This is a genomic window from Pseudoxanthomonas sp. (genome assembly GCF_002863005.1).
Lineage (GTDB): Bacteria > Pseudomonadota > Gammaproteobacteria > Xanthomonadales > Xanthomonadaceae > Pseudoxanthomonas_A.
On the sequence record NZ_PKDG01000049.1, the window covers coordinates 1 to 57,671 of the forward strand.

Consider the following 57,671-nt stretch of genomic DNA (forward strand, 5'->3'; position numbering starts at 1 on the left):
CGTCGATGGCATCGCACGACCTGGCCGACGACGAGGCCGGCGTGGGCCCCGAAGATCTGGCCTACGTGCTGTATACCTCCGGTTCCACCGGCAAGCCCAAGGGCGTGGCGATGCCGCACGGGCCGCTGGTCAACCTGATCCAGTGGCAGATGCGCGAGCCCGGCAATGACGCGCCGCTGCGTACCCTGCAGTTCGCAGCGCTGGGTTTCGATGTCGCGTTCCAGGAAGTCTTCGCCACGCTGTCGACCGGCGGGACGCTCCATACGATCGACCAGGAAACGCGCATGAGCGCGGGCAAGCTGTTCGAGACCATCGTCGAACAGCGCATCGAGCGCATGTTCCTGCCGTACTTCGCCCTGCAGATGCTGGCCGAGGGCCTGGAGGGCCACCTTGCCTCGCTGCCCGAGGGCCAGCGCATCGCGTGTGCGCTGCGCGAAGTGATCACCGCCGGTGAGCAACTGCGCATCGAGCCGAAGATCGTGCGCTTCTTCGAGCAGCTGCCGGGCTGCCGCCTGCACAACCACTACGGTCCCACCGAAACCCATGTGGTCACCGCGCTGACGTTGCCGGAAGATCCGCATGCCTGGCCGCGCCTGCCCACCATCGGCAGGCCCATCGCCAATGCGCGCATCTACGTGCTCGACGCGCAGGGCCGTCCGTTGCCCCTCGGTGTGGTCGGCGAGCTCTACCTGGCCGGTCCGGTGGTCGCGCGCGGCTACCTGCATCGCGATGACCTGACGGCCGAACGTTTCCTGCCCGATCCGTTCGTCGACTGCGCCGGCGCGCGCATGTATCGCACCGGCGACATCGGTCGCTGGCTGCCGGACGGTACGGTCGAATACCTGGGGCGGCAGGACTTCCAGGTGAAGATCCGCGGTTTCCGCGTGGAGCTCGGCGAGATCGAGGCGCAGGTGATGGCGTTCCCCGGCGTGCGCGAAGCGGGCGTGCTGGCGCGCGAGGACGTTCCCGGCCTCAAGCGCCTGGTGGCCTACCTGGCGCCCCGGGACCGGGATGCGCCCGTCGACCTGGAGCGCCTGCGGCAGCATCTGGTGGAGGCAATACCTGACTACATGGTGCCGGTGGCGTATGTGCAGATGGACGCGCTGCCGCTGTCGCCGAACGGCAAGCTGGACCGGCACAAGCTGCCGCGCCCCGGTCGTGGACGTCCCGAATGGGCCGGGGCGTACAGCGCGCCACGCGATGCGACCGAAGCGGCGCTGTGCCGCATCTTCGCCGATGTGCTCGACCTGGAAGACCTGGGGCGCGACGACAACTTCTTCGACCTCGGTGGTACGTCGCTGCTGGCGATCCGTGTACTCGAAGCGGCGCGCCGCGAGCGCGTGGGTGATGTGCCCGCCATGGCGCTGTTCCGCGCGCCGACGCCGGCGCAACTCGCCGCCGCGATGGCGGATGGCCAGCGCCAGCCGCTGGACGCCGCGCGCATGTCCGCCCGGCGCGACCTGCGCGCCCACGAGCCGATCGCCATCGTGGCGATGGCCGGTCGCTTCCCGGGCGCCTCGACCGTCGAAGCGTTCTGGGACAACCTGTGCGCCGGTCGCGACAGCGTCAGCCGCTTCGCCGCCGATGAGCTGGATGCCGGGATTCCCGATGCGCAGCGTGCCGACCCGGCGTACGTACCGGCGCGGGGCGTGTTCGACGACGTCGACAAGTTCGACGCCGCCTTCTTCGGCATCTCGCCGAAGGAAGCGGAACTGATGGATCCGCAGCAGCGGATCTTTCTGGAGCTGTGCTGGGAATGCATCGAGCGCGCCGGCCACGTGCCGGATGCGACGACGGAGCCGATCGGCGTGTTCGCCGGCATGTACAACGCCAGCTATTACCAGCGCAACGTGCTGGCGCATCCCGACCTGGTCGACAAGCTCGGCGCGTTCCAGGTGATGCTCGGCAACGAGAAGGACTACATCGCCACGCGCGTCGCGCACAAGCTGAACCTCACCGGCCCGGCCGTCAGCGTGCACACCGCGTGCTCCACCTCGCTGGTCGCCATCAGCCAGGCGATCGACAGCCTGCGTGCGGGGCGTTGCAGCATGGCGTTGGCAGGCGGCATCGCGGTGACCTGCCCGGTGCGCAGCGGACACGTGTACCAGGAAGGCGGCATGCTCTCCGCCGACGGTCATACGCGCAGCTTCGATGCCGATGCCAGCGGCACGGTGTTCAGCGACGGGGCGGCCGTCGTCCTGCTCAAGCGCCTCTCCGATGCCATCGCCGATGGCAACCCGATCCATGCCGTGGTGCGTGGCGCGGCGGTCAACAACGACGGCGGCCAGAAAGCCAGCTTCACCGCGCCGAGCAGCGAAGGGCAGGCCGCGGTGATCGCCATGGCGCACGCCGATGCAGGCGTGGAGGCGCGCAGCATCGGGTACGTGGAGGCCCACGGTACCGCCACTCCGATGGGCGACCCCATCGAAATCGAAGGGCTGACGCGCGCGTTCCGCCAGAGTACCGACGACACGGACTTCTGTGTGGTCGGCTCGGTGAAGAGCAACGTCGGCCACCTGCTGATGGCGGCCGGTGCCGCCGGCGTCATCAAGACGGCCTATGCGCTGCGCGAGCGTTGCCTGCCGCCGACCGCGCACTTCCGCCATGCCAACCCGGTGATCGACTTCACGCGCACGCCATTCCGCGTGAGCGGCGAGCTGGCGCCCTGGAATGCGCTCGAGGGCCAACCGCGGCGCGCGGGGGTCAGCTCCTTCGGCGTGGGCGGCACCAATGCGCACGTGGTGATGGAGGAAGCACCCGCGGTTGCGCCATCCGACCCCGGCGACGGCCCGCAGGTGCTCACGCTGTCGGCGCGCACGCCCGCCGCCCTGGGCGAGGCGGTCGCCCGGCTCGCGGATCACCTGGAACGCGAACCCGCTCTCAATGTCGCCGACGTGGCATGGACACTCGCCGTGGGCCGCAAGGCGTTCCCGCATCGCATCGCCGTGGCGGTGGCGAGTGCGGCAGACGCGGTCGCGCTGCTGCGCAGCACCGATGTGTCGGCCAATGCATCGAAGTCGCGGTCTGTCCAGGCGGCGGATGTCGTCTTCATGTTCCCCGGGCAGGGCTGCCAGTACGCCGGCATGGGACGGGCGCTGTACGCCGCCGAGCCGGCCTTCCGCGCCGCGTTCGACGACTGCGCGCAGGTGCTCGATGTCGAACTGGGCCAGGACCTGCGCGCGCTGGTGTTCGGAGACGACGCCGACGCTTTGCTGCCCACCGCCATCATGCAGCCCGCGATCTTCAGCATCGAATACGCACTGGCGCGCTGGTGGATGTCGCATGGCGTGGTGCCCACGGCCATGGTCGGCCACAGCGTCGGCGAATTCGTCGCCGCGACACTGGCGGGCGTGTTCTCGCTGCCGGATGCGTTGCGGCTGGTCGCGCGCCGCGGCCGCCTGATGCAGGCGCAGCCCGCGGGCGCGATGCTGTCCGTGCGCCTGCCGCTCGATGCGCTGCAGGCGCGCCTGCCAGATGCGCTGTCGCTGGCGGCGGAGAATGCACCGGGCGCCTGCGTGGTGGCGGGGCCGCACGAGGCGATCGCCGCCTTCCAGCATCAGCTGGAGGGGGAGGGCGTGGCCTGCCGCGCGCTGAAGACATCCCACGCGTTCCACTCCGCGATGATGGACGCCGTGGTGCCGGCATTCCGCGCGGAAGTGGAGGCGCTGGTGCGCCACGCGCCGTCGCTGCCCATCCTGTCGACCGCAAGCGGCCAATGGCTCGCGGACGCGCAGGCGGTGTCGCCGGAGTACTGGGCCCGCCATCTGCGCGAGCCCGTGCGCTTCTCCTCTGCCGTCGCGCACGTCCTGGAGCGTCCTGGCCGCGTGCTGCTGGAGATCGGCCCGCGCAATACCCTCGCCACGCTATCGCGCCAGCAACCCCTGTTGCAGAAGCACCGCATTGCCGCCGTCGCCTCGCTGGCGGACAACGTGGAGGGCGAACATGCGGCCTTGCTGAACGCCTTCGGGCAGCTGTGGTCGCAGGGCGTCGACGTGCATGCCGAGGCCCTGGATCGACGGGGCCGTCGCCTGCGTCTCTGCCTGCCGACCTATCCGTTCGAAAAAAAGCGTTATTGGGTAGAGGCCGCCCATGCGGTGCCCCGCAACGTCATTCCCCACCCCAGCCTGGCCGCGCGTGCGGCCCCGGAGTTCCTGATGTCCGTCGTGCCCGAAATCGCACCGCCCGCTGCCGATCGTCGCCCCCGCATTGCCGCGCAGTTGCGCGAGGTGTTCGAGGACGTGGCCGGTTTCGAGCTGTCCGACGCGGACGGCGATGCGAACTTCATCGAGCTGGGCCTGGACAGCCTGATGCTGACCCAGGTCGCGCTGCAGTTGCAGAAGACCTTCCCGGTGCGCATCACCTTCCGCCAGTTGATGGGCGAATACGCCAGTCTCGATCGCCTGACCCAGGGCTTGGATGCGCAATTGCCGCCCGAAACCGCGCCGGCCCCGGCGGCCCCCGTCGTCCAGAGCGCAGCGCCCGCGGTGCTCGCGGCACCGTCGGCCCCCGCGATGCCGGCGACATTGGCGCCCACACCAGCGCCTGTGACGCTCGCGCCGATGCAGGCACTGGCAGGCGGGGATGCGCTGAGCCAGCTGATCGCCCAGCAGATGCAATTGATGTCCCAGCAGTTGGCCCTGCTTGCGGGCACCGCACCCGTCGCGCCTGCCGCCGTGGCGCCCACGCCCGCGCCCGCGCCGCCCGTGGAGGCCGCGCCGGTCTCCGCGCCGCCCGTGGAGGCCGCGCCGGTCTCCGCGCCGCGGTCCGCACCGGTTGCCGCGTCCGCACCCGCGGGCACGGCCGCCGCCGCCGACGAGGAAGCGGCGCTCGCCCATACGCGCTACGACGTCAAGAAGGCCTTCGGCGCGATCGCCCGCATCGACGCGCACAACGGTACCGAACTCAACCCGCACCAGCGCGAACGCCTCGATGGTTTCATCCGTCGGTACACGGCACGCACGCCCAACTCCAAGGCCTATACGCAGCAGCATCGCGGCCACATGGCCGACCCGCGCGTGGTGACCGGCTTCCGGCCGCTCACCAAGGAGATCGTGTACCAGATCGTCGTGCAGCGCTCGAAGGGATCCCACGTGTGGGATATCGACGGGCATGAATACGTCGACGCCCTGAATGGTTTCGGCACCAGCCTCTTCGGCTGGCAGCCGGACTTCGTGGTGGATGCGGTGAAGCAGCAGATCGAACACGGCTACGAGATCGGCCCGATGCATCCGTTGGCCGGCGAAGTGTCGCAGCTGGTGTGCGAACTGACCGGCCATGATCGCGCCGCGCTGTGCAACACCGGCTCCGAGGCGGTGCTCGGCGCGATGCGCATCGCGCGGACCGCGACCGGCCGCGAGACCATCGTGGTGTTCTCCGGCTCCTACCACGGCATCAACGACGAAGTGATCGTGCGCGGCACCAAGAAGCTGCGCGCCGTGCCGGCCGCCCCCGGCATCCTGCGCAACACCGCGGAGAAGGTGCTGGTGCTCGATTACGGCACGCCGGAGACCCTGCAGATCATCCGCGAGCGCGCGCACGAGCTCGCGGCCGTGCTGGTGGAGCCGGTGCAGAGCCGCCGTCCCGACTTCCAGCCGGTCGAGTTCCTCAAGGACGTCCGCAAGATCACGGCAGAGGCCGGCGCGGTATTGATCTTCGACGAAGTGATCACCGGTTTCCGCTCGCATCCCGGCGGTGCGCAGGCGCTGTTCGGCATCAAGGCCGACCTGTGCACGTACGGCAAGGTGGTCGGTGGCGGTTATCCGATCGGTGTCATGGCCGGCAAGCGCGAGTACATGGATGCGCTGGATGGTGGCTACTGGCAGTACGGCGACGACTCCACGCCGCCGGCCGGCGTGACCTACTTCGCCGGCACCTTCGTGCGCCATCCGCTCACGCTCGCGGCGGCGAAGGCGTCGCTGCTGCACATGAAGGAACACGGCGCGGGCCTGCAGCAGCGCCTCAACGAGCGCACCGCGGCGATGGCGGCGGAACTGAATGCGTTCTCGGAGGGCGTCGGCGCGCCGGTGCGCATCAAGCACTTCGCATCGCTGTGGCGCACGCACTTCGACGAAGAGCATCCGTTGCAGGACCTGCTGTTCGCGATGATGCGCAGCCGTGGCATCCACATCCTCGACAATTTCCCGTGCTTCTTCACCACCGCCCACAGCGAGGCCGACTTCCAGGCCATCACGCAGGCGTGGAAGGAAGCAGTGCTTGAGCTGCAGGAAGCCGAACTGCTGCCGCGCCACGCGGCCACCTCGCGCACGGTCATGGACGCGGCTGATCCGGTTGCGCCCGGCGCCCGGCTGGGACGCGACCCCGACGGCCGCCCGGCGTGGTACGTGCCCAATCCCGATGCTCCCGGCCAGTATCTCCGGGTGACTGCGTGAGGGAGGCGAGGGTGCAACGCCAGGACGCGACCATCGCTGTCGACTACGACCCCTTCGCCGGTGGCGCGCTGGCGCGCGTGGTGCCGACCACGGAGCCGCAGCGCGAGCTGTGGCTGGCGTCGCAGCTCGGTGAAGACGCGTCCCTCGCCTACAACGAATCGGTATCGCTGCGGTTGCGCGGTTCCCTGGACGCTGCGCGCCTGCAGCGTGCGCTGCAGGCCGTCGTTGCGCGTCACGACGCGCTGCGTGCCAGCTTCGGTCCGGACGGCGAGACCTTCTGCGTGCTGGAGCCCGCGCCGCTGCTGCTGCCGTTGACGGATCTTTCTCCGCTGCCTGCGGCCGAGCGCGAACAGCAGCTCGCAGAGCGTCGCCGCACGGGCGTCGAAACCACGTTCGCCCTGGCGCAGGGCCGCCTGTTCCGCGCCGAACTGGTGCGGCTGTCCGCGCAGGACCACGTGCTGCTGATGCATGCGCACCACCTGGTCTGCGATGGTTGGTCGTGGTGGGTGATCGTGCGCGAACTGGGAGCCGCTTACGGGCAGGGCGAAGGCGCGCTGCCGGAGGCCGAGCACTATGCCGACTATGCGCTGGCGGAAGCGCGGCATCCGATGGGGCCGCAATACCGCGACGACGAGGCCTACTGGCTGTCGCAGTTCGCAGGCCTGTCGCCCGTGCTGGACCTGCCCACCGACCGGCCGCGCCCCGCGCGCCGCAGCTTCGCGTCGCTGCGCGAGGACCACGTGCTCGACGCCGACCTGGTGGCCGCCGTGCGCCGGCTCGGTGCACGACGCGGTGCCAGCCTGTTCGCGACCCTGCTGGGCGGTTTCGCCGCGCTGCTGTCGCGCATCGCGGGGCAGGAGCAGGTGGTGGTGGGTATTCCGGCGGCGGGACAGTCGGTGGATGGCCATGACCATCTCGTCGGGCACTGCGTCAACCTGCTGCCCTTGAAGTTCGACCTGCAGTCCAGCGACAGCTTCACCCAGGTCGTCGATGCCGCGCAGACCACGCTGCTGGATGCCATCGAGCACCAGCGCTACACCTTCGGCACGCTGCTGAAGAAGCTGCGCATCGCGCGCGACCCCGCACGCCTGCCGCTGGTCAGCGTGATGTTCAACATCGACCAGGCGCTGGACCAGGAGAAGAGCGGCTTCCCGGGCCTGGCGCTGGACTTCACCACCAATCCCCGCCACTACGAGAACTTCGAACTGTCGATCAACGCCGTGCAGGTCGACGGCACCTTGCGGCTGGAAACGCAGTACAACACCGACCTGTTCCAGGCGGCCACGGTGCGCCGATGGTTGTCGGCCTTCGAGACGCTGCTGCGAGCGGCGTGCGAGGCACCGGGCGAACGGATCGCACGCTTGCCCCTGGTCGACGCGGCCATGCTGGCGGAACTGGTGGCCTTGCAGCCGACGCCCGTGGCGTTCGATCGCCAGTGCCGCATGCACGAATTCTTCGAACGGCAGTGCGACCGCGCGCCGGATCGCAACGCGGTGCGCGCGGACGATGGCGCGCTGACGTACCGCCAGGTGGAAGTGCGCGCCAACCGCATTGCGCACCTGCTCCGCCGGCATGGCGTGCAGAAGGGCGCGCTGGTCGGCCTGGCGCTGGACCGTGGCGCCGACATGCTGGCGGCCCTGCTGGGCATCCTCAAGGCCGGCGCCGGCTACGTGCCGCTGGACCCGCAGTTTCCCGCCGACCGGCTCGCGTACATGGCCGGCGATGCAGGCCTGGCGGCGCTGGTCACCCAGTCGCACCACGCGGCCCGCTTCGATCTTCGCGGGCGTCCTGTGCTGGCGCTCGACTCGCTGGCGACCGAACTCGCCACATTGCCGGCCGCGCGGCTGGGACGCGATGGCGGCGCGGCGGATCCGGAAGGGCCGGCCTACGTCATCTACACCTCGGGCTCTACCGGCCGCCCGAAGGGCGTGCAGGTACCGCACCGCGCGGTGTCCAATTTCATCACCGCCATGCAGGTCCAGCCCGGCCTGTCGGCCGAGGATCGCCTGGTCGCGGTGACCACGCTGTCCTTCGACATCGCCGTCCTCGAGCTGATGCTGCCGCTGAGCGTGGGCGCCGAGATCATCCTGGCCGGCAAGGACACGGTGATCGACGGCCTTGCGCTGTCCGCGCTGCTGGCCGCGACCGACGCCACCGCCATGCAGGCCACGCCGGCCAGCTGGCGCCTGCTGCTCGAAGCGGGGTGGGAAGGGCGTGCGGGCTTCAAGGCGATGTGCGGCGGCGAACCGTTGCCGCCGGACCTGGCGCAGGCACTGCTGCCGCGCTGCGGCGAGCTGTGGAATCTCTACGGCCCAACCGAGACGACGGTGTGGTCGACGGCCACGCGCGTGATGGCGCCGGCGCAGCCGGGCATGCCCGACATCCATATCGGCCGTCCCATCGCCAACACGCAGGTCTGGATCCTCGACGACAACGGCCAGCCCTGTCCGCGGGGCGTGCCGGGCGAGATCTGCATCGGTGGCGAAGGCGTGACGCTGGGCTATCTCGGCCGGCCCGAGCTGACGGCGGACCGTTTCCTGCCGGATGCGTTCGCCACCACGGCCGCCGGCTTCGGCACCGGCATCGCATCGCCGACGTTGTATCGCACCGGCGACCGCGGCCGCTGGCGTCCGGACGGTGAGCTCGAACACCTGGGACGTCTCGACTTCCAGGTGAAGGTGCGGGGGTACCGCATCGAGCTGGGCGAAATTGAAAGCCAGTTGCTGACGCATCCGGCACTCGCGCGCGCGGTCGTGATGGCGCGCGAGGACCGGCCCGGTGATGTGCGGCTGGTGGCGTATGTCGTTCCCGCATCGTCGCAGGGCGTCGATGACGCCGCGCTGGTGCACCACCTGAAGCAGCACCTGCCCGATTACATGGTGCCGCAGCACATCCTGCGACTGCCGGCGATCCCACTGTTGCCCAACGGGAAGGTGGATCGCAAGGCGCTGCCTGCGCCGGAGGCGTCGACCGTGGATGCGGCCGCCGCGACGCGCTCGTCGCCGGCGACCGCCCCGGCCGATGCGCTGCAGGCGCAGGTGGTGAAAGCGATGGAGGACGTCCTCGGGCGTCCGGCCCTGGGCATGGACGACGGCTTCTTCGAGGCGGGAGGCCATTCCTTGCTGGCCGCGCAACTGTGCACGCGCCTGGGTCGCGCGCTGGGGCTGCCCGTGCCGCTGCGACAGCTGTTCGACACGCCGACGGCGCGCGGTCTGTCCGAGGCACTCCGTGCACGCCTGGGCGGGCTGCCGCAGGACGCCGCGTCCGCCGCGCTGATCGTGCCGAAGCTCGCCGACCCGCGCACCGCGCCGATGACGCTGATGCAACAGCGCCTGTGGGTGCTGGAGCAGATCGAGCCGGGAACGGTCACCTACAACACGCCGTCGGCGCACCGGTTGCATGGCCCGATGGACCTGCAGGCGCTGGACAGCGCATTCCGCGAAATGGTGCGGCGCCAGGCCTCGCTGCGGACGCGCCTGGTGTCGCAGGGCGAGACGGCCGTGCAGGTCATCGACGATGCGCTCGATGTCCCGCTGTTGCCCGCCATCGACCTGACCCACCTGCCGGAACCGGAGCGCATGGCCACGCTGATGGCCGACCTGGAGGCCCGCACCGCGCAACCCTTCGTGCTCGACCAGGGCCCGTTGTTCCGCGTGGCGCTGTACACGCTGGCCGAAGACGACCACGTGCTCTACTTCATGACCCACCACGTGATCTGGGACGGGTGGTCGTTCGACATTTTCTACGCGGAGATGTCGGCGCTGTACGCGGCCTTCGCCCAGGGCCAGGCCTCGCCGCTGCCGGAGCTGGAGACGAGTTACGGTGACTTCGCCGCCTGGCATCGCCAGCAACTGGAAGGCGACGCGCTGCAGCGGCAGGTGACCTACTGGACCACGCACCTGGCGGGCAGCGGCGAACCGCTGCACCTGCCGGAAGACAAGCCGCGGCCGGCGCGCGCCAGCGGCATCGGCGGTACCGACTGGGTGCACGTGGACAGTGCCACCACGGATGCCCTGCGGCAGGTAGGCGGGCGCGTCGGCGCGACCTTGTTCATGACCCTGCTGGCCGCGTACTACGTGCTGCTGCACCGCCTGAGCGGACAGGACGACCTGGTCGTCGGCATGCCGTTCCGCAACCGTCCCAGCGATGCGCTGGAAAAGGTGATGGGCTTCTTCGTCAACGTGCTGCCGTTGCGCAGGCGGCTGGATCCGGCGATGCCGTTCCTGGCGTTGGTGGAAGAGGTCAAGGCCGGCTTGGTGGAAGCGCTCGACCATCCCGACGTCCCGTTCGAACACCTGATGCAGGCACTGAAGGTCGCGCGCGATCCCAGCCGCTCGCCGATCTACCAGGCGCTGTTCTCGTTCCAGGATGTGCGTGCGCGCAACCTGCAGTGGGGCGAACTGCGCCACGAACACCTGCTGATGTTCCAGAAGGGCATGGCGCACGACCTGGGCATCTGGTTCCTTGAGCATCCAACCGGCCTGTCGGGGGCACTGGGCTACAACGCGGACATCCTGACGCCGGAAGGCGCGCGCGCGATCGGCTACCGCTTCGGCACCCTGCTGGACGCGATCGCCCGCCAGCCCGAGTCGACCATCGGGTCGCTGCCGATCGTCGGCGCCGACGATGCCACCCGGCTGGGGCAGTGGAACTCGACGGCCGTGGCCGTGCCTGCCGAACGCACGGCACATGCGCTGCTGCACGCGCAGGCCGTGCTGGCGCCCGACGCGGTCGCCGTGTCCTGCGACGGCAACGAGGTGGCCTATCGCGCCCTGCATGAACGCAGTGCCCGCATCGGCGACGAGCTCGTGCGTCGCGGCGTACAGGCCGGCGACCGGGTCGGCATCTGCCTCGACCGCCACGCGGAGCTGGTGGCGGCGATGCTGGCGGTATGGCGGACCGGCGCTGCCTATGTGCCGCTCGATCCGGCCTACCCGCCGGACCGACTGCGCTTCATGGTCGACGACGCCGGCCTTCGCCTGGTGGTGAGCGAAGGCGATCTCGCGGCGCCGCTGGACCTGCCCATGGAGCGTCTGCTGCGGCTGGACGCCGATGCGCACGCGATCGCCGCCGCTCCGCGCGTGCCGGCCGTCCACGACGCCACCCTCGGCGGACAGGACGCGACGGCGTACGTCATCTACACCTCGGGTTCCACCGGCAAGCCGAAGGGCGTCTGCGTGCCGCACGGTGCGGTGGTGAACTTCCTCGCCAGCATGGCGCGCGAACCCGGCCTGTCCGCGAACGACAGGCTGGTCGCGGTGACGACGACCTCGTTCGACATCGCCGTGCTCGAGCTGTTCCTGCCCTTGGCGGTGGGTGCCCATGTGGTCGTCGCCAGCCGCGAGCAGGCCATCGATGGCGATGCGTTGGCCCGACTGCTGCGCACCGCGAAGGCGACGGTGATGCAGGCCACGCCCTCGACCTGGCGCATGTTGCGCGATGTGGGCTGGAAGGCGGACGGGCCGTTCAAGGCATTGTGCGGCGGCGAGCCGCTGCCGCCGGACCTGGCAGTGGACCTGCTGGGCTGCGGCGTGGACTTGTGGAACATGTATGGCCCGACCGAGACCACCGTCTGGTCGACCTGCGCACGCATCCTGCCGGGTGAAGACGGGCGCAGCCCCGACATCCACATCGGGCGTCCCATCGCCAACACCACGGTGTGGGTCCTCGATGCGCGCGGTGCGCTGTGTCCGCCGGGCGTGTCGGGCGAGATCCACATCGGTGGCGCCGGCGTCACCCAAGGTTACCTGGACCGCCCCGAACTCACCGCCGACCGCTTCATCCCCGATCATCTGGTCTCGGGCGGCACCGCCTCGGGCGCGCGCCTCTACCGCACCGGTGACCGCGGGCGCTGGCGCACCGACGGCGTGCTCGAGCACCAGGGCCGGCTGGACTTCCAGGTGAAGGTGCGTGGCCATCGCATCGAACTGGGCGAGATCGAACACGTGCTGGCACGGCAGGCGGGCGTGCAGCGCGCCGTGGCGATCGTGCGCGAGGACACGCCGGGCGATGTGCGCCTGGTGGCGTATGTGGTGATGGACACCGACGGCGAGGCCGACGAGCAGCGTCTGCTGGCCGCATTGCGCGATGCGCTGCCGCGCTACATGGTGCCGCAGCACATCGTCAGGCTGCCGGCGGTGCCGCTGCTGCCGAACGGAAAGCTGGATCGAAGCCGCTTGCCAGTACCTTCGGCATCGGCCCCGAACCACGGTACCGCAGGGCCCGCGTGCTTCGACGACCCGCGCCAGGCGTACCTGGCGCAGGTCTGGAGCGACATGCTGGGCGTGCCGGTCGAGGCGGGCGACAATTTCTTCGAGGTAGGCGGGCATTCGATGCTCGCCGTGCAGATGGCCAACCGGGTTGCGCGCGACACCGGCGTGCGCCTGCGGATCCTGGAGCTGGCCACGCAGACCCTTGCGCAGGCGGCGGAACAGCTGCCATCGTCGGCAGGCGATCGTATCGACGGCGCGGCCGAGGCGCCGCCTGTCGGTATGTTCCGCCGGATGGCGAACTGGTGGCGGCGTGGGAGTCGGTCCCGTGTCCGCTAGCGTGGCGGCGGGGACGCGGCGTGGCAATGGCCGCCCGGCCGGCGCCGATACTGGGGGGGAACGTGGTGTTGAACGGATCAGCGCGGACGGAAGTGTCCGCAGGCTGCATGCGCCGGACGGGGCGCTGCGCATGCCGGCGATGAGCGACACCACGATGACGCCGGGATTCTTCGGCGTGGACGACCGGCGACTGTTCTGCATCCGCCACCTTCCGCGGCAGGCGCGCGCGGACGCCGTCGTGCTGATGTGCCCGCCGCTGCTGCATGAACACATGCGCAGCTACCGTTTCTTCTCGCAACTGGCCGGAATGATCGCGGACCGCGGCATGGCGTGCCTGCGCTTCGACTATTTCGGTACCGGCGATTCGGAAGGCGAGGAGTCCGCGTTCGATCCCGAAGGCGCGTCGCGCGACCTGGCACTGGCCGCCGCCGCCGCGCGCAGCATCGCGCCCGGCGTGCCGCTGTACCTCATGGCCGTGCGCGCGTCGGCCCTGTTCGCATGGCGGGAAGCGGCGTCGCTCGGCGCGTCGGCGCTCTGGCTCTGGCAACCCGTCGTCGACGGCGCGCGCCATGTCGAGACCTTGCGCAGGCGCGATGCGAGCGAACGCAACTCGCGGTCGCGCTACCCGCGTGCACGCTCGGCCGCACCCGCGACGACCGACGATCTGATGGGCTATCGCCTGCCTTCAGGTTTTCCCGCGCAGATGCAGGCGCTGCGTCTCGACGGCGATCCGGGCGTACCGGTGGCGCTGTTCGACACGCCGGCGGGCGAAGGCCCGGTCCGCGCGGATGCGCGCTTCGTGCTGCCCGACGCCTTGCAGCGATGGATCAGCGAAATCGATCTCGATGGCCTCATTCCCCTGGGCGGGCTGCAGGAGGTCCTCGACCAGGCCACGCAGTGGCAACCGGAGCGGCACGCGCATGGATGATGTGATTCCGCTGGATGGCGGCAAGGCGTTCGGCCTGCTGACCCGTGCGCAGGGGACGCGCCGTGGACGCACGTTCGTCCTGTTCAACGCCGGCCTGATCCACCGGATGGGTCCGTTCCGTCTGCACGTCCGGCTGGCGCGCACGCTGGCGGCCGAAGGGTACGACGTGCTGCGCTTCGACCTGCCGATGGTGGGCGATGCCCCCGCGGGCTCGCATCCCGGCAAGACGGAGGTCGTGCGGGAGGCGATGGATGCCGCGCAGGCCGCCACCGGCAATGATCGCTTCATCGTCGGTGGCATCTGCAGTGCGGCCGACCTCGGCTGGCGCACGGCGGTGAAGGATCCGCGCGTGGACGGCCTGTGGCTGCTCGATGGCCTGGCCGTGCAGAACGCGTGGTTCCGGGTGGGCCAGATGGGACTGGTGCTGTCGCGCGCGCCGACGCGCTGGTTCGGCATGCTGGCGCGCTTCTTCCGGTCCCGTCCGGAGGATGCGCCGGGCCTGCTCGATTACCGCGACTGGCCTGCGCACCCGCAATTCCTGGACGAACTGGATCAACTGCTCGAGCGCGGCGTCCGCATCTTCGCGCTCTATACGGGCGGTGTTTCGTATTACCTGCTCCATCCCCGGCAACTCGATGCCACGTTCGGCCGTCATCGCCACCACCCGCACCTGCGCGTTGCGTTCAGGCCGGAGATCGACCACCTGATCCTGTCGCCGTCGCACCGCGACGACGTGCTCGCGCAGGTGCGCGACTGGGCGGTGGCGGCATGACGGCGCGCTTGCGTACTTCGCTGTACGCCCGCCGCCGCGCGCGGCCCCTGCGCGTCGTGTTCGTCGGGCCCGCACGCGTGCCGCGCTGGCTGGCCTGCTCGTTCGAACTGTCGCGCGACCGTGACGACGTCGAGTTGCTCGCCGTGTACGCGGAAGCGCAAGCGGAGCCGTCGCCGCGTCGGCTGCCGCTCGGCCTGTTCCCGTTCCTGTGGCTGGAGCGCACGCTGCTCCGTCTGTTCCTGCGCCTGCGCGGACGTCCGATGGAAGGCCCGCTGACTACGGGGACGCTGCCCGCGGACCTGCATGGCCCTGCGACGGAAGACGCCCCCGTACTGCGCGACCCCGATGCGATCCGCGACCGGCTGTCCACGCTGGCCCCGGACCTGGTCATCTGCATGGGGCCGGCCGCATGGGGCCGTGCCTTCGCCGGCGTGGCCACGCACGGCTGCTGGCTGCTCGACGGCGACCTGCGTGATCCGGTGCGTGCGGGTGCGGCCCTGCTGTCGCCGATCCTGGAAGGGCACGATGCCACGCCGATCACGCTGGAGCTGTCCCGGCACGGAGCCGCCGCGCCCGAGGTGCTGGCCGGCAGCTGGGGCGCGACGCGTGCCGTGTCCTTCAGCCAGCATCGCGACATGGCGTTCCTGAAGCTGCCCGCGCTGCTGCTGCGCGCGATCCGCGACCTGCCCGACACGGGCGGCACGGCGTCGATGGCGCGTCTGCAGGTGGGGCCGGCGCCGATCCGCTGGAACATGGGCATGTGCGTGCATGCCGCGTGGATCGCGCTGCGCCTGCTCCTGCAGTCCGGCGCACGGCGCCGCGCCACGCACCAACCCTGGTACGTGCTGATGCCGGATGCCGCAGACCCGGTACTGCCGGAGGCACCGCGCATCGGCGCCTCGCGTGCGCTGGTGGCGCCGGGCAAGGACTACTGGGCGGATCCTTTCCTGGTCGACGACGACGGACGTTGCCTGCTGTTCGTCGAGGAGTTCGTCGATGCGCGCAACCAGGGCGTGATCGCGTGCCTGCAGATCCTGGACGACGGTACGGCGATCAATCTAGGCACTGTGCTGGACGAGCCCTTCCACCTTTCCTATCCGCAGGTGTTCCGCTGGGAAGGGGCGTGGTACATGACGGTGGAATCCTACGAGGCCGATCGCGTCAGCCTGTACCGCACGACCGACTTTCCGCGCGGCTGGACCCGCGTGTGCGATCTGCTCGAAGGCTGCGCCTGCGTGGACCCGACGCTGCACCACCATGACGGGCACTGGTACCTGTTCGGCAACGTATCCGAGAGTGGCGGCAATCCGTCCGACGAACTGTTCCTGTTCGTCGCCGACGCGCTCGAGGGACCCTACCGCCCGCATCCGGCCAACCCGCTCGTCGCGGACGTGCGCAGCGCGCGTCCGGCAGGCCGGTTGTTCCACCACGGCGGGCGCCTGTGGCGTCCCGCACAGTGCTGTGCACCGGTGTATGGCGCGGCGGTGGTGTTCAACGAAGTCATCGAACTCGATCCCGAACGCTACCGCGAGCGCAGGAGTTCGCAACTGGACCCGACCTGGGCACCGGACCACGATGGGTGCCATACCTTCAATGCCGCCGGGCGATGGCAGGTGCTGGACGCCCACGGCGTGCCACCCGATGCAGCGCGACGGATGCCGGTGACCGACGATCCCGCGGCACGCTCGCCACGCATTGCGTCCCGGGTTTCGCACGTGATGCAGCAGTCGCGGCTGGGACTGCTGTGGGGCGCGTCGCTCTGGCCGTGGTACCTGTGACGTCGCGCAGAAAGCAGAAAGGCCGGGGAACCCAGGGTTCCGCCGGCCTCGTGATCGTGTGCCGCGGGGCGCGGCGACGGCTTACTTCTGCTCGTCCAGCTCCCACTGCTGGTCCGCCCAGTAGACCAGCGGCAGCGACAGCAGTGCACTGGTCAGCCGTGGGCTGCTGCGCCGCAGTGCCGACATCGCGCGGCGCGCATTGGCCTTGGCGCTCCGCGCGGCGCGGGAGGCGACACTGGTCGTGGCACCGGTGCCGACATCACCCGACGCCGGAGCGGTCGAGGTGCTGCCACCGGTCACCGCCGGGGCGGTACCTGCAGACACCGGCTGGCTGCCCGCCGTCGTCGCCGTATTGGTCAGCGGGGGCAGGGTGCCGCCGGTGACGCGTCCGCTGGTCGGCGGCGGCGCCGTGGTGCCGCCGGGCAGCGCGGACTGCGGGATGTGGATGATGTACGTATCGATGTTGTTGGCGTCGTTGACCGCCCAGTTGCTGTTGAACGCGATCCGGGTGAAGTCGCGGCTCACCGAGGCGTGCGGCTCGGACCAGTAGCCGCCCGCGGACTCGGCGCGGCGCGTATAGCCCAGCGCATACACGCGCGGGTTCGCCTTCAGTTCCACGGCGTAGATCTTGTTGGTGAACCACGGCCAGGAACCATCGCGCGCGCCGGTGGTGGCGTAGGTGCTCCAGACCATCCAGCCCGGCTTGCTGAAGCCCTTGCCGGAGAAGTGCATCGCGGTCGCGGCACCGTTGGCGTAGCTGGGGAAGAGCACGGTGCGCGGGCAGACCGGCGCCGTCGTGGCGCTGGCGGCAACCGCCGGGCAGGCGTCGACGTCGGTGAAGAACACATCGCCGGCCGAGCTCTGGTAGTCCACCGACACGTAGTAGTCCTGGCCGTTCGGGCCCAGCGCCATGTCGGAGTGCTCGCTCTTGGCGTGCAGCTTCTTCTTCTGGGTGAAGTCGGGCGACCACGCCCACGTGCCGGTGTCGTCGGACGAGGTGATGTACCAGCGACCCGAGGCGGACATGCTGGAGTGATCGGGGCGGTTGCTGTCCTGGCGGCTGCCGACCAGACGGTTCTGCTGGAGATCCCACACGATGTAGCCCAGCAGGCCGAAGTTGCTGTTCTCCACCTGGAAGCCCCAGTACCGGCCATCAGCCGACGGCGAGCCTTCCGATTTGGTCCAGATGTGGGCGGCGGTCGACGCCCACGACGGCAGCTTGCCGTTGAAGTCCGCCGCCACCGTGTGCGTGTTGGTGCGCACATCGAGCGACAGCAGCGTGGTGCCGCCGTTGGTGGGCAGGTAGTACAGGATATTGGGATTGGTGGGGTGCCACTGCGGCTCGGCATCGCCGGCCATGTGGTACGCCGAGGACACGTTGGCGTTGGCCACCTTGGGCGACAGCGCGCGGATGTGCGCCAGGGTGTTGGCGTTGTAGAGGTGCCACCAGCCATCGTTCGAGTAGACGATGAAATAGGTGTTGTCGGCGTTGAATGCCTGCCGGCGCGAGTAGTCGTTGCGGGCGAAGGTGCTCGGCGGCTCGACCGCATGGTCCGTGGCACGGACCAGGCAGGTGTTGAAGTTCGGCTCCTTCAGCACGGCGCCCTTGGCGGGCTTGCCCAGCGCCGGCATGGCCGGATTGACCTTGCCCTCGGCGAGGGAGAAGCCGGAGGTGTAGAACGAGTTGCAGACACCCAGCGACTGGGCGTGGGCGGCCGAAGCGACCAGGCCCAGCGGGACCAGCACGAGGCCCAGCAGGCTACGGGGGGACAAAATGCGGGATGCAGTCATCTAGAACGGCTCCTGTCGGCCGTTGTGTATCGAAAAACGGGGACCCCCTGTCCGATGGCCAGTCTATACGACGTTATGCGTGGCGCTGCCGATTGGTTCACGGATCGGCGAATCGCTTCTGGCCGGATTCAAACCTGATTCACGTTTTTGCGCTTTATGGGCGCTGGTATACAGCCCGCCCACAGCATCGTGAAGGACACCTTCACGAACGACATGGCCGCAGCCAGCGTGTCGTCTGGGGAGCGAGTAGACGCCATGGCGCGGCGTCCCCGTCAACACTGCAAGACGCCAAACCGGGTCGCACGTCTCACATTTGCCTATACTCGAAGGCAAAGAGAGGAATGTGCATCAGGAGGCCATTCTTGCGGAAAGATGCACCAGGGGCAGGGCATGCGGGGGACCTCCGGTTTCCGTTGACGGATGCGCAGGCGGAGAAGTGGCTGGGGAGCCGCTACAGCGACGAGGCCACCCTGGCGTTCGGGGAAGCCTTCGAGTTGGTGATGGATGGGCCGCTGGATCGCACGCGCTTCGAGAATGCGCTGCGCGAGGTGGTGTCGCGGCACCAGGCGCTGGCGGTCGCGTTTTCGCGCGACGGTACCGAGCAGATCCACCAGCCGCAGTGCGCGGTGGCGCTGCAGGTCGAAGACCTGTCCGCCGTGGCCGACGCGGAAGCCGCCTACGCCGCCGCGTGCCGCCGGTGGCGCGCGACACCGTTCGATCCTGCGGTCGCACCCCTGGTGAGGGGCATCCTGTACGCGTTCGCGCCCGACCACCATCGGTTGTTCATGGCCGCGCATCACCTGGTGATGGATGGGTGGTCCATGCGGGTGGTGCTGAAGGACCTGATGGACCACTACAACGCGACGACGCCCGAGGCGCGTGCACGCATTCCGGCTGCGGATCGCTGGAGCGACTTCGTGGGGCAAGAACGTGCGCGTCGCGACGGGCCCGAAGGCGCGCGCAGCCTGGCGTACTGGCGCGCGCGGTTCGCCACGCTGCCGGAACCCTTGCGGCTGCCCACCGATCGGCCCAGGCCTGCGCGGATCCGTTTCGACGCCGCCAGCTTCACCGTGGAGCTGCCCGTGGCGCGGTGGCAGCAGATCCGGGAACGCGCACGCGATACCGGCACCACGCGGTTCGCGCTGCTGCTGTCGGCGTACTTCGCACTGCTGCATCGGTTGAGCGGACAGACCGACCTGGTCTGCGGCATTCCCTTCGCCGGTGCGGCACGCGGCGGTGGCGCGCGCGTCGTGGGCGATACCGACAACACCCTGCCACTGCGGGTTGAGGTGGACCCGGCCGCCCCGCTCGAAGCGCTGGCGCGACAGGTGCAGGCCCGCCTGGCGGAGGCGGCGGATCACCAGGACACTTCGCTCGGACGCATCGTGGATGCGCTGCAACTGCCGCGGCACGCGGGGCGCATGCTGCTGCTGGAATCCATCTTCACCCTGGCCCCGTCGCTCGACAAGCTGCGCATGGACGACGTGCGCTGCGCGTTGAACGTGCTTCCGCGTTCGGCCGCCGCCTGGGAGCTGGGTTTTTACTGGCGCCAGACGCCCGGGGCCCTGGTGCTGGAGGTGCAATACCAGACCGTGTTGTACGACGCGGCGACGCTGCGCGACTGGGTGGGCCTGTACCTGCGCCTGCTGGAGGAACTTGCGTCAGGGAACGAGGCGGCTATCCAGTCCATCGACCTGACGTCCTCGCAGCCGCTGGCGAACTTCGCGCTCGTCAACGACATCGCACCGCCGGGCGGGGATGCCCCGTCCCTGGTGGCGATGCTGGAACAGGCCTTCGCCGCGCATCCGGCGCGTAAGGCCGCCGCATGCGGGCCCCATTCGATCGACTACGCGACGCTCGACCGGCGCACGCGCGCCGCAGCGGGCGGACTTGCCGCGCGTGGCATCGGGCGTGGCGATCTGGTCGGCATCGCGTTGCCGCGGTCGCTGGACATGCTGGTGGCGGTCGTGGCGGTGCTGCGCGCCGGGGCGGCCTACGTGCCACTGGACCTGGCCTTTCCTCCCCAGCGCCTGCGGCACATGGCCGACCATGCCGGCCTGCGCACGCTTCTGGTCAGCGAGGACGCGGCGCTGCCCGACGGACTGGCGGAAGGTCGGGCGTTGCTCACGTTGGCGGACGTGCAGTCGACCGGTGAGGACGGAGCGCTGCCCCGGGTCGCGGAAGACGATGCGGCCTACGTGCTGTACACGTCCGGCTCGACCGGTGAACCGAAAGGGGTGCGGATCCTGCATCGCAACCTGGTCAACTTCCTGGCCACGATGCGCGAACAGCCGGGCTGTACCCGTGACGACGTGGCGTGCTCGGCGACCACGCTCTCGTTCGACATCGCCGCGCTCGAGCTGTACCTGCCGCTGGTCTGCGGCGCGCAGGTGGTGATCGCCGACGATGCGGAACATCGCGACCCCGAAGCCCTGTGCCGCTTGATCGAGCGGCACGGATGCACGCTGTTCCAGACCACGCCGTCGCTGATGGCGCTGCTGCAGGAGGTGGGACGCACCGAGGTGCTCGCGCCCCTGCGCCTGCTGGTCGGCGGCGAAGCGTTGCCGCTTCCGCTGGCGCGCACGCTGCACGGGCAATGCCGCGAACTCTGGAACATGTATGGGCCGACGGAAACGACCGTATGGTCGAGCCTTCATCGCATCGACGGAAGCGAGGACACCGTGCCGTTGGGACAACCGGTCGCCCGCACGCGCTTCTATCTGCTGGATGGACAGCGGCGACCGGCCCTGCCGCACGCGCTGGGAGAGATATGGATCGGCGGCGCAGGGGTTGCCGATGGATATCTGCATCGGTCCGACCTGAGCAGCGAGCGGTTCGTCCGCGATCCGTTCGCCGATGACGGCTCGCGCATGTACCGCACCGGCGACCTGGGCCGCCTGCATGCGGGGCGGCTCCACTTCCACGGGCGCGCGGACGAGCAGATCAAGCTGCGCGGGTACCGCATCGAACCGGGCGACATCGAAGCGGCGGCGGCGGGCGACGACGGCGTCACCGAGTGCGTGGCGGTCGTGCGTACCCTAGACGGCGGCGACCAGGTGCTTGTGCTGTATGCGTCGACGGCGGCCGAGCCGGCCGGGGTGGAGCAACGCCTCCGCCAGCGCTTGACGGCGGCCTTGCCGGCCTACATGCGTCCGCACTACATCGAAGTGCTGGAACGCCTGCCGAAGACGCCCAACGGCAAGATCGACCGGCGCGCGCTGCCGCCGCCCACGCTGGATGCCTCCACGCCGCTGCGTCGCCGCGTCGCGCCCCGCACGCCGCTCGAGCGCGAACTCTGCGAACAGTGGTCGCGATTGCTGCAGCGGACCGAGGTCGGGGTGGATGACGATTTCTTCGAGTTCGGCGGCTACTCGCTGCTGGCCGTGCGCATGTTCAACGAACTCCACCAGCGGCATGGCGTGGACCTGCCGCTGGCCACGCTGATCGCGCATCCCACCGTGGCCACGCTTGCGCAGGCCATCGAGGCGACGGTGGCGGTGGTCGGCGAGGGCGAAGGTGTCGCGGTCGCGGACGGACGGTGCCTGGTGACCCTGCGTGCCGGCGGGCACGGCATACCGCTGTTCCTCGTGCATGCCGTCGGCGGCAACGTGCTCAATTACATGCCGCTGCTCGATGCGTTGCCATCGTGGCAGCCGGTTTTCGGCGTGCAGGCGGCGGGTCTCGACGGGATGTCGGCCGCTTCGACACGTGTGGAGACCATGGCCGACGCCTATGCCACCGCGATCCAGGCCGCGCGCCCGCAGGGCCCGCTGATGCTGGCGGGCGGGTCGATGGGGGGTGTACTCGCGCTGGAAACGGCGCGCCTGCTGCGTGCGTCTGGGCGCGAGGTGGTGCTGCTGGCGATGTTCGACACGTTCGGGCCAGGCCTGATGCATCGCCGGTGGTGGCGGCGCGTGCCGCTTTGGCGCGAAGCGCTGGCGCACACGCCATGGACCGAACTCCTCCGTCGCCTGCGCGTGCGGCTGTGGGACTCGCCGCGTGCGGGCTGGCGCCACCGGCGTTCGCCGGGACTTCCCTTGCCGCAGCAGGTACGCCTGCAACAGGTCGAGCGCGCCCATCACCAAGCGCTCGCCTCGTATCGGCCGCACCCCTATCCGGGCGACGTCGCCCTGTTCCGGACCCCCCTGCGCGGGCACGAGGACGATGACGCGCTGGGCTGGCGCGGGTGGGTGGAAGGCCGGATCGAGGTGTACACGCTACCCGGCCGTCACCACGACTTCATCGACCAGCCGGAGCTCGCGCAGCGCTTCGCCGCCTGCGTCGCGGGGGTACAGGCAGCCCGGCCATGACCGACCGGCGCGCCTTTGTGCGTTGTACCCGTGATGCCTGACGCCGTTTCTTCCCAGCCCCTGCCCGCCGTCTTTCGCGGCAAGCCCGCGCCATGAGCCGCGAAGACGGCACGACGGCGCCGCGAAAGCGAAGCGTGGGCGCGCACTACCTGCGCTACTCCTCGGCCAGCTTGCTGGTCATGGTCGCCGGCCTGGTGTCGTTCCCGCTGCTGACGCGGCTGTTGGACAACACGCAGTACGGCATCCTCGGCTACTACGAGACGTGGCTGATGATCGGCGTCGCCGTGGCGAAGCTGGGCGCGCAGCACGCCATCCTGCGCTTCTATCCCTACCAGGACGAAGCCCGCGCGCTGCCGGGGTTCGCCACCAACATGTTCCTGCTGCCGTTGCTGGTGTCGTGCGGCATCTGGGCGGTGGGCATCACGGTGTTCGCGTGCGTGGACTGGTTCGGCGGCGTCTCGTTCTCGCCGGTGCTGTGGATGGCGGTGATGATGGTGCCGCTGCAGGTGTTCGTCAGCCTGGTACAGATGGTGCTGCGCGCAGGCGAACACTCCGGCGTGCTGATGGTCACCCGGGTGGCGTGGCGATGGCTGGAACTGGTGCTGATGGTGGGTGCGGTCGCCTGGCTGGAACGCTCCGCCATGGCGGCCTACGGCGGCAAGATGCTGGCCGCCGGCATCGTGGTGGTGTTCTACGTGTACTGGGTGCGCAAGCACCTCTCGTTCTCGCGCCAGCTGGACTGGTCGCAGATGCGCAGGACGCTGGGTTACGGCATGCCGCTGGTGGTGAACGAGATCGCCACCGTCCTGCTGATTTCCATCGGCCGGCTGATGCTGAAGGGGATCACCGGGGATTTCGCCGCGGTGGGCATCTTCACCATCGGCTACTCGCTGGCGCTGCAGGTCAGCCTGCTGATGAGCGCGGCGCTGTCGGAGTCGTTCATTCCGGTGGCCAATCGCAGCTGGGAGACCGGGGGTGCGGAGGCGGTGCGCGCGCTCAAGGCCAAAGTGCTGTTCCCCATGACGTACGCCTCCGTCGGCATCGCCGTGGCCATCGGCTGCATCGGCAGCGAAGCCGTGCAGGCCATCAGCGGCGCCGACAAGGCACCCTCCGGCGCCGTGTTCGCCTGGCTGGGAGCGCTGTATGCGCTGTACCCGCTGCTGGAAATCGGCGGCTATGGCCTGTTGCTGCACAAGCGTTCGAGGACGGTGCTTTACATGACGCTGGCGGCCACCGCTTTGAACGCGCTGCTGAACCTGTGGCTGATCCCCGCGCATGGCTATCTGGGCGCGACGTGGGCCACGGTGGCCAGTTTCTCCGTGCTGGGGTTCGGGCTTTACCTGCTGTGCCCGCGCGACCTGCGCTACCGCCCCGACCTGCGCGCGTGGAGCGTGGCGGGCGGTGCGGGACTGGCGTTCGTGCTGGCGGTGGAAGGAAGCGGCCTGTTCGGGTTGGCGTCGCCGTGGGCAAGGCTGTTCGCGGCAGGTGGCCTGTGGGTGTTGCTCTACGTATTGCCGGTACTGATGCTGGACGCGCGCCTGCGCGACCTGGCACGCCACTGGCGGACGCGGAGCGCCGCATGACCGCGCACCCGCGGGAGTCACGCGCCTGATGTGGTGGCTGTCGCCGCTCTCATGGCTGCTGCTGGCGCTCGTCGGCCTGGCGGTCTCGCTCGCGTGGCGACCCCGCATGCGCCTGTGGCGCGCGGTCTGCATGGGCGTGATCGTGGTGTCCTTCATCGCCATGACACCCTGGGTGGCCAACCTGCTGGTGCATTCGCTGGAAAGTCGGGTGAAGCCTTCCGCCGACTGCCGTGCGCGATCACCGGGTGTGGCGGTCGTGCTTGCCGGCGGCGTGGACCGCAAGGCGCACGCGCAGGACAACTACAGCGTGCTGACCCAGGCGAGCCGTCGGCGCGCCGAAGCGGCGGCGCGCTGGTGGCGCGAGGCGCCGGGACGGCAGCTGGTGCTCGCCGGCGGCAGCGGCTGGCAGGGCAGCCCGCCCGAGGCGCGATTGATGGCGGCCTACCTGCGCGCGCTGGGCGTGCCGGCCGACGCCATGCGGCTCGAAACGCATTCGCGCACGACGTGGGAGAACGCCCGCCACCTTGCGGCGTTGGCGCCGGCGTTGCCGCGCGACATCGTACTGGTCACGTCCGCGCTGCACATGCCGCGGGCTTCCTTTTCGCTGCAGCAGGCGGGCTTCCGTACATGCCCTCTCGCGACCGATGAACGCTACGTCGCGTTCCAGCACGCGGGCTTCCTGGTGCCGGACAGTGGTGGCCTGGCCATGACCGAAGCCGCCTTGCACGAATGGGTGGGTTTGCTGGCCTATCGCCTGTACGACCGCGAGGCGGCCCTGCCGCGCGCGGATGGCAGCTTCCCTGACCAGGCGCGCTGAGTCAGTCGTCCCTCCTGCCGTAGCGGCGGGGCGCCATGCGCGCCGCCAGGGGGAAGCGGTCGCCGATGCCGCGCATCGCCGGCGCCGGTTCGTCGGCCGGCGCGGGGCCGGCCGACGCCACGCTGCCTGTCGCGGGCGCACGGCGCTTCAGGGCGAAGTAGTGCTCCATCAGGCCGCACAGCGCCCAGAAGTTGGCCATCACCGCGCCTTCGAAGAACGGGCTGCCGTAGACATTACCCAAGGCGGTGCAGACCGCGAGCAGAATGAAACCCAGCGACAGTGCCTTGCCTTCGGCATCGCTGGCAGGCACCGAGCGCGTGAAGCGCACGCCCATCCACAGCACGCGCGCCAGCAGGAACAGCAGGGCGAACAGGCCCAGCGGCCCGCATTCCGCCAGCATCAGGAAGTAGATGCTGTGCGCGTCGTAGCCGGCATAGCGCGGCACGTACGTGCCGATATGCTGCTTGAAACGGTTCAGGCCGACGCCCACCGGGTGTTCGGTCCACATCTGCGTGGCGCCGCCCCAGATCTCGAAGCGGCTGGCGGTACTGACGTCGAGCTGTTCTTCGCCCACCGAGTCCTGTTGCTCGGTCTCGGCCACGCGCTGGGTGACGCTCTCGGGCAGGAAGCCGATCGCGGGCACCATCAGCAGGCTGATGGCCACCGCCAGCACCACGTTGCGACGCACCAGCAGCAGGGCGAACGCCACCAGCGCGATCAGGTAGGACTGGCGCGAATAGGTCGCCATGATCGCGACCACCATGATCGCGCAGCCGGCGATCGCCGCCATGCGCCAGAACTTCTGCTTGCGGAAGAACAGCGCCATGGCGATGAACATCGGCAGGAACATCGCGTAGAAGACGCCCGCGCGGTTGGCGGTCGAGTAGTCGGTGCCGAACGGGCCCGATGCACGCCGCGATTCGTTGTAGTTGCCGAACCCGTAGTCCAGTCCTTCGCGGATCGCCTCCACGCCCGCCACCGCCGCGACGATCATGACGAAGATGATCAGCTGCCGCGTTCCTTTCGCATCCTGACCGCAACGCCGGTAGACGAAGTACAGCAGCGGATAGAAGATCAGGTTCTTGAGATAGGTGAAATCCTCCATGAAGTTGCGCGGCATGGTGGCCTGCGCGATCAGGAAGGCGATGGTGAGGGCGGCGAAGAGCAGCAGCAGCGCCGGCGTCAGGTAGCCGCGCGGGTCCAGCGGCTGGTAGCGACGGCCCCCCATCAGCAGCGCACCGAGCACCACGATGAAGATGATGTTGGCGAGGTTCAGCCCCGGGATGCCGGTGTCCACCGACAGGTGCAGCATGTTCGGCATGAACAGCAGGGGCACCGCGAGCAGCAGCCGCATCCACATGGCTCAGCCTCCTGACGCGACGTCGCCGTCGAGGAAGCGCTGCGCCCACAGTTCCAGGCAGAGCGCCTGCCAAAGCGCCTCACTGCGATCGATGTCGCGCTCCACGTGGTCGTGCAGGAGCGCCTGCGCGGCGGACGCATGGAGCAGGCCGCGTTCGCGGAAGGCACGGCTACCGAAGGTGTCGGCGGCCAGCGTGCGCAGCGGCCCACGGAACCAGTCCGCCAGCGGAATCGCAAAGCCTTGCTTGGGCTTGCTGATGGCGCGCGGCGGCAACCATTTGTTGGCCACCTCGCGCAGCAGGTGCTTGCCGCGGCCGTCGCGGACGCGGTAGCCCACCGGCAGCGACAGCGCGAACTGCACCAGGTCCGGCTGCAGGAACGGCGAGCGCCCTTCCAGTGACGCGGCCATCGCCATGCGGTCGAGTTTCACCAGGATGTCATCGGGCAGATAGCTCTGCAGGTCGATGGCGACCGCGCGGTCCAGCGGTTCCTCGCCCGCGCCGAGATCGCTGCCGGGCTGTGCGAGTGCCGGCAGGTGGAAGTGGTTGCTACCGCCCGCCTGCGGGCGCAGGCGCTGCGCGATGTCCGAGCGCATGACGGCGACGCCGCTCAGGTAACGCTCGTCGAACGGCAGCCGCAGGCGCTCGCCGACGCGGGCCAGCCGTTCGCCGTACGGATTGGGCGCCACGGCACCGGCCAGCGACAATCCTGCCGCGACCGGGCCCCGCATCGCGCCCAGGCGCTCGAGCTTCATCAGCTTGAGATATCGGTCGTAGCCGCCGAACATCTCGTCGCCGCCGTCACCGGTCAGCACCATCTTCACGTGCTGCCGCGCGAGTTGCGAGACGAGGAAGGTCGGTACGGCGGAGGAGTCGGCGAACGGTTCGTCGAAGTGCCAGACCAGCGTCTTCAGCAGGTCGACCGCATCGGGCTCCACCACCAGTTCATGGTGTTCGGTGCCCAGATGCGTCGCGACGCGACGCGCGTCGTCGAGTTCGTTGTAGGCCGCTTCCTTGAAGCCGATGGTGAACGTCTTCACCGGCTGTCCCAGGTGGCGCGCCATCAGCGCGACGACCGTGCTGGAATCGAGCCCGCCACTGAGGAAGGCACCGAAGGGCACATCCGATACCAGTCGACTCGCGACCGCACGGTCCAGCAACGCCTCCAACTGCTCCGCCGCTTCCGGCTCGCTCAGCGAGGTCTTGGGCGAGAGCGAGGGCTGCCAATAGCGATGCAGACTGATCTGGCCGTCGCGGTAGCGCAGGAAGTGCGCAGGCGGCAGCTTGTGGACGCCCGCGAACACGCTGTAAGGCGACGGCACGTAGCCGTAGGTGAGGTAGGCGCGGAGCGCATCGTCGTTGAGGTCGCGCGGGCAGTCGGGAGATTGCAGCAGCGACTTCAACTCGGAACCGAACAGCACGCGGCGCTCGTCGTGCGCGTAGTAGAGCGGTTTCTCACCCAGGCGGTCGCGGGCCAGCACCAGTTCCTGCGTGCGGCGGTCCCAGATGGCGACCCCGAACATGCCGTCCAGCTGCGCGAAGATGCCGACGCCGTCGCGCAGGTATCCCTGCAGGATCACCTCGGTGTCGCTCTGGCTGGCGAAGGCGTGGCCATCGCGCTCCAGGCCCGCGCGCAGTTCGCGGTAGTTGTAGATCTCGCCGTTGAAGACGATCGTGACCTGGTGGTCAGCCCCGTACATCGGCTGGTGACCACCGCCGACGTCGATGATCGACAGCCGCCGCATGCCCAGCAGTGCGCGCTCGTCGTGGTGCAGGCCCTCGTCGTCGGGACCGCGATGGTGGATGACGGCGTTCATGCGCCGGCCCAGCGCGGGGTCGGGCGCCGGCTGGCCGGGAGCGACCACGAGTCCTGCAATGCCGCACATGGTCAGGCGTTCCCGTTGTGCGCGGGCGTGCCGTGGGCAAGCAGGCGTTCGCCGCGATACAGCTGTACCAGCCGGTTGAGCACCTGATCGAGGCCGGCGTGCGTCCGTACCGTCACGCGGGCGGCTTCACCCATGGCGGTGCGCCTGGCGCCATCCATGGCCGCCGCCTCCGCGAGGCACGTCGCCAGGGCGGCGCGGTCGCCGGGTTCGAACAGCCAGCCGTTCTCGCCGGGGCGCACGAAATCCTCGTTGCCGCTGATGCGGCTGGCGACCATCGGCAGGCCGGATGCCATCGATTCCAGCAAGGTGTTGGACAGGCCCTCGATGCGCGAGGTCAGCACGCCGATGTTGCCTTCGGCCAAGGGGGCTTCGATGTCGTCGCGGTGGCCGGCGAAGGCGATGCGCGATTCCAGGCCGAGCGCACGCACACGCGCCTTGAGTTCGGCTTCCAGACGGCCGGTCCCGACCAGCAGCAGGCCGGCCGTGGGGTGGTCCTGCGCGATGTCGGAGAAGGCGTCGACCAGTAAGTTCAGGCCCTTTTCCGCCTCCAGCCGGCCGATGAACACGAAACGCGGCGGCAGGGCGCCGTCACGACGGATGCCGGCGAAGCGCGACGTGTCGACCGCGTTGGGCAGGGCGACGATGCGCTCCGGCGGAATGCCGCGCGATTCCAGCGTGCGCGCGATGCGGCGGCTGATCGCCTGCCAGTGTTCGGTGCGTCGAAGCGCGCGCTGGGCGAGCGTGTCGACCAGGCCCGTGCGCGGCGCCAGCGTGCCCTTCTCGAGTTCCCACCAGCCGGACACCTTGGTCAGCACGCGAACGTCCAGCCATTGGCCCATCACCGCGCAGATCGCGGCCATGCGGTGCGCGATGTGGACATGCCACGCGTCGTAGCGATGGCGGCGCGCATACAGGAAGGCGATCGTGCGCAGCCACAGCAACGGACTGGCGAGCAGCGGCAGGCGCGGGAAGGCCAGCCGGCAGACGACCGCGCCATCCACGCGCTCGACGCGCGCGGGCGACGCATAGGGAAGGCGGGGTACGAGGATGGTGACGCGGTGTCCCCGCGCGCGAAGGCCGCGCGCCAGCGTACGGACCTGCGCCTCCGCGCCACCGCCCTTGTGCGCCGGATAGGCGGCTTCCATCACCATCAGCACGCGCAACGCGTCAGCGGACATCCATGTACCTCCGCATCCACAGCTCCAGCACCAGCAGTTGCCAGAGCGCGTTGGAGTGGTCCCAGCCACCGGCCATGTGCAGGTCGACCAGGCGTTCGATGAAGGCCGGGTTCACCCAGCCGCGCTGGCGGGTGCACTCATCCAGCAGCACCTCGCGCACGCGCGCCTGCAGGGCAGGGTCTTCCTTCATCCATATGGCGATGGGCAAACCGAAGCCCTGCTTGCGCTTGCTCAGGATCTCCGCAGGCAGGATGTCGGCGACCGCCTGCTTGAACAGATAACGCTTCTTCAGGCCGCGCACCTTGTAGTGCGCCGCCAGGCGCCCGCAGTAGTCGACCAGCGCGGGATCCAGGTACGGGAAGCGCACCGACACGCCGTGCTGGCGGCAGGCGCGATGGACCTTCACCAGGTCGTTCTGCGCGATGGCCATCAGCAGGTCCAGCCGCATGATCTGGTGCAGCGGTTCCGTGCGCGGACCGATGGCGTACACGCCACGCATGAAGTCCAGCGAGGCATCCTGCGGCACCTGCGCGCGGAAGGCGGGCGTCAGCAGTTCGCCGTAGAAATCCGAGGCGAAGGAGTCGTCGGTATAGAAGCGGTCCGGGTTCGGCAGCGAGCCACGGCGGGTGAAGTTCTGCACGCGGTTGAGCACGTGTACATGGCCGCCGCCGACGGTCTCGCCAATGGCGCGCGCGGCCGCCTTCAGCGGGGAAGGCAGCCGGTAGAACGCCTCCATCACCTTGTCCTTGGCGTAGCGCTGGTTGCCGCCGAAGATCTCGTCGCCGCCGTCGCCGCCCAGCATGGTCGCGAAACCCTGGCTGTGGCCGAGTTCGGCGCACGCCAGCGTGGGTACGGCCGAGGCATTGCCGAAAGGCTGGTCGTAGGCATCGATCACCGAGTCCAGCAGGCCGAGCGCACGGTGGCGGTCGACCTTCGCCAGGTGCGGCTGTGCGCCACAGGCTTCGCTGGCCAGTCGCGCGAAATCCAGTTCGTCGTAACCGGCTTCGGGAAAGCCGATGGAGCAGCTGTGCACCTGCGATCCGCCCTGGCGCGCCAGGATGCTGACGATGCTGCTGCTGTCGGTGCCGCCGCTGAGGAAGCAGCCCCAGTCCCCATCCGATGAAGGACGGAAGTCCTGCACGGTCGCGATCATGCGGTCGCGCAGATCGTGCGCGAGCTGCGTGTCGGTGCCCTGCAGGTCGGCCGGATACTCCGGCAGGTAGTAGCGCGTGCTGCCGTCAGCGCCGGCATCGAGCGTGAGCACGCAGCCCGGCTCGACGCGACGGATGTCGCGATGGATGGTCAGCGGCGCCGGGATGCAGGTGAAGTTGAGGTAGTGGTAGACCGCCGTCAGGTCGACCTCATTGCCGACGCCCGGGGCGTCGAGCAACAGGCGCAGATCGGTGGCGACGGCGAAATGGCCGTCGCGGCGGTACCAGAACAGCGGCAGCGATCCGAAGTGGTCGGTGAACGCGGTGAGTCCGGCGGGGCCGGCCTGCCAGCTGGCGCAGGCGAAGCGACCACGCCAGTGGCGCTGCGGCGCCGTCGCCGTACCGGCGGCAGCCTCCTCGAGATCGCCCGAGATCAGGTCGGCGATCGCCAGCCAGTGACGGCCGTCGGCGTGCCGGCCATGCCGCACCCCGGCGGTCGTGGCCACCTGCAGCGTTCCGCCACCCACGTCCCGCACCTGCAGGCCGGGCTTGGTCGCCAGCCAGGCAGCGGCCTGCGGCCCGCTGGCCAGGATGAAGTCTTCGCAGAGCGAACCGGCGGAGCTCATGCGTCGTCCCGTGCTGAGCCGATGGGCGACAGCGGAACGGCGCCGGCGTCGGTGGCCGGTGCCTGCAGGCAGCGGTCGTAGACGCGGGTCGTCGATCGCACCAGCTGCTCCACCGAATAGCGCTGGCGCGCCACCTGGGCCGCCTGTTGCGACAGCCGCTGGCGCAATGCCGCGTCCGTGCCGAGCGACTGCAGGCAACGCGCGAGCGCTTCGGCGTCGTCGCTGGGGAACAGCAGGCCGGTCGCGTCGTCCTCCACCAGCTCGGGATTGCCGCCTACGTCCGAGGCGATCACCGGGCAGCCGGCCGCCATGGCTTCCATGAGAACGTTCGACATGCCTTCGTACGAAGAGGGGAGGATCAGGAAATCGGCGGATTGCATCAGGGCGGCAGTGTCCTTGCGTTCGCCTAGGAAACGTACATCGGCGTCCAGACCGGCCGCCTCGCGCATCGCGTCGATGTCGCCGCGCAACGGTCCGTTGCCGGCCAGCGCCACCCAGGGGCGTTCATCCGCGGGAAGGCGGGCGAGGGCGCGCATCAGGCAGGCCAGGTTCTTTTCTTTCACCAGCCGGCCGACGAACAACGCGAAAGGACGGTCCGCCGGCGCGCCGATGGCCTGGCGCAGGGCCTCGCGCTGGCCGATGGGCAGGGGCTCGGGGGGCAGCATGCCGTTCGGCACCACGTCGATCCGCGCCAGCGGCACGCCCGCCCGCTGGGCCGCGGCGACTGCGCCGGCTCGCGCATTCGCGATCACCGCCGCCGAGCGCGACAGGATGAAGCGCTTGATGCGCCAGAAGCGTTCGGATTCGTCCAGGTACAGGCCGCGGATCGACGCCACCATGGGCGGCCGCGGACGCGCGAGCCAGCCGGACACGATCGTCCACAGTTCCGCCGTCAGCGAGAACGCGTGGACCAGGTCGTAGCGCTGGCGGCGCAACAGCGCCGCGTAGGCCAGCACGAAGCGCAGGTCCAGCCGGCCACGCTTGGGAATGTGGTGCACCACGATGCCCTGCGCGCGCAGGTCGCGGACCAGGAACGACTCCTTGCGGAAGAACACGAGTTCCGCCTGCCACTGGCGACGGTCCAGGCCGCCGAGCAGGTAGGTGATCTGGCGCTGGCTGCCGCCCACTTCCATCTCGTCGCTTACCACCAGCAGCTTCCTAGGACGCATGTGCGACACCCTCCATCAGGTCCTGCAAGCGGCGTGCCTCCTTGCGCGCGTCGAACTCGCGCTCGACCTTGGCACGGGCTCCAGCGACGACCTGCCGTCGCAGGTCGGCATCTTCCAGCAGGCGCTGCATGGCATCGGCCAGGGCGGCCGGCTGCTTTTCGTCCACCAGCAGGCCGGTGGCTTCGTGCTCGACCAGCTCGGGAATACCGGACACGCGCGTGCTGACGACCGGGCAGCCGGTGGCCATGGCTTCCATCAGCGCCACCGGGATGCCGTCGCGGTTGCCGTCGGGCGCCACTTCGGAAGGCAGCACGAACAATGCCGCCTCGCCCATCCAGCGGCGCACGACGTCCTGTGGCTGCGCACCGCAGAACTCGATCCTGTCGGCCACGCCGCGGGCCTGCGCGAGCGCGCGCAGCGACGCATCCAGCGGGCCGGACCCCAGCAGGCGGCACTGGAAGTCGACGCCGCGCGCCTGCAACAGGGCGAGCGCTTCCACCAGCGTGGCGAAGCCCTTGATCGGGTCGAGCCGGCCGACGGTGAGGATCTGGTGCGGCAGGCGGCCGTCCGGCTGCCAGGGATTGGCGCGCAGGTCGACGCCGCAATGGATCACATGCAGCTTGTCACGCGCCTGCGCGGTCTCGCGTTCGCTCAGCCATTCCACGTTGAAGCGCGAAATCGTGACGGCGACGGCGGCATCCTGGATCTTGCGCGCGATCAGTTGCCGTTCGATGAAGATGTCGTGCGCGTGGCAGGTGAAACCGAACGGCACGTCCAGGACGCGCGACAGCGTCCAGGCGGCGGTAGACGGGTAGGTCGCCCAGTGCGCGTGCAGGACCTGCGGCTTGAAACCGTGCAGCCAGTCCACGTGCTCCAGCCCGCGCAGCCAGGCGGCGAGCGATTTGGCCAGCACCGAGGGCGAACGCCAACTGTCGGCAACGACGCTGCCGAGGGTAGCGATGACGGCGCCGGGATTGCGCAGGAGGGCCTTTGTCGCCTCCCACAGTGCATGCAGCGGCGAACGCGGATGCCGCACGCGGTCCATCAGGGCCTGCGCATCGGCCTGCACCAGCGTCTCCGACGGCTTCTTCAGCGAGATGATCCGTACGTCGACGCCGTTCTCGATCAGTGCGCTGATCTCGCGGACGATGAACGTCTCCGACCAGCAGGGAAACAACGACACCACGTACACGGCGCGTTGCAGGGGAGGGTGGGCGGTCATCGGCGAACGTCTTCCAGTCGGGTGGTCTGCCAGAGGTGCGCCTCGGGATCGCGCAGGTAGTCCGCGAGGGCGAGCATGGCACTGGTATTGAGGCTGAGGAACGCAACGGCCAGGCGCACCGGCAGCAGCGTCGCCAGTCGCGGCCAGCCGCGACCGAGCACGGCGATGGCGTAGCCGGACAGCTGCAACGCGAGCAGCAGCGGATAGAGCATGCCGCCTCGCAGCGCCAGCGCGACGTTCGCCAACAGTGCGAGCGCGAGCAGCCATGGCGCGAGCAGGCGCAGCCACTTGTGGCCCCACAGCCGCCAGGCGAGCGGGTGAGCGCCCGGGATGGCCAGCGCAGGTTGCAGGTGGATCAGCTGGAAGTTTCCGGCCAGCGTGCGCCGCTTGCGGCGTTCCTCGTCGGCGGGATTGGCCGGTGTGCGGTCGAAGGCCTGGGCCTCGGGCACGAACACGGTGCGGTATCCCGCACGGGCGATGCCCAGCGGGATCCACATGTCGTCCAGCACGATGCCGCCCGGGATGGCGGGGATCAGCGTGCGACGTGCGGCGTACAGCGCGCCGGTGGCGCCCACCAGCGAACCGCTGGCGCTTTCCAGCCGCCGGATCGCCTTCTCGTAGCGCCAGTAGGCGTCCACGCCCTTGCCGTAGCCATCGCCGGCTTCCAGCACGAGTTCGCCGCTCGCCGCCCCGACCGTGGGATCCGCCAGTACCGAGGCGAGCGCGCGCGCCGCAGCGGGATCGATGCGCTGGCGCACATCGTTGAACAGCACGATGTCCGCATCGAGCAGCGGCACCACGTTGCCCAGGCAGGCCGACTTGCCGCGCCGCTCGCCGAAGGCGAATACGCGGATGCGTTGCGGATCCCGTTGTGCCGCGAACCGGTCGCTGCCGTCCGTGCAGCCATCGCACGCCACGTTGATGCGCAGGCGGTCGTGCGGGTAGTCGAGCGCCAGCAGGTTGTCCAGTTTCGCGGGCAGCTCGCGCATGCCGTTGTGCACCACCAGCAGCACGTCGATCATGGGCAGCGCGGCCGCGGCGTGGACCGGGCGCGGCCGGACGCGGGCCAGCAATGCCATCAGCAGCGGATAGCCTGCGTACGCGAACGCCACCAGGGCCAGCGATGCCCAGAACAGCAGGGTCATGCGCGCCGTCCCAGCACGCCGAGGGCACCGGCACGCAGGCGCTCGTAACCGGTGTCGCCGAGCATGCGCTTGGCGAGCGCCAGGCCCCGGTAGCGCAACCGCTCGTGGCCGATGGCCACCGGGTCGCGCCGGATCCAGCGCTGGAAGGTCACATGCCGCGTCGCCGCCGTCATCGCCATGCGGGGAAGCGGGCCCGTAGCGCCATCCGCGGCGGCGAGCACGCCGGGTTCCGACGAAAGCACGTGCGTGTAGCCGCACTCCCGTGCGATCGGTAGCAGGTCCTTCGGCATGCGGCCGCCGGGCGGTGCCAGCAGCGTGACCGGCGTGCCGATGCGCTGTTCGATCTCTTCGCGCGCGGCGGTCAGCGTCTGTCGAAGGCGGTGTGCATCGAGCTGGGTGAGGTAGACGTGGTCATAGCCATGCGACTGGATCGACATGCCCGCATCCGCCATCTCCCGCAGCTGGCGCCAGTTGAGGAAGCCGGGGGTGCCGACCGTGGCGGGATTGATGAAGAAGTCGGCGGTGATGCCGTGGCGCGACAACAGCGGCAGCGCGAGCGCGTGGTTGCTGGCGTGGCCGTCGTCGAACGTGACCAGTACGCGCGCCTGCGAGGTGCCGTCCAGCAACGCGGCGGCGCTGCTGCCACCCCCCGCGGCCGCCACTTCGCGCATCTGTTCGTCGAACTCGTCCACCGCGAGCGTGTAGTGCGGATCCTGCCCGTCGGGCACGGCGCCGGTATGCAACGCGTGGTACATCAGCGCGACGACGGGGCCGGGTTCCACGGCTGGCGGGGTGGGGAGCGGCATGGCGCGGCGTCAGCGGTAGAACGTGACCGACAGGGCCACGACGTTCTCGACATAGTCCTGGCTGCTGATCGAGCTGTTGCGCTTGCGGTGCAGGTAGTCGACCTGCGCGCCCCAATGACGGCTGAAGCGCATCGCCAGGCCGGTGCCGAGGATGGTGTCTGTATCGTCGCGGTCGATATTGGTGAACTCGCGCTTGTAGCGCTGCGCCACGCCGGTCAGGCTCAGGCGCGCGGTCAGGCCGTAACGTGCGGAGACCGAGATGCCGGAGTTGTCGGCGTCGAAGCTCTCGTCGCGGAGGTAGCGCAGTTGTTCGACGTAGGGTTCGGCCAGCAGCGTCAGGCGCTCGCCGGTGAACTCGTATCCCATGCTCGCGCGCTTCTGCTTGAAGGTGTCCGGGATGATCTGCAGGTTCGGATCGCCCGGCTGGCCGACGCCCGGACCGCCAGGGGTGCCCGGATCCGTGGGTTCGCCCGGCGCACCCACGCGCTGGATCAGGTCCTGCGAGGCGTCGCCGAACTGGTAGCTGGCCCGCGCGCTCAGCTGGCTGCGCGGCGCGACCTGCCAGCCTGCATAGCCGCGGAACAGCGCGCTGGACGTGCCATCCGCACCTTCCGGCTTCAGCCGCGAATAACCTGCGCTGACGTCGAGATTGAGCTTGGACAGTTCGCTCAGGTAGGTGACATAGGCGTCGTAGCGCTTGTAGTTGTAGAACTCGGAGATGGTGTCGTACTCGGTCTGCCCGGCCTCGAGGTTGAATACCAGCGTGTCGGTGGTGCTCAGGGGGCGCAGCAGGCGCGCCGCGGCCGAGTAGCGATCGCTGTTGAACGTCTCGGTCTCTTCCGCCCAGCTGTTGGTGTAGCGGAGGTCCAGCACGCCGCGCATCGTCTCGCCGAAACGGGCCATCAGCGTCGGGCCTGCTTCGAAGACGTTGATCTTCTGCTGGTTGCCGGGAGTGAACGCGGCCAGCGAGTCCACCGACTGCTCGCTGAGGGAATCGCGGGCGTAGAAGGTCAGGCGCTCGGGCAGCAGCGTCCATTCCAGCTCGCCGGTGAACTCGCCGCGGGTATCGTCCTGGTAGACATCGTCCATGTAGTCCAGGTACTGCACGTTGCCGCGCAGCCGGGTGGTGAGCACCGAGCTGTCGTGGGTCAGGTCGAACCTGACCTGCGGCGAGAGGATGTCCTCGCTGATCTCGTTCGCTGCCTGCAGCACGATGTTGTCGCTATGCATGTAGCGCATGCTGACGTCGTAATCCAGGCGCGCGGCCTGCGCACCGAACGGCAAGGCGGCCGCGAGTGCGGCGCACAGGATGCGCCGGCGCGTGGACAGGGTACGGTGGAGGCTGTGGCGGGACGTGGTCATGGTTTCTTCCGTGCGCAGGTGGGTCAGACGCCTTCGTTGAACACGACGCCGGCGAACTTCTTCGGGTCGAAGTTCGCGGCCGCCTGGGCGATGGCGGCGGGCGTGTCGCGCCCGTAGCCGGCCACCAGCACCACGACATCGGCCAGTTCCGAGAGGATGCGGGCATCCGGCGCGCCGCGCACCGGCGGCGCATCCAGGAACAGATGGCAGTTGGGGTAGCGGCTGCGCAGCGAATCCAGCAGCAGGCGCATGCGGAAGGACGAGAAATACTCCGAGCCCGTCTCGCGCGTGCGCCCCGCGGGCAGCAGGCGCAGGCGCGGCACGCCGGTGTCGTACAGCACGCTCTCGGTGGTGCGTTCCTGGTCTTCCAAGTAGTCGACCAGGCCGCCCCCTTCGGCGGACAGCTTCATCGTGCGGTCCTGCGTGGGCTGGCGCAGGTCGCAGTCGATCAGCAGCGCACTCTTGGTCTCGTCGAACGCGACCGCCACGGCGAGGTTGCGCGCCACGAAACTGCCGCCGCTGCCGGGGCTCACGGGGGTCACGAGGGTGATGAAATTGCCCTCGGCCACGGACAGCAGCTGGGTGCGCAGCTCGCGGAAGGCGTCGACCTCGCGCCGTGCCGCATCGCTGCGGTAGATGGTGGCGCGGTCTTCCAGCTGCAGCGGGCTGAGGGCGGTGACCGGTGCGCGCGGCGCGATGGAACGGCTGGCGACGTGCTCGTCGCGGTCGCCCGCGGCGTCGTTGCCCAGCGGCCTGATCGGGTTGCTCATAGGACTTCCATTACCTTCAGCGTATAGGTCAGGCCGTACAGCAGCGGCACGGCGAGGAACAGCGACGCGGCCAGTGCGTAGCGCCGCAGCGCCTTGCGCCGCCGGCGCCCGGTCAGGTACGCCGGCATGGTGCCGAGCACCGGCAGTCCGGCTTCGCGCTCGATCTGCAGCGGCGAGCGCACGCGCGGATCCAGCTTGATCAGCGCGAACAGCACGCCCAGGGGAATCAACAGCGCCAGGGCGATGCCGGCACCGGCCACGTGCATGACACGCAGGCCGCTCGGGCGCAGCGGCATCTGTGCGGGCTCCTGGATGCGGAAGCTCAGGCCGCGCTGCTCGGCGTCGAGGTTCATCGACACGCGGGCGTTCTCGCGGCGCTTCAGCAGGTCCTGGTAGAGATCGCGGTTGACCTCGTAGTCGCGGGTCAGTTCGGCCAGCGTGCTCTCCGACGAGGCGATCCGGTTGCTGCGCGCCATCTCGCTGGCCAGCATCTGTTCGGCGCTGCCGATGCGCGCGGCGGTGGCGGCGCTTCGACGGCGGGCTTCGGCCAGCTTGCTCCTCAATTCGCCGTACAGCGGATTGAAGGCGGCCGGGCCCTCCAGTGCCGTGCCCGCCGTGCGCGGCGCGTTTTCCTCGCGGCGCAGGTCTTCTTCCACGTCGCGGATCTGGTGCTGCACGCGCACCACGTCCGGGTGCTGTTCGGTGTACTGCAACAACAGGCGGTCGCGATCGGACTGCAGTTCGGCCAGGCGCGCGCGGTACTGGCCGGCGCGGGTCTGCACCAGGGTGATCTCGCTCTCGCCCGACAGCTGCGACTGCAGCGCGGCCTCCTGCGAGCGCAGGTCGATCAGTTCCATCCGCGCGCCTTCGATGATGCGGCGCAGCTCGCCAATGCGGGCGTTGACGTCGACGTCCGTACCGGGCCGCGCATCGGGCGTGCTCTGGCGGAAGTTCTCCAGGCCGGCCTCGGCGGTGGTCAGCTTCTCGTGGTACTGGTTCACCTGCGAATCGATGAAGGCGTACGCCTCACTGCTCTCGCGTTCCTTGGTGGCCAGGCTTTCCTGGATGACCAGTTCGGCGAAACGGCGGGTGATCTCGTAGGCCCGCGTGGCGTCCGAGTCGCTGTACGCGATCTCGATGAGGTTGGCGCGCGGGTTGCTGATGCTGGTGCGGTCAATGATCTTCTCGATCAGCTTGTCCTGCTCCAGCGGCGTGGGGTTGTCTTCCATCCAGCCGCCGGTCTTGAGGATCTCTTCCATCACGCGACGGCTGAAGGCGACTTCGCGCAGGATGCTGGCGCGGTCGACGACACTGGTGGCGACTGCGCGGCCTTCCATCAGCGGCGCGATGATGTTGCGGTCTTCCACCAGGATGATCGTGGAGGAGGTGTACTTCTTGGGCAGCATCATGCCGATGACCAGGCCGAGCAGCGCGATGCCCGCGAACAGGCTCGCCAGCAGCACGGCGCGACGCTTGAACTCCTTGCTCAGCACCGGTACCGCATCGAACGCGGAGCGCCCCTCTTCGGGCGCTCCCCAGGCAGCGGACTGGTTCACAGGACGCGTTCCGGCACGGTGATCACGTCACCCGGGGCGACGGTGAAGTTGGTGCTCAGGTCGCCGCGGTTGAGGATGCGGTCCAGCCGCACGGCGTAGCTCTGCGTGGCGTCGGCCGTCTTGCGGTACAGGTTGGAACGGTCGGGCGCGGCGAACTCGGTGACGCCGCCGGCGGCCAGCACGGCGTCCAGCACCGTCATGCCCGGGCGATAGGGAATCGAGACGGGCTGGCGCACCGCACCGGTGACGCGCACGCGCGACAGGTACTCGTGGCTGCGCAGTTCGGTCAGGATCACGGCGACCTGCGGGTCGCGCACGTAGGCGCCGAGCTTTTCCTGGATGTCCTTGGCGACCTCGGCGGGGCTGTGGCCGGCGGCCGACACGTCGCCCACCAGCGGGACCGAGATCATCCCGTCCGGGCGGACCGGCACGGTGATGCCGAGTTCCGGGTTGCGCCAGACCGACACTTGCACGATGTCGTCCACGCCGATCTGGTAGTTCTCGACGGCGGTGCTGGCCTGTTGCGGCGGTGCGGACTTGCTGCCGGCGTTGCCGGAGGCGCAGCCGGCGAGAAGAAGCGCCAGGACGACGGCCAGGAGGCCGGCGAAGGTGCGGTTCATGGAACATCCCCTGTGTTGGTGCGGATTGCCCCATACAACGCAGGGAGTGCCCGCGCCCGGCCACCGGACGCGGGCGAAAGGGCGGTCAGACCCGATAGAACTCGCGGTACCAGTCGACGAAACGGCGCACGCCCGTCTCGATGGGCGTGGACGGGTGGTAACCGGTGTCGCGACGCAGCGCTTCGACATCGGCGCAGGTGTCGGGCACGTCGCCGGGCTGCATCGGCAGCAGGCGCTTCTCGGCCTTGCGGCCCAGGCATTCCTCCAGCACTTCGATGTAGCGCAGCAGCTCCACCGGCTGGTGATTGCCGATGTTGTACACGCGCCAGGGCGCGCTGGACGAGCCCGGGTTGGGGAGCAGCGGGTCGTAGGTCGGGTCCGGGCCGGGCACCGTGTCGAGCGTGCGGATGACGCCTTCGACGATGTCGTCGACGAAGGTGAAGTCGCGCGTGTGGCGGCCATGGTTGAACACGTCGATGGGCCGGCCTTCGAGGATGCTCTTGGTGAACAGGAACAGCGCCATGTCCGGGCGGCCCCACGGTCCGTAGACCGTGAAGAAGCGCAGGCCGGTGGTCGGCAGCCCGAACAGGTGGCTGTACGTGTGCGCCATCAGCTCGTTGGCCTTCTTGGTGGCGGCATACAGGCTGACCGGATGGTCCACGCTGTCCTCCACCGCGAACGGCAGCTTGCGGTTGGCGCCGTAGACCGAACTGGAGGAGGCGTATACCAGGTGTTCGACGCCGCGACGGCGGCAGGCTTCCAGGATGTTGGTGAAGCCGACGATGTTGCTGTCGATGTAGGCGTGCGGGTTCTCCAGCGAATAGCGCACGCCGGCCTGGGCGGCCAGGTTCACCACGCGCTGCGGCTTGAAGTCGTCGAACGCGGCCTCCATCGCCGCGCGGTCTTCGAGCGAGGCCCGCACGAAGCGGAACCCGTCCTTGGGCTGCAGGCGCGCTAGGCGCGCCTCTTTCAGGGTGGGGTCGTAATAGTCGTTGAGGTTGTCGTATCCCAGCACCTCATCGCCGCGGTCGAGCAGGCGATGGCTGAGATGGGAGCCGATGAAGCCGGCGGCACCGGTAACGAGGACGCGCATCGAGGATTCTCGTGGGGAAGGACGTTACAGGCAGTCGTCGACAGCGTGGCGGGGCAGCGCCCGCTTCACGTCGAACACCACCGCGCCTGGCTTGCCGAGGGCGCGCACGCCGTCGCCGCCACGCTCGGTGAATTCGCGGTGGGCGACCGCCAGGATCACGGCATCGTACTGGCCGGCCTGAGGCTCGGCCACCAGGTCCAGGCCGTATTCGTGCTTGGCTTCGGCGGCGCTGACCCACGGGTCGTGCACGTCCACCTGCGCGTTGTAGCTGCGCAGTTCGGCCACGATGTCGACCACGCGCGTGTTGCGCACGTCGGGACAGTTCTCCTTGAATGCCAGCCCCAGCACCAGCACCCTGGCGCCGGCCGTGGGCAGGTTCTGCCGGGCCATCAGCTTGGCCACGCGTCGCGCGACATGGCTGCCCATGCCGTCGTTGATGCGGCGGCCAGCCAGGATCACGTCGGGGTGGTAGCCGATCTGCTGCGCCTTGTGGGTCAGGTAATACGGGTCCACGCCGATGCAGTGGCCGCCGACCAGGCCCGGGCGGAACGGCAGGAAGTTCCATTTGGTGCCGGCGGCCTCGAGCACCTCATGGGTGTCGATGCCTAGGCGATGGAAGATCAGGGCCAGTTCGTTGATCAGCGCGATGTTGACGTCGCGCTGGGTGTTCTCGATGACCTTGGCGGCCTCGGCGACGCGGATGCTGCTGGCCTTGTGGGTGCCGGCGGTGATGATGCTGCCGTACAGCGCGTCGACGAAGTCCGCGACCTCGGCGGTGGAGCCGGAGGTCACCTTCATGATGGTTTCCAGACGGTGCTGCTTGTCGCCGGGGTTGATGCGCTCCGGGCTGTAGCCGGCATAGAAGTCCTGGTTGAACCGCAGTCCCGATTCGCGCTCGATGATCGGGACGCAGGTCTCTTCGGTGGCGCCGGGATACACGGTCGATTCGTAGATCGCGACCGCACCCTTGCCGATCGCGCGGCCGACGGTGCGGCTGGCCGATTCCAGCGGATGCAGGTCGGGGCGCTTGTAGTCGTCGATCGGGGTGGGGACGGTGACGATGAACACGTTGCAGCCCGCCAGCGCCGCCGGGTCGTCGCTGAAGTCGAGCAGGGGCGTGTCGCGCAGCTCGTCGGCGCTCACTTCCAGCGTGTGGTCCTGGTGCTCGCGCAGTTCGGCCACGCGCTTGCTGTTGATGTCGAAACCCAGGGTGGGGAACTTGCGGCCGAAGGCGACGGCCAGCGGCAGCCCGACGTATCCCAGGCCGATCACGGCGATCCTGACCTGGTCCAGGGTGGGCAATGGAGCGTTCATCAATGTGGGGTCCCCTGTGTACTGCGTGTTGGAAGAGTCTATAAGGCCGGGGGCATGCCCGCGCTGCCGCCGGCGGCCCCATGTCGAGTCGATCAACGTGCAAAGCCCCGTCGAGAGGACACGCTTGCGCAATGGCCTGATTGCGCCGCGCTCTGCGTACCAGAGGCATGATCGGCCACCAGGAGGGTGGCGACCAGCGACCGGGGAGTCGACATGCGGATCCTGTTGTGCGGTGGCGCCGGCTACATCGGCGCGCATGCTTACGTGGTGCTCGTCGAGCGGGGCCACGACGTGGTGGTGGCGGACAACTTCAGCAACAGTTCGCCGGGCGTACTGGTCCGCCTGCAGCAGATCACCGGGCATCCGGTGCCGTTCCAGCCGCTGGACCTGCGCGACCGCGAGGCGGTCGTCGGCTTCTTCGCGCGGCAGCAGTTCGATGCGGTGGTGCACTTCGCGGCGTTGAAGGCGGTGGGCGAATCCTGCGAGCGTCCGCTGGACTATTTCCACAACAACATCAGTGGCACGCTCAACCTGTTGCACGGCATGCAGGCGGCGGGCGTCAAGCGGCTGGTGTTCAGCTCGTCGGCGACCGTCTACGGCGACCCCGCGAGCGTGCCCGTCCGTGAAGACGCGCGCCTGCAGGTCACCAACCCGTACGGCCGGACCAAGCTGGTGATGGAACAACTGATCGGCGACCTCTGCGAGAGCGATCCGGGCTTCCACGCCGCCAACCTGCGCTACTTCAATCCCGTGGGCGCGCACGCCTCCGGCCTGATCGGCGAGGACCCGACCGGCATCCCGAACAACCTGATGCCCTACATCTGCCAGGTGGCCGTGGGCCGGCGCGAGCACCTGAGCGTGTTCGGCGGCGACTGGCCCACGCCCGACGGCACCGGCGTGCGCGACTACATCCACGTGACGGACCTGGCACGCGCGCACGCGGATGCGCTGGATTTCCTGGTGCGCGAGCGCCGCAACCTCACCGTCAACCTCGGCACCGGGCAGGGCATCAGCGTGCTGCAGCTGGTGAACGCGTTCGCGGGTGCGGCCGAGCGCGCGATCCCGTACCAGATCGTCGCGCGTCGCGCGGGCGATGTGGCCGAAGTGTATGCCGATCCATCGCTGGCCAACGACGTGCTGGGCTGGCGTGCGGAGCTCGACGTCGACGCGATGTGCCGTGATGCCTGGCGGTGGCAGTCGCAGAACCCGCAGGGCTATCCGTCCGCCTGACCGGCCGCCGCGAACGTGACCGGTTTGGCATAAGCGAGCCTGCGGCGGCCGGCCGCAGGCTGGCGACGCGGTGGCGATTGGTCGAGAATCGACGCACCTCCCGCTCGCCTGGATCCGCTTGCCAACCGACGCCGTTCGCGACCTGGCGGAACAGAACCGCTCACGCTACGGCCAGCGCATGTACCGCATGCGCGCGCTGGGGCTGGGCCTGGGAGCGCTGTGCGTGGGCGCCGTGCTGTACGAACACGCGGCGCCTCCTGCGTTGTGGGCGTTGCTGGCCGCGCATGGGTTCCTGTGGCCGCACTTGGCCTACTGGCGGGTGAAGCGGCAGCACGACGCACCGTTGCAGACGGAGTTCCAGAACCTCACCTTCGACGCCGCGATGGGCGGGTTCTGGATCGCGGCGATGCAGTTCGATGCGCTGCCCAGCGTGCTGCTGGCGGTGATGCTGACGATGGACAAGGTCATCGTCGGTGGCGGGCGTTTCGCGGTGCGCACGCTGGCGGCGATGGCGCTGACCTGCCTGGCGGCCAGCGCCGCCTGGGGCTTCGCCTTCGAGCCCTTCACGAGCTATCCGGTAGTGCTTGCGTGCCTGCCTTTCCTCGCGATCTATCCGACGGCCATCGGCATCGCGACCCATTCGCTTGCGCGCAGGGCGCGGCAGCAGAAGGACCTGCTGGAGAAGATGGCGCGCTTCGATGCCGCGACCGGATTGATGAACCGCCAGCAATGGCTGCACGCGGCGACCCACGAGCTCAAACGCTACCAGCGCGCCGGGCGTACCGCAGTGCTCGTCTTGATCGACATCGACCGCTTCAAGGACATCAACGACGGCTACGGCCATACGGTCGGGGACGAGGTGGTGGAAGAGTTCGCCCGCCTGCTGAAAGCCTGTCTGCGTGACGTCGATACGAGCGGCCGCTACGGCGGCGACGAGTTCGGCGTGGTGATGCCCGACACGCGATGGGAAGAGGCCATCGTGGCCGCCGAGCGCCTGCGCCGGCAGGTTGCGGCCTGCGGATTCTCCACTCGTGCGTTGCGGTGCACCGTCAGCATCGGCCTGGCGGAATCCCATGCGGGCATCGCGTCGGTGTCGGACTGGATCAACAGCGCCGACAGTGCCCTCTACCGCGCAAAAGCCCAGGGGCGCGACTGCATCGTCGTCGGCTGCTGAGACGCGCTCAGTCGAGCAGGGCGTCGACCACGGCCGCGGGTTGTCTCATCCAGGCGAAGTGATCGGCGCGTGCGCCCAGGCGTGCATGGTCGAGCACCGTCACGTGGGCGGGACTCCCGGGTAGTTTCGCCATCAAGGCCCGCAGCGAACTTTCCGGAGCCAGCCAGTCGTCGTCGAACAGCACGCCGCGCACAGGCGCACGCACGCCTCGCATGCCGGCGTCCAGGTCCACCGGCCAGCCCGCTGCGCGATAGCGGCCGCTCAACCCCACCCGCGCCCAGTCGCGGATCAAACCGCGTGCTTCATCGCCACCGAAGCCCAGGCGGCGACCGGGCAGGGCGCCACAGGCGCGTGCCAGCCAGGGCGCGAACTGGTAGAAGAATGGCAGCGCGTAACCACGCGGCGCGGGGAACGTTCGCCAGTATGGCGTTCCGCTGGCGACCAGCCAGAGGCTCGCGAACGCGTCGGCAGCCTGACCTGCATGGCAGGCCGCCAGCTGGCCGCCCAGGCTGTGGCCGCCGATGCGATGGGGAATGTCCCGCAGGCGACCACGCATCGCGGCGTGGCTGAGCGGCAGGTCGGTGCCCAGCAACTCGCGATAGCCCCAGTCCGTGTGCCGTCCGGCGCGGAGCGAACTGCTGCCATTGCCGCGCCATTCGTGCACGAAGACCGCGATGCCGCGGGCGGCCAGCATCTCGGCGAACGGCAGGTAATGACGCGCCGCGACCCCGAGCGCGGGTACCCACAGCAGGGCGGAGACAGGATGGGTCGGAATACGCGCGACCAGGGTGTAGCCGTGGCCATCCTGCGATTGCAGCGGAATGTCTTCGGCAAGCCGGGGCAGGTCGGTGGCATTCATGCGGCCGGTGCAGCCCCGGTGTGGTCCAGCACGACGATGTCGCTGCGTCCCGGCCGATAGCCGCCGCGCAACGCAGCGTGCACGTAGTCCGAAGCGGCGAGGCATGCCGCCTTCATCGCCATGCCTTGCGCGCCACGCGCGGCGATGGCGGAAGCGAGCGTGCAGCCGGTGCCATGGGCTTCCAGGGCCAGGCGCGGATGCGAAGTTTCGGTCATTCCGTCCGCATCGACGTACAGGTCCACCACATCGCCGTCGCCCGGCAGATGGCCACCCTTGAGGAACACGGCTCGGGCGCCCAGCGCCAGCAGGTCGTTCGCGGCCCTGCGCATCGCCGGCGCATCGTCAATGGCGCGCCCGAGCAGCAGTTCCGCTTCCGGAAGATTCGGCGTCACCACGTCCGCCAGCGGCAGCAACCGTGTGCGCAGTGCCTGCAGCGCGCTGTCTTCCAGCAGCTTGGCGCCGCTGGTGGCCACCATGACCGGATCGACCACCACCGTGGCCGGGCGATGCACGCGCAACGCCTCGGCCACCACGCCGATGACGTCGGCGGTCGCCAGCATGCCCAGTTTCACGGCGCGCACGTCGAAATCGTCGAAGCACGCTTCGAGCTGCGCGCGGAGGAAATCCATCGGCGGCACGTTTACCGCGGTAACGCCCCGCGTGTGCTGTGCGGTGAGCGCGGCGATGGCGGAGAGGCCATGCACGCGGTGGGCGGCGAAGGTCTTGAGGTCGGCCTGGATGCCGGCACCGCCACCGGAGTCGGAACCGGCGATGGTCAGGGCGGAAACCACGGAGGGAACGGTCATGCGCGGATTGTGCCATCCGTACGCGGGCGGGTGGCGGGCGGGTCACGCTGTCGGCGACCGTGCGCGCATCCACTGGCGATACAGCACGTAGCCGACGCCGGTGCAGCCGGTCAGCAGCGCCGGCGCCAGCAGGGCGTCGTAACCGACTTGCCGATACAGCCAGGCGCCCAGCACGCCACCGCCCAGGAAGCCGCTGATGATCAGGCCGCTGAGCGTCAGGCGCCTTACCGGCAACGGCATGCCGCGCAGCAGGTGCCCCAGGCCGATGCCGAGGTCGGTGAACATGCCACTGAGGTGGGTGGTACGCACGGCGGCACCGCTGTAGGTCGTGACCATCGCGTTCTGCAGGCCGCAGGCCACGGCAGCCAGCAGGGCACCCCAGATCTGTTCCTGCTTGAACAGCGGGACCGCGGCGATCAGCAGCACGGCCTCCAGCGCGAGCACCACGCCGTACCGGCGGCCGAGTTTCAGCGTCTGGTCCTGGATGATCAGGCCGCTGAGCATCGCGCCGAGGCAGAACGCGATCAGCACGCCCCACAGGTGGATCACCGCACGCAGGTCGCCCTGCGCGATCGCCGCACCCAGCAGGCTGGTGGTGCCGGTCAGATGGCTGACCGCCTGGTGTTCGAACCCCAGGTAGCCGATGACGTTGACCATGCCGGCCACGCAGGCCAGCAGCACGGCACCGATCCAGACCCAGCGGGGAAGTTGGAGGCCCATGGCGTCAATGAGCCCCGCGTGCAGAACGCGGACCTCGTCCCGGCCACAGCCATGCAAGCGACCAGGCGGCACAGACCGGAAGGAGTTCGGACGCCCAATACTTCCATGCTGAATAGTCGAGGGTTACGTCCAACAGCACCTTCAGGATGCCGGCGCCTATCGACTGGACCAGTACCCAGGCAAGCAGCAGATGGAGCCAGCGCCAACGCGCGATTCCGGTGGAGAACCACCAGTAGGCGACCGTCGCAAACAGGATATATCCACTTGTGCGGACGACGTTGAAGGACGCGAATCCAACATCATCCGGGGCGAACCGGAACAGGAATAGCGAGAGCAACATGCTGGTGCCAATGGACCATGTAGCCAGTGCCGAGAACAGGACGACGCCACCCAGCAGGACGCGCCGCCATTGCACGCCAAACTTCAGCGCTGCGGCGGCATCCGTGGGGGCGGCGGCGGATGCGTAGCGTGTCGGCGTGTAGGGATCATGCATGGCTGCCTGCTCTGGTGTCGCCACGCAGGCCGCAAGGGCCTACGCGGCGATCGATACCGCTACAGCACTTCCGACGCGTAATCCGCCAGGCGCGAGCGCTCGCCACGCCGCAGCGTGATGTGCGCGCTGTGCGCCCAGTTCTTGAAGCGGTCCACCGCGTAGGTCAGGCCGGACGTCGTCTCGGTCAGGTAGGGCGTGTCTATCTGTTCCACGTTGCCCAGGCAGACGATCTTGGTGCCGGGGCCGGCGCGGGTGATCAGCGTCTTCATCTGCTTCGGGGTGAGGTTCTGCGCCTCGTCGAGGATCAGGTAGCGCGACAGGAACGTGCGGCCACGCATGAAGTTCATCGAACGGATCTTGATGCGCGAGGCGAGCAGGTCGTTGGTCGCGGCGCGGCCCCAGGCGCCGCCTTCCTGGTTGTGCGTCAGCACTTCCAAGTTGTCGGTAAGAGCGCCCATCCACGGCGTCATCTTCTCTTCCTCGGTGCCCGGCAGGAAGCCGATGTCCTCGCCGACGCTGACTGTGGCGCGGGTCATGATGATCTCGCGGTAGCGCTGCTGGTCCATCGTCTGCGCCAGGCCGGCGGCGAGCGCGAGCAGCGTCTTGCCGGTGCCGGCGGTACCGAGGAGGGTGACGAAATCGACTTCGGGATCCATCAGCGCGTTGAGCGCGAAATTCTGTTCGCGGTTGCGCGCATTGATGCCCCACACCGCATGCTGGCTGTGGCGGAAGTCGTCGACGATCTGCAGCGTCGCCTTGTCGCCCTCGACCTTGCTGACGCGGAATTCGGACTCGTCGTCGCCGGGCAGGTACAGGTACTGGTTGGGGTACCAGCCCGCGCCATCGGCCATCGTCACTTCGTAGAACGTGCGGCCCTTGTCAGTCCACGAGCGCAGGTCCTTGCCATGGCGTTGCCAGAAATCCTCCGGCAGCGGATCGGCGCCGGTGTACAGCAGGCTGAAATCGTCGAGCGCGCGATCATTCTCGTAGTCCTCCGACACGATGCCGGCGATCGCCGCCTTGATGCGCAGGTTGATGTCCTTGGAGACGAACACCACCGGGATCTCCGGCTCGCTCTCCTTCAGCGCGAGGATGGCGCCGAGGATGGCGTTGTCGGGAATGACCGCACCGAAGCTCTTGCCGGCATCGAAATGGCTGGTCTGGAAGCGCAGCAGGCCCGCGCTCTGTGAGCCGCGCAGCTGCAGGCTGTTGGGCTGCACGAGCGGAATGCCGGCGGCCAGGTTGTCCAGGCCGGACGCCTCGACCAGTTCGTTGAGGAAGCGGCTGACCTGCCGCGCGTTGCGGCTCGCTTCCGAGGTTCCCTTCTTGCCGTTGTCCAGTTCCTCGATCACCTGCATCGGCAGGAAGACGTCGTGCTCCTCGAACTTGAACAGCGCGGTGGGGTCGTGCATCAGCACGTTGGTGTCCAACACATAGATACGCTTGCTACGGGTCATTCGGGCAACCTCATCGAGGAAGATGTGTGAACACGGGCGACATTTCCGCGGACAGCAGCGAACCACCATGACCCGCCGCGGCGCGGGATGGTGGGTGGAAGGGAAGGGGATTTCGTCACTGGGCCTGGTGGGCCTTCAGCGCGTCCAGCACGGCGTCGGCATGGCCGGGAACCTTCACGCCGCGCCACTCCTGCACGATGCGGCCGTCCGGCGAGATCAGGAAGGTGCTGCGCACCACGCCCAGCACCTTGCGGCCATACATGTTCTTCTCGTGGATCACGTCGAAGGCCTTGCACAGCGCTTCGTCGGCGTCGCTCACCAGCGGGAACCTGAAGCCCTGCTTGGCGCAGAAGTTGTCGTGCGATTTCACCGAGTCGCGCGAGACGCCCAATACGGTGGCGTCGAGCTTGGCGAACTTCGGCAGCAGCGCGTTGAAGTCCAGACCCTCGGTGGTGCAGCCGGGAGTGCTGTCCTTCGGATAGAAGTAGAGCACCAGCCATCGGCCGGCGTAGTCGGCGAGGGTGGCGGTCTCGCCGCCAGACAGGGCCAGCGGCAGTTTCAGTGTCGATTTGGGCAGGGCTTTCGCGCTTTTCGCCGTCATCGTCAGAACTTCATCGGATCCATGATCGCGTCCAGGTTCAGATGGTCGCAGAATTCGAGGAAATCGTCGCGCAGCGCGGCGATGTGCATGTTGGCCGGCACGCCGATGGTGACCTGCGCCGAGAACATCTCCGCCCCGGTCTGCATCGCGCGGTAGCGCGTGCTCTGCAGGTTCTCGATGGTGATCCCCTGGCGGTCGAAGAAATCCGCCAGCTGGAACAGGATGCCAGACTTGTCGGCGGCCACCACTTCCACGATGTACGGCAGCAGGTTGGATTGCACCACCTTCGGCCCGGTGCGGTAGAACACCAGCTTCAGGCCGTCGTCGCGCTCGAGCCGCGACAGCATGGCTTCCAGCTTCGCCACCGCGTCCCAGGACCCGGTCGCGAGCGCGGTCACCGACACGTCGCGGCCCACCGTGGACAGCCGCGCGTCCACCAGATTGCAGCCGCTGTCGGCGATCCGGCGCGTCACCGACAGGAGCGGCGATTCCGGATGCGTCGTATAGGCGGTGATCAGGAGGTGGTTTTCGGTCGGCGAAGGCCGGGGCGTGGAATCGGTCAAGAGAGCTTCCGGCGTTGCGGTCAGGCTGAATGGCGGCCGGGCAGCGGCCCGACGACGCAGGCAGCATACTTGCCCGCCCTTTGAGCCCGCAAGTAACATGCGGCCGACATTGCAGGCGGACCGGGACGACCGCGCTCACGGGCGCTTCCGGTGCGCCGGATCCCCACCGAGAGCCTCCCCTTGCACCTTTCCGGCAGCATCACCGCACTGGCCACGCCGTTTTCGGCGTCGGGCGAACTCGACCTGCACGCCTGGCGCGCGCTGCTGAAACAGCAGCTCGACGGCGGCACGCAGGGCGTGGTGGTGGCGGGTTCGACCGGCGAAGCGGCGGCGTTGTCCGACGACGAGTACGACACGGTCCTGCGCATCGCGGTGGAAGAGATGCGTGGGCGCCTTCCCGTGCTGGCCGGCACCGGCCAGATGAATACCGCCAGGACCATCGCGGCGACCCGCCGTGCGGCCGCGGGCGGCGCGCAGTTCGCGCTGGTGGTGACGCCGCCCTATGTCCGGCCGACGCAGGCAGGCCTGGTGGCCCACTATCGCGCCGTCGCCGACCAGGGCGGCCTGCCGGTCGTTCTCTACAACGTGCCGGGCCGGACCGGCTGCGACCTGCTGCCGGAAACGGTCGCCGAACTCGTCGACCACCCGAACATCGTCGGCATCAAGGAAGCGCGTTCCGAGCCCGAGCGCATGTCCGCACTGCTGGCGCTGCGCACGCCGGGCTTCGCGATCCTGAGTGGCGACGACCCGACCGCGTCGCGCGCGATGCTGGCCGGAGCCGATGGCCTGATCTCCGTCGGGTCCAATGCGTTGCCGCGCACGTTCCGCCGCCTGTGCGACGTGGCGCGCGCCGGTGATGCCGCGGCCGCGTCAGCGCTGGACGCGCAGCTGCAGGAGATCTACGCCTTCCTCGGCGTCGAATCCAATCCCATTCCGGTGAAGGCGTTGCTGCAGCGTGCGGGGTTCGGCCACGGCCTGCGCCTGCCGCTGCTCGCGCTGTCCGCCGCCCATGCCGATACCGCCGATCGCCTCGCCGCCGTGGCGCAGGCGCTGGAAGCACAATCCAGCCGCGATACCCTCGCGGCCTGAACCCAGGAGAACCTCATGCGTCTTTCGTCTTCCCTCGTGCGTCCGCTTGCCCTCGTGCTGCTGGTCGTCTCCGTCGCCGGCTGCTCGTGGTTCAAGAAGGGTGCGCGGGGCGACTATGCGCTGGCGCCGGAAGCCCGTCCGCTGGAAGTGCCGCCGGACCTGAACCTGCCCAACACCAGCGGCGCCATGCAGGTGCCGGCCGCCAGCCAGCCCACGTCGTCCAACGCCCCGACCGCCGGTGGGTTCAGTGTGGCCGGCTCACGCGACGACGCCTTCACCCGCGTCGGTGAAGCGCTTGCCGGCGTCGAAGGCGTGACCATCGCGAGCCGCGCGCAGCTGCTGGGGACCTATGACGTGAGCTACGAGGGCGCAAGCTTCCTGGTGCGCGTGTCGGCGGTGGACGCGGGCGCGTACGTATCGGCGGTCGATCCGCGCGGCCTGCCGGCGACGTCGCCGGCCGCGACCAAGCTGCTTGCGGCATTGAAGGCGAAGCTGGGCGGCTGATCGCATCCGCCGCGACATGCGAGAAGGGCGCCGCAAGGCGCCCTTTTTCATGGGAGGCGTTCCGCCATGCCGCGCGGTCAGCGCTCCAGCAGCGGCAACTTGCCGGGCTTTCCTTCCCACTCCTTGGCGTCCGGCAACGGCTCCTTGCGGGTGGTGATCACCGGCCAGGCGCGCGAGAGTTCGGCGTTCAGCGCCACGTAGCCCTCCTGTCCCGCCGGCACGTCGTCCTCGGGATAGATGGCATTGATGGGGCATTCCGGCTCGCACAGCGTGCAGTCGATGCATTCGTCCGGATCGATCACCAGGAAGTTCGGCCCTTCGTGGAAACAGTCCACCGGACAGACCTCCACGCAGTCGGTGTACTTGCACTTGATGCAGTTTTCGGTGACGACGAAGGGCATGAAGACGAGCGCTCGAGCGGGAACCGCGCAAGTTTAATGCAGCCGGCCCGTCGTGGCGCGAATGCAGGCAGGCGTCCGCGTGATGCGCACTTCATCGCGACACAATGACGTAGCCCCGACCCTGTACCGCTTCGACCGTGCATCGGGCGTCGTCCCATCCGTCGGCGGTATTGCGGGTTTCGAATCCAATTAAGTTCAAAAATAGGACAAATAATTGAGATTGGCTGGGTTTATTCCATTTTTGATAGCGCCCAAGCTTCGTACCCTGTCCACCACCCAAGGAGTTTCGCCATGATCACCCTCCGCCCTGCCGAGGCCCGCGGCCATGCCAATCACGGTTGGCTGGATTCCTGGCACAGCTTCTCCTTCGCCAACTACTTCGATGACAAGCACGTCCACTGGGGCCCGTTGCGCGTCATCAACGAGGATCGCGTGGCCGCCGGGCGCGGCTTCGGCGAACACGGCCACCGCGACATGGAAATCATCAGCTACGTGCTGGAAGGCGCGCTGGGCCACAAGGACTCGATGGGCAACAGCTCCAGCATCGTGCCCGGTGATGTGCAGCGCATGAGCGCCGGCACCGGCGTGCAGCACTCCGAGTTCAATTACAACGCGTCCGGTGCCACGCACTTCCTGCAGATCTGGATCATTCCCGATCGGCAGGGCGTCGAGCCGTCGTACGAGGAGAAATCCTTTCCCGCAACCGACAAGCAGGGCCGCCTGCGCCTGGCGGTCAGTCCCGATGGCGCCGATGGGTCGGTCCGCATCCACCAGGATGCGCGCATGTATGTCGGTCTGTTCGATGGCAGCGAGAAGGCCGAACTGCCGCTCGCCGACGGTCGGCTCGGCTACGTGCATGTGGCGCGTGGCGAGGCGACCGTCAACGGGAAGCCCCTGAAGGCGGGTGATGCACTGCTGTACGACGCGGAGCCGCTGGTCACCATCGAACGCGGCATCGGTGCCGAGGTGCTGGTGTTCGACCTTCCGCGGATGCAATGAGGCGAGGTGCAGTGGACGCGCGGTGACTTAAGGAGTTCTTAAACATCCCGCGCGAGCATGGGCGGGCCGGGCAATCCGGTCCCCCACCGCCGAGGTTTCCATGAGTCTGCTGCGTGCCTGCACACCGCTGTTGCTGCTGTTGCCCTTCTCCGCGTTCGCCCAGGTCGTCGAGCGCACCGATGCCAAGGCGCAGGACCAGTTGCCGTCGCGCTGGAGCGCCGGCCTGGCCGTCGTGCACCGCGACAGCGAGTACGCGGGCGAAGGCACACGCACGCGCGTGTATCCCAACCTCGCCTACGATGGCGAACGTGTCTACCTGCGTGGCGCGGCACTGGGCTACCGCGTCCACGTGGACGATCGTTTCGAACTGCGCACCTTCATCGCGGGTCGTCTGGATGGGCTGGATGCCGATGACTTCGGCACCGCCGAACTCGCGCGTCGCGGCGTGGACCGCCGGCTGCTGTCCGATCGCGACGACAGTGTCGACATCGGCGTCGGCGCGAGCTGGAAGGGGGCGGGCGGCAAGCTCGACCTGGACGCGCGCGTCGATGTGACCGGTACCAGCGACGGCTACGCGGTCGCCCTCGACTACAGCTATCCGCTGGCGCTCGGTCGCACGACCCTGGTGCCTTCGGTGGGCGCCATCCGCCTGTCGGCGGACCTGGCGGACTACTACTACGGCATCCTCGATGAAGAGGTCGCACGCGGCGTGGCGGCCTACCGTCCCGGTGCGGCCACGGTGCCGCGCGCCAGCCTGACCCTGGTCCATCCCTTCGCCAGACGCTGGGCGCTGGTGGGCAACGTGGAATACCGGGCCTTGCCCGACGCGCTGCAGGACAGCCCGTTGGTCGAGGAGGGCAAGGACCGCAGCACGTCGCTCTTCGTCGGCATCTCGCGCGGATTCTGATCGCTGTTTCCCTAACCCTTGGAGCTCCCATGAATGCACGACTTTCGCGCGCGGGGACGGCGACATTGTTTCGCCCGGTACCCGTGGCCCACCTTCCCGCACCGCAGGATCCGCCGTGGAGCCACGCATCGGCCGATGACGACATCGATATCCGTCGCGTCACCCGGGCGCACGCCGCAGTGCTGATGCAACTGTGCGACCGCCAGCGGGCGGAACTGCCCGAAACCTCTGGTACCCGCGCCGGTGCCGGCGTGCTGGAGCTGATGGAAGCCTTGTTCGAACCGCCGCTGCGCGCGTGGGCGTGGATCGCGGAGCGCCGCCGGGAGCCCGCGGGTTATGCCTTCGCCACGGTGGGATTCTCGATGCTCGACCGGGCGTATTACCTCAATCTCGAAGCGCTCTTCGTACCCGCCAGCGCGCGCCCCTCGGACGTCGCCACGCAGTTGCTCGCCGAAGCGCGTCGCACGGCATCGCAGCTCGGCTGCGTCGATCTCCGCTGGCAGGTGCCCGTGGGGCAGGGCGATGTCCAGATCATGCTGCCCGGGCAGGCCGGTGCGGCCACGATGGTCCAGTACGTATTCCCCACGTCGAGGAGCGGCCACGATGGCTGACCCGTCCACCCCGATGCCTCGCCGGGGAAAACGCCTGAAGCGCATCGCGGCGGCGGCCTGCGTGTCCGCCACGGCCTTCGCCTACGCGGGCCTGTCCGGCTGCGCCACGCTGTCCTACCCGCAATCGCCGCAGTTCGGCGAGGACGGCTTCCAGAACGAACGCAAGCCGCGTGCGCTCGGTTGGCGCGATACCGGCAAGCTCTGGTGGGACTTCCTGGTCGGCGGCAAACCGGCCGGTACCGTGCCGAGGGGCGCCATTCCGGTCCAGTCGCTGTCCCGTGCGCAGTTGGACGACGCGGCGGACGGCACGCTGTACCGGCTCGGACATTCGACCGTCCTGCTGAAGCTCGGCGGCCGGTTCTGGCTGACCGATCCGGTGTTCTCCGAGCGCGCCTCGCCCGTCCAGTGGGCGGGTCCCAAGCGCTTCCACGCGCCGCCCATCGCCCTCGATGCATTGCCGCCGCTGGCGGCCGTGGTGTTGTCGCACGATCACTACGACCATCTGGACCGCGACACCGTGCGCGCGCTGGCGGCGAAGACGGAGGTGTTCCTGACGCCGCTCGGCGTGGGCGACCGGCTGGTCGGGTGGGGCGTGCCCCGCGACAAGGTGCGCCAGCTCGACTGGTGGGACGAAGTGGAACGCGATGGCGTGCGCTTCACGGCGACGCCGTCGCAGCATTTCTCCGGCCGCACGCTGTCGGACCGCAACGCCACGCTGTGGGCGTCGTGGGTGATAAGGACGGACGAGTTGAAGGTATTTTTCAGTGGCGATACCGGCTACTTCGACGGTTTCCGCACCATCGGCGAGCGCCTGGGGCCGTTCGACATCACCTTGCTGGAGTGCGGCGCCTACGACCGCCGCTGGCAGGACGTACACATGCTGCCCGCGCAGACGCTGCAGGCGCATCGCGATCTGGGCGGCCGATCGCTGGTGCCCATCCACAACAGCACCTTCGACCTGGCCTTCCATGGCTGGAGCGAACCCATGGAAACGCTGTACGCCCTGTCGCAGGACGCAGGGGTCGCCATCGCCACTCCGGTGATCGGCCAACCGCTGTCGATCGTGCGGCCCGCCGACACGCAACCGTGGTGGCGCGGCGAATAGCGCCGCGTCGCCGAATCAGGCGTCGGGTGCCGCGCGGAACGCGACGCGGCAACCGAATCCCCGTCCGGCGATGCCGTCTTCCACCGTGATGCGCGCATCGTGTGCGCGTGCGATGCGGTCGACCAGCGACAGGCCGATGCCGCTGCCGCGTTCGCCATTGCCCTGGCTGCCCCGGAAGAAGCGCTCGAAGATGCGTTCGCGCTCGTCGGCGGGCACGCCGGGGCCGTTGTCCCGCACCCTGACCCAGGCGGTCGCGCCTCCGTCGTCGGTGCCGCAGGCGATCTCGATGCGCGCGCTGTCGCCGCCGTAGCGGACTGCGTTGTCCAGCAGGTTGCGCACCAGGATGCCGAGATCGTCGAGGTCGCCCCGCACGCTGGCGGGCTCGGCATGGAGGGCGAGCGTCTGCTGCCGGCGGCTCGCCATCGATTCGAACTCGCGCGCGACCATCGTCACCACGTCGGGGAGCGCGACGACGGGTCGGTCCTCGCGCAGCGGCGACGCGTCCACGCGTGCCGAGTCGAGCAGCTGCTGCGCCAGCCGCGACGTGCGCTGGATGCCATGCGCCAGCTGGGCCAGCGCGGCCTGCGCGTCCGCCTGGCTGCCGGCGCGCATGGCGACCTGCGTCTGCGTCAGCAGCGCAGCCAGCGGCGTCCGCAACTCGTGCGCGGCATCGGCCAGGAACTGGCGTTCGCCACGCATCGCCTCCGACAGGCGTTCGAGCAACAGGTTGAACGAATCCACCAGTGGCCGGATCTCGCGCGGCAGCCCGGAGGCGGGCAGGGGAGCAAGGTCGTGAGGCTCGCGCTGCGCCATCTCGCGGCGCAGGCGGTTCATCGGACGCAGGCTCCAGTGGATGGCCAGGCCCACGATGGCCCCGAGCACGAGCAGGATGCCGATGCCGCTCCACAGGCTGATCTTCACCCAGTGCGCGAGTTCGGCCTTCATCGCCGACTGCGACATGCCGGACTGCACCTGGATGCGGCCGCTGGCATCGGTGGCGGCATAGACGCGCCACGGTTCGCCCGCGACCTCGCTCACCACGAAACCGGACTTGAAGTCCGCGCGCAGCGGCTGCATCGGTGCGCCATCCGACGCCACCACGGGCGTGCGCCGGCCGAGGATCCACACTTGGTAGCGCAGCGTGTCGAATTTCTTCTTCTTGCCCGCCGGGCCGGCCCGGGGGGGCAGGTGAAGACGCGGGCCGTCGTCCAGCGCGTCGAGGTTGCTCGGCATGGACAACAGGATCTGTTCGCTGACCTCCTGCAGGAACAGGTCGTCGTGGCCCTGCTGCTGACGCGTCATCTGGAAGTGCTGGCTGCCGAGCCATCCGGCCCATCCCAGCGCGAGCGGCGTCATCACCGCCAACAGCAGTTTCGACTTCAGCGAGTGGCTCATTCACCCTCTCCCAGCCGGTAGCCGAAGCCATGCACGGTCGTGATCACGCCGTCTCCCAGTTTCCTGCGCAGCTGGTGGATGTAGACCGCGATGGTGTTGCTCTCGATCGACCCTTCGCCGCCGTACACCAAGGATTCCAGCGTATCGCGCGCGATCACGCGGCCCGGCCGCTCCATCAGGGCGAGCAGGGTGCGGTACTCGTGTACACCCAGTCGCACCGGCCGGTCGCCCAGTCGCACCGAGCGGTCGGCAGGATCCAGCACGATGTCGCCATGGCGCAGCACCGGCGCCACGCGACCCTGCGTGCGGCGCACCACCGCACGCAGGCGAGCGCTGAGTTCCCCGGCTTCGAACGGCTTGACGATGTAGTCGTCGGCGCCGGCATCCAGTCCACGCACGCGGTCGCTGAGCTGGTCGCGTGCCGTGATGATCAGCACGGGGGTGGTGTCGTAGCGCTGGCGCAGTGCCGCCAGTACGTCCAGTCCCGAGCCGCGCGGCAACCCCAAGTCCAGCAGGACCGCGGTGTAGCCGTGGTCGACCAGCGCCAGGCGTGCGGATGCGCCGTCTTCGGCGCGGTCGATGGAC

41 protein-coding genes (1 of these 41 running past the window's edge) are annotated in these 57,671 nt (G+C 68.9%); 16 read left to right on the forward strand and 25 right to left on the reverse strand.

Annotated elements, in window-relative coordinates:
* The first annotated feature begins 41 nt into the window (after positions 1-41).
* The 5 genes from CYU89_RS16140 (at position 42) to CYU89_RS16160 (ending at position 16,415) form a co-directional block, all read left to right on the forward strand.
* Positions 42-6,389 (forward strand): type I polyketide synthase, encoded by a 6,348-nt coding sequence (locus CYU89_RS16140; protein ID WP_296282572.1) that lies wholly within the window; start codon positions 42-44, stop codon positions 6,387-6,389.
* A gap of 11 nt (positions 6,390-6,400) precedes the next feature.
* Positions 6,401-12,937: a non-ribosomal peptide synthetase gene (locus CYU89_RS16145; protein ID WP_296282573.1), complete on the forward strand. Its 6,537-nt coding sequence runs from the start codon at positions 6,401-6,403 to the stop codon at positions 12,935-12,937.
* A 139-nt stretch (positions 12,938-13,076) separates the two neighbouring features.
* Positions 13,077-13,865: a hypothetical protein gene (locus CYU89_RS16150; protein WP_296282574.1), complete on the forward strand. Its 789-nt coding sequence runs from the start codon at positions 13,077-13,079 to the stop codon at positions 13,863-13,865.
* Positions 13,858-14,637, forward strand: coding sequence for an alpha/beta fold hydrolase (locus tag CYU89_RS16155; protein WP_296282575.1), 780 nt, complete (start codon positions 13,858-13,860; stop codon positions 14,635-14,637). The genes CYU89_RS16150 and CYU89_RS16155 overlap by 8 nt, the downstream gene beginning before the upstream one ends.
* Complete coding sequence (locus tag CYU89_RS16160; protein ID WP_296282576.1) at positions 14,634-16,415, forward strand: hypothetical protein; 1,782 nt, start codon at positions 14,634-14,636, stop codon at positions 16,413-16,415. The genes CYU89_RS16155 and CYU89_RS16160 overlap by 4 nt, the downstream gene beginning before the upstream one ends.
* Positions 16,416-16,496: 81 nt before the next feature.
* On the opposite strand, the gene CYU89_RS16165 is transcribed toward CYU89_RS16160, so the two are convergent.
* Positions 16,497-18,206 (reverse strand): hypothetical protein, encoded by a 1,710-nt coding sequence (locus CYU89_RS16165; RefSeq protein WP_296282577.1) that lies wholly within the window; start codon positions 18,204-18,206, stop codon positions 16,497-16,499.
* Positions 18,207-18,619: 413 nt separating this feature from the next.
* Between CYU89_RS16165 and CYU89_RS16170 the strand changes: the two genes are divergently transcribed.
* The 3 genes from CYU89_RS16170 (at position 18,620) to CYU89_RS16180 (ending at position 24,916) form a co-directional block, all read left to right on the forward strand.
* Positions 18,620-22,516 (forward strand): amino acid adenylation domain-containing protein, encoded by a 3,897-nt coding sequence (locus CYU89_RS16170; RefSeq protein WP_296282578.1) that lies wholly within the window; start codon positions 18,620-18,622, stop codon positions 22,514-22,516.
* Positions 22,517-22,608: 92 nt separating this feature from the next.
* Complete coding sequence (locus CYU89_RS16175) at positions 22,609-24,099, forward strand: oligosaccharide flippase family protein (protein ID WP_296282579.1); 1,491 nt, start codon at positions 22,609-22,611, stop codon at positions 24,097-24,099.
* A 28-nt stretch (positions 24,100-24,127) separates the two neighbouring features.
* Complete coding sequence (locus CYU89_RS16180; protein ID WP_296282580.1) at positions 24,128-24,916, forward strand: YdcF family protein; 789 nt, start codon at positions 24,128-24,130, stop codon at positions 24,914-24,916.
* Position 24,917: 1 nt separating this feature from the next.
* Here the strand turns inward: CYU89_RS16180 and CYU89_RS16185 are convergent, their stop codons facing one another.
* From CYU89_RS16185 to CYU89_RS16250, 14 genes are all read right to left on the reverse strand, one after another.
* Positions 24,918-26,276 (reverse strand): O-antigen ligase family protein, encoded by a 1,359-nt coding sequence (locus CYU89_RS16185; protein WP_296282581.1) that lies wholly within the window; start codon positions 26,274-26,276, stop codon positions 24,918-24,920.
* Positions 26,277-26,279: 3 nt separating this feature from the next.
* On the reverse strand, positions 26,280-28,160 hold the full coding sequence (gene asnB, locus CYU89_RS16190) for an asparagine synthase (glutamine-hydrolyzing) (protein ID WP_296282582.1): 1,881 nt from the start codon (positions 28,158-28,160) through the stop codon (positions 26,280-26,282).
* A gap of 2 nt (positions 28,161-28,162) precedes the next feature.
* A complete protein-coding gene (locus CYU89_RS16195; RefSeq protein WP_296282583.1) occupies positions 28,163-29,338 on the reverse strand; it encodes a glycosyltransferase family 4 protein in 1,176 nt (391 codons plus the stop codon).
* Positions 29,328-31,115 carry an asparagine synthase C-terminal domain-containing protein gene (locus CYU89_RS16200; protein WP_296282584.1) on the reverse strand — a complete coding sequence of 596 codons (1,788 nt, stop codon included), beginning with the start codon at positions 31,113-31,115 and terminating at the stop codon, positions 29,328-29,330. Before CYU89_RS16200 ends, CYU89_RS16195 begins: the two co-directional genes overlap by 11 nt.
* Complete coding sequence (locus tag CYU89_RS16205; protein ID WP_296282585.1) at positions 31,112-32,284, reverse strand: glycosyltransferase family 4 protein; 1,173 nt, start codon at positions 32,282-32,284, stop codon at positions 31,112-31,114. The genes CYU89_RS16200 and CYU89_RS16205 overlap by 4 nt, the downstream gene beginning before the upstream one ends.
* Positions 32,274-33,506, reverse strand: a complete 1,233-nt coding sequence (locus tag CYU89_RS16210; RefSeq protein WP_296282586.1) for a glycosyltransferase — start codon at positions 33,504-33,506, stop codon at positions 32,274-32,276. Before CYU89_RS16210 ends, CYU89_RS16205 begins: the two co-directional genes overlap by 11 nt.
* Positions 33,503-34,651, reverse strand: a complete 1,149-nt coding sequence (locus CYU89_RS16215; protein ID WP_296282587.1) for a glycosyltransferase family 2 protein — start codon at positions 34,649-34,651, stop codon at positions 33,503-33,505. Before CYU89_RS16215 ends, CYU89_RS16210 begins: the two co-directional genes overlap by 4 nt.
* Complete coding sequence (locus tag CYU89_RS16220) at positions 34,648-35,457, reverse strand: polysaccharide deacetylase family protein (RefSeq protein ID WP_296282588.1); 810 nt, start codon at positions 35,455-35,457, stop codon at positions 34,648-34,650. Before CYU89_RS16220 ends, CYU89_RS16215 begins: the two co-directional genes overlap by 4 nt.
* A gap of 9 nt (positions 35,458-35,466) precedes the next feature.
* Positions 35,467-36,819 (reverse strand): outer membrane beta-barrel protein, encoded by a 1,353-nt coding sequence (locus tag CYU89_RS16225; protein ID WP_296282589.1) that lies wholly within the window; start codon positions 36,817-36,819, stop codon positions 35,467-35,469.
* A 23-nt stretch (positions 36,820-36,842) separates the two neighbouring features.
* Positions 36,843-37,589 carry a polysaccharide biosynthesis protein gene (locus CYU89_RS16230; RefSeq protein WP_296282590.1) on the reverse strand — a complete coding sequence of 249 codons (747 nt, stop codon included), beginning with the start codon at positions 37,587-37,589 and terminating at the stop codon, positions 36,843-36,845.
* Positions 37,586-39,145, reverse strand: coding sequence for an XrtA system polysaccharide chain length determinant (locus CYU89_RS16235; RefSeq protein WP_296282591.1), 1,560 nt, complete (start codon positions 39,143-39,145; stop codon positions 37,586-37,588). The genes CYU89_RS16230 and CYU89_RS16235 overlap by 4 nt, the downstream gene beginning before the upstream one ends.
* Positions 39,142-39,765 carry an XrtA/PEP-CTERM system exopolysaccharide export protein gene (locus CYU89_RS16240; protein ID WP_296282592.1) on the reverse strand — a complete coding sequence of 208 codons (624 nt, stop codon included), beginning with the start codon at positions 39,763-39,765 and terminating at the stop codon, positions 39,142-39,144. Before CYU89_RS16240 ends, CYU89_RS16235 begins: the two co-directional genes overlap by 4 nt.
* A gap of 85 nt (positions 39,766-39,850) precedes the next feature.
* On the reverse strand, positions 39,851-40,858 hold the full coding sequence (locus CYU89_RS16245) for an NAD-dependent epimerase (RefSeq protein ID WP_296282593.1): 1,008 nt from the start codon (positions 40,856-40,858) through the stop codon (positions 39,851-39,853).
* 24 nt (positions 40,859-40,882) lie between these two features.
* Complete coding sequence (locus tag CYU89_RS16250; protein WP_296282594.1) at positions 40,883-42,172, reverse strand: nucleotide sugar dehydrogenase; 1,290 nt, start codon at positions 42,170-42,172, stop codon at positions 40,883-40,885.
* 213 nt (positions 42,173-42,385) lie between these two features.
* Here CYU89_RS16250 and galE point away from each other — a divergent pair, with 213 nt between their 5' ends.
* On the forward strand, positions 42,386-43,402 hold the full coding sequence (galE, locus tag CYU89_RS16255) for a UDP-glucose 4-epimerase GalE (RefSeq protein WP_296282595.1): 1,017 nt from the start codon (positions 42,386-42,388) through the stop codon (positions 43,400-43,402).
* A gap of 118 nt (positions 43,403-43,520) precedes the next feature.
* Positions 43,521-44,576 (forward strand): diguanylate cyclase, encoded by a 1,056-nt coding sequence (locus CYU89_RS16260; RefSeq protein ID WP_296282596.1) that lies wholly within the window; start codon positions 43,521-43,523, stop codon positions 44,574-44,576.
* Positions 44,577-44,583: 7 nt separating this feature from the next.
* Here CYU89_RS16260 and CYU89_RS16265 read toward each other — a convergent pair whose 3' ends face one another.
* The 7 genes from CYU89_RS16265 to CYU89_RS16295 all read right to left on the reverse strand — a co-directional run bounded on the left by CYU89_RS16265 (position 44,584) and on the right by CYU89_RS16295 (position 50,075).
* Positions 44,584-45,435 carry an alpha/beta hydrolase gene (locus tag CYU89_RS16265; protein ID WP_296282597.1) on the reverse strand — a complete coding sequence of 284 codons (852 nt, stop codon included), beginning with the start codon at positions 45,433-45,435 and terminating at the stop codon, positions 44,584-44,586.
* Complete coding sequence (gene thiD / locus CYU89_RS16270; protein WP_296282598.1) at positions 45,432-46,241, reverse strand: bifunctional hydroxymethylpyrimidine kinase/phosphomethylpyrimidine kinase; 810 nt, start codon at positions 46,239-46,241, stop codon at positions 45,432-45,434. The genes CYU89_RS16265 and thiD overlap by 4 nt, the downstream gene beginning before the upstream one ends.
* A 42-nt stretch (positions 46,242-46,283) precedes the next feature.
* Positions 46,284-46,961 carry a YoaK family protein gene (locus CYU89_RS16275; RefSeq protein WP_296282599.1) on the reverse strand — a complete coding sequence of 226 codons (678 nt, stop codon included), beginning with the start codon at positions 46,959-46,961 and terminating at the stop codon, positions 46,284-46,286.
* A 4-nt stretch (positions 46,962-46,965) separates the two neighbouring features.
* The gene (locus CYU89_RS16280; RefSeq protein WP_296282600.1) at positions 46,966-47,454 is read right to left on the reverse strand and encodes a hypothetical protein; all 489 of its coding nucleotides are present in this window, start codon (positions 47,452-47,454) and stop codon (positions 46,966-46,968) included.
* Between the two features lie 59 nt (positions 47,455-47,513).
* Positions 47,514-48,911, reverse strand: a complete 1,398-nt coding sequence (locus CYU89_RS16285) for a PhoH family protein (protein ID WP_296282601.1) — start codon at positions 48,909-48,911, stop codon at positions 47,514-47,516.
* A 115-nt stretch (positions 48,912-49,026) separates the two neighbouring features.
* The gene (locus CYU89_RS16290) at positions 49,027-49,512 is read right to left on the reverse strand and encodes a peroxiredoxin (protein WP_296282602.1); all 486 of its coding nucleotides are present in this window, start codon (positions 49,510-49,512) and stop codon (positions 49,027-49,029) included.
* Positions 49,513-49,514: 2 nt separating this feature from the next.
* Positions 49,515-50,075: a glycine cleavage system protein R gene (locus CYU89_RS16295; protein WP_296282603.1), complete on the reverse strand. Its 561-nt coding sequence runs from the start codon at positions 50,073-50,075 to the stop codon at positions 49,515-49,517.
* Positions 50,076-50,255: 180 nt separating this feature from the next.
* On the opposite strand from CYU89_RS16295, the gene dapA reads away from it, so the two are divergent.
* Both dapA and CYU89_RS16305 read left to right on the forward strand, forming a co-directional pair.
* Complete coding sequence (gene dapA, locus CYU89_RS16300) at positions 50,256-51,164, forward strand: 4-hydroxy-tetrahydrodipicolinate synthase (RefSeq protein ID WP_296282604.1); 909 nt, start codon at positions 50,256-50,258, stop codon at positions 51,162-51,164.
* Between the two features lie 15 nt (positions 51,165-51,179).
* A complete protein-coding gene (locus tag CYU89_RS16305; protein WP_296282605.1) occupies positions 51,180-51,668 on the forward strand; it encodes a hypothetical protein in 489 nt (162 codons plus the stop codon).
* 77 nt (positions 51,669-51,745) lie between these two features.
* Here CYU89_RS16305 and fdxA read toward each other — a convergent pair whose 3' ends face one another.
* Positions 51,746-52,069: a ferredoxin FdxA gene (gene fdxA / locus CYU89_RS16310; protein ID WP_296282606.1), complete on the reverse strand. Its 324-nt coding sequence runs from the start codon at positions 52,067-52,069 to the stop codon at positions 51,746-51,748.
* Between the two features lie 291 nt (positions 52,070-52,360).
* On the opposite strand from fdxA, the gene CYU89_RS16315 reads away from it, so the two are divergent.
* From CYU89_RS16315 to CYU89_RS16330, 4 genes are all read left to right on the forward strand, one after another.
* Positions 52,361-53,068 carry a pirin family protein gene (locus CYU89_RS16315; protein WP_296282607.1) on the forward strand — a complete coding sequence of 236 codons (708 nt, stop codon included), beginning with the start codon at positions 52,361-52,363 and terminating at the stop codon, positions 53,066-53,068.
* Positions 53,069-53,168: 100 nt separating this feature from the next.
* A complete protein-coding gene (locus CYU89_RS16320) occupies positions 53,169-53,975 on the forward strand; it encodes a MipA/OmpV family protein (RefSeq protein ID WP_296282608.1) in 807 nt (268 codons plus the stop codon).
* 29 nt (positions 53,976-54,004) lie between these two features.
* Complete coding sequence (locus CYU89_RS16325) at positions 54,005-54,586, forward strand: GNAT family N-acetyltransferase (protein ID WP_296282609.1); 582 nt, start codon at positions 54,005-54,007, stop codon at positions 54,584-54,586.
* Positions 54,579-55,691: an MBL fold metallo-hydrolase gene (locus CYU89_RS16330; protein ID WP_296282610.1), complete on the forward strand. Its 1,113-nt coding sequence runs from the start codon at positions 54,579-54,581 to the stop codon at positions 55,689-55,691. Before CYU89_RS16325 ends, CYU89_RS16330 begins: the two co-directional genes overlap by 8 nt.
* A gap of 15 nt (positions 55,692-55,706) precedes the next feature.
* Here the strand turns inward: CYU89_RS16330 and CYU89_RS16335 are convergent, their stop codons facing one another.
* Both CYU89_RS16335 and CYU89_RS16340 read right to left on the reverse strand, forming a co-directional pair.
* Positions 55,707-57,086: an ATP-binding protein gene (locus CYU89_RS16335; protein ID WP_296282611.1), complete on the reverse strand. Its 1,380-nt coding sequence runs from the start codon at positions 57,084-57,086 to the stop codon at positions 55,707-55,709.
* Positions 57,083-57,671, reverse strand: partial view of a response regulator transcription factor gene (locus CYU89_RS16340; protein ID WP_296282612.1) — the 3' portion only. Its footprint extends 77 nt past the window's final position; only the last 589 of its 666 coding nucleotides appear in the window; the start codon falls outside the window, past its right edge; the stop codon is at positions 57,083-57,085. Before CYU89_RS16340 ends, CYU89_RS16335 begins: the two co-directional genes overlap by 4 nt.

Bases quoted from the DNA above. Each gene is read 5' to 3' on its own strand.
- CYU89_RS16335 (WP_296282611.1), bottom strand. From the start codon at position 57,086: ATGAGCCACTCGCTGAAGTCGAAACTGCTGTTGGCGGTGATGACGCCG.
- CYU89_RS16155 (WP_296282575.1), top strand. From the start codon at position 13,858: ATGGATGATGTGATTCCGCTGGATGGCGGCAAGGCGTTCGGCCTGCTG.
- CYU89_RS16185 (WP_296282581.1), bottom strand. From the start codon at position 26,276: ATGTGGATGCGGCTGCTGCTCGCGGTGCCCCTGCTGTTCATGCCGAAC.
- CYU89_RS16210 (WP_296282586.1), bottom strand. From the start codon at position 33,506: ATGACCGCCCACCCTCCCCTGCAACGCGCCGTGTACGTGGTGTCGTTG.
- CYU89_RS16290 (WP_296282602.1), bottom strand. From the start codon at position 49,512: ATGACGGCGAAAAGCGCGAAAGCCCTGCCCAAATCGACACTGAAACTG.
- CYU89_RS16215 (WP_296282587.1), bottom strand. From the start codon at position 34,651: ATGACCCTGCTGTTCTGGGCATCGCTGGCCCTGGTGGCGTTCGCGTAC.
- CYU89_RS16205 (WP_296282585.1), bottom strand. From the start codon at position 32,284: ATGCGTCCTAGGAAGCTGCTGGTGGTAAGCGACGAGATGGAAGTGGGC.
- CYU89_RS16245 (WP_296282593.1), bottom strand. From the start codon at position 40,858: ATGCGCGTCCTCGTTACCGGTGCCGCCGGCTTCATCGGCTCCCATCTC.
- CYU89_RS16280 (WP_296282600.1), bottom strand. From the start codon at position 47,454: ATGCATGATCCCTACACGCCGACACGCTACGCATCCGCCGCCGCCCCC.
- CYU89_RS16320 (WP_296282608.1), top strand. From the start codon at position 53,169: ATGAGTCTGCTGCGTGCCTGCACACCGCTGTTGCTGCTGTTGCCCTTC.
- CYU89_RS16175 (WP_296282579.1), top strand. From the start codon at position 22,609: ATGAGCCGCGAAGACGGCACGACGGCGCCGCGAAAGCGAAGCGTGGGC.
- CYU89_RS16195 (WP_296282583.1), bottom strand. From the start codon at position 29,338: ATGTCCGCTGACGCGTTGCGCGTGCTGATGGTGATGGAAGCCGCCTAT.
- fdxA (WP_296282606.1), bottom strand. From the start codon at position 52,069: ATGCCCTTCGTCGTCACCGAAAACTGCATCAAGTGCAAGTACACCGAC.
- CYU89_RS16325 (WP_296282609.1), top strand. From the start codon at position 54,005: ATGAATGCACGACTTTCGCGCGCGGGGACGGCGACATTGTTTCGCCCG.
- CYU89_RS16315 (WP_296282607.1), top strand. From the start codon at position 52,361: ATGATCACCCTCCGCCCTGCCGAGGCCCGCGGCCATGCCAATCACGGT.
- CYU89_RS16265 (WP_296282597.1), bottom strand. From the start codon at position 45,435: ATGAATGCCACCGACCTGCCCCGGCTTGCCGAAGACATTCCGCTGCAA.
- galE (WP_296282595.1), top strand. From the start codon at position 42,386: ATGCGGATCCTGTTGTGCGGTGGCGCCGGCTACATCGGCGCGCATGCT.
- CYU89_RS16240 (WP_296282592.1), bottom strand. From the start codon at position 39,765: ATGAACCGCACCTTCGCCGGCCTCCTGGCCGTCGTCCTGGCGCTTCTT.
- CYU89_RS16230 (WP_296282590.1), bottom strand. From the start codon at position 37,589: ATGAGCAACCCGATCAGGCCGCTGGGCAACGACGCCGCGGGCGACCGC.
- CYU89_RS16225 (WP_296282589.1), bottom strand. From the start codon at position 36,819: ATGACCACGTCCCGCCACAGCCTCCACCGTACCCTGTCCACGCGCCGG.
- CYU89_RS16150 (WP_296282574.1), top strand. From the start codon at position 13,077: ATGAGCGACACCACGATGACGCCGGGATTCTTCGGCGTGGACGACCGG.
- CYU89_RS16165 (WP_296282577.1), bottom strand. From the start codon at position 18,206: ATGACTGCATCCCGCATTTTGTCCCCCCGTAGCCTGCTGGGCCTCGTG.
- CYU89_RS16220 (WP_296282588.1), bottom strand. From the start codon at position 35,457: ATGCCGCTCCCCACCCCGCCAGCCGTGGAACCCGGCCCCGTCGTCGCG.
- CYU89_RS16330 (WP_296282610.1), top strand. From the start codon at position 54,579: ATGGCTGACCCGTCCACCCCGATGCCTCGCCGGGGAAAACGCCTGAAG.
- CYU89_RS16275 (WP_296282599.1), bottom strand. From the start codon at position 46,961: ATGGGCCTCCAACTTCCCCGCTGGGTCTGGATCGGTGCCGTGCTGCTG.
- CYU89_RS16180 (WP_296282580.1), top strand. From the start codon at position 24,128: ATGTGGTGGCTGTCGCCGCTCTCATGGCTGCTGCTGGCGCTCGTCGGC.
- CYU89_RS16285 (WP_296282601.1), bottom strand. From the start codon at position 48,911: ATGACCCGTAGCAAGCGTATCTATGTGTTGGACACCAACGTGCTGATG.
- CYU89_RS16250 (WP_296282594.1), bottom strand. From the start codon at position 42,172: ATGAACGCTCCATTGCCCACCCTGGACCAGGTCAGGATCGCCGTGATC.
- CYU89_RS16200 (WP_296282584.1), bottom strand. From the start codon at position 31,115: ATGAGCTCCGCCGGTTCGCTCTGCGAAGACTTCATCCTGGCCAGCGGG.
- asnB (WP_296282582.1), bottom strand. From the start codon at position 28,160: ATGTGCGGCATTGCAGGACTCGTGGTCGCTCCCGGCCAGCCGGCGCCC.
- CYU89_RS16305 (WP_296282605.1), top strand. From the start codon at position 51,180: ATGCGTCTTTCGTCTTCCCTCGTGCGTCCGCTTGCCCTCGTGCTGCTG.
- CYU89_RS16160 (WP_296282576.1), top strand. From the start codon at position 14,634: ATGACGGCGCGCTTGCGTACTTCGCTGTACGCCCGCCGCCGCGCGCGG.
- thiD (WP_296282598.1), bottom strand. From the start codon at position 46,241: ATGACCGTTCCCTCCGTGGTTTCCGCCCTGACCATCGCCGGTTCCGAC.